This window comes from Sulfitobacter faviae (genome assembly GCF_029870955.1).
In the GTDB taxonomy this organism is placed as follows: domain Bacteria; phylum Pseudomonadota; class Alphaproteobacteria; order Rhodobacterales; family Rhodobacteraceae; genus Sulfitobacter; species Sulfitobacter faviae.
In genome coordinates, this window is record NZ_PGFQ01000001.1 from 1,300,916 (window position 1) to 1,357,764 (window position 56,849).

Below are 56,849 nucleotides of genomic sequence, written 5' to 3' on the forward strand. Positions count from 1 at the left end.
GCCAACGTCATGGAAAGCGGCATCCTGTGGCGCGAAGTCACCCAACGAGTGCGCGACGCCGAATACCCGGATGTCGAACTCAGCCACATGTATGCCGACAATGGCGCCATGCAGCTCGTGCGCGCGCCCAAACAGTTCGACGTGATCGTCACCGACAACCTCTTTGGCGACATCCTCAGCGACTGCGCCGCCATGCTGACCGGCAGCCTCGGCATGCTGCCCTCCGCCAGCCTCGGCGCACCCAATGCCGATGGCCGCCCCAAGGCCCTCTACGAGCCCGTTCACGGCTCCGCCCCCGACATCGCAGGCCAAGGCAAGGCCAACCCGATCGCCTGTATCCTCAGCTTCGCCATGGCGCTGCGCTATTCCTTCGACCAAGGCGAAGAAGCCGCCCGTCTGGAAAAAGCCGTCGAACGCGCGCTGGCCGATGGCGCCCGCACCCCCGACTTGATGGGCCCCGAAGGCGGCACCCCCATCACGACCGAGGAAATGGGCGACGCCATCCTCAAAGCCCTCGACGCCAGCCTATAAGAAACTAAGGCGGGGTCTCACGCCCCGCCCCTTCCCCTTCATCCTTTCTCAAATACCCTCGGGGAGCAGCCGCAGGCTGCGGGGGCAGCGCCCCCAATTACCCCCGCTTTCCGCAAACGCCACGCAAAATCCCTGCAACTGACCAATTGCCAAAGCTGCCAAGCTGCGCTATTGCGCTGCACATCGGTCGGGCTGTAGCGCAGCCTGGTAGCGCACCTGCTTCGGGAGCAGGGGTCGGAGGTTCGAATCCTCTCAGCCCGACCAGATACCCCCCACAGCTCCCTAGGCCCAAAACTCGGATCGCTCCGCTCAGCCGTAGACCTTGAGCAGCATCCAGACCCCCATGCCCAGCATCATGACGTTCTCAGTAAGCGAGACGAACCCAAGCGGCACATTGCTCGACCCGCCGACGCAGGCGCATTTCAGTTCGCGTTTGTCGACATAGACCGCCTTGATCACCGAAACCGCGCCAATCGCGCCGATCACGATCGCCACGGGGGCCGAGAGCCAGGTCAGCGCCCCGGCGGTCATCAGAATACCCGCCAGCGCCTCCCCGAATGGATAGACCTTGCCATAGGGCACCCATCGCTGCGCCAGCAGGTCATAGTTCAGAAACATCGTCGAGAAGCTTTCGATATCCTGCAACTTCTGAACGGCGAGGAAACACATGGAGATCGAGATGAACCACTCGAAGGCCCGAAGTGTGAAGATGTTGCCGAATGCGTACCAAGAGAGCCCCAGTGCCATCAGGAAGGCCACGCCGAAAATGGCAATGACGGGCTGATAGCTGGTGTCCGATTGCTCTTCCTTGGGCTTGCCCAAACCGAAATGCACGCGCAGATCGTCGTAGCCGCCAATCCGCTCCCCCTCGATGAAAGTCTGCGGCGTGGTCTCCACACCCTCTTTCGCCATGAAGGCATCGGTCTCTTCGCGGGTCGTGAGGTGGTGATCTTCGACGTGATAGCCTTGCCGCTCCAGCAGGTCTTTCGATTTCAACCCGAAGGGACAGAGGTGTTGTTCCATCACCATCCGGTAGAGTTTCGCGGTCTTGCCCTGTCCTTCGGCCATCCTAACCTCCTTTTGCCTTTTCGAACGACGTCTCAAAGGAGGAACAAGTTTCCAGCGCAGGAGAGTTCCGCAAAGGGGCGATTTAGGTCAACCGGCAACCCTGCGCAGCGCGGCAGCGCGATGCCGCTCAGGCCAGTTTTCCCAGATGCGCGGCAGGAATCGTGACTGTCCAAGTCAGGGCGTTTTCGCTGGTCACCGTTTCCGCCGCGCCATTGACCATCGCGGGGGCCAATACAGACAGAACCTTGCTCCCGAAACCGGTGGCCTTGTTGGCTGAGGGGTCAAAGGTAATGCCGGTCTCGATCCACTGGAAACGCAGCCCCCCCTTTTCGGTATGAGACCAGTGGCATTGGATATCGCCGCAGCCGTCGCTCATCACCCCGTATTTCGTGGAATTCGTCGCCAGTTCATGCAGCGCCATGCCGATCAGTTGCAACGCCTGCGGTCCCAAAGCGACAGAGGGGCCATCCACATCCACCGCCTTGGCCTGCAAATGCAAAAACGGGTCCAACTGCGCGCGCACCAACTCAGCCAGATCCACCGAAGACCAGCCGCCATCGACCAGCAAATCGGTGGAGCGGGCCAGCGCCTGAATACGGGCCCCGAAGGATTTGTTGAACTCCGCGAGAGAGGCCGCCGAACTCGCCGTTTGACGCTGCATCGCCGTGACCAGAGAGAGCATGTTCTTGGCGCGGTGGATGACCTCACGCGAGACGAGATCGCGCACCTCTTCGGCCTTGCGCGTGGCGGTCACATCATGGTGGATGTTCGAGATCGAGACGATATCCCCCGAAAGTGTCCGAATGGGCGTGCAGGCGATGGTGACATGGCGCTCGGTGCCGTCCTTGGCCACGCGCACCGCATTGAATTGGCGCAGCTTGCCGGCCATGATCTGATCGCGATACTCAAGCACCCGCGTCGGCCACTCCGGCGGATACAAAAGCTCGACCGACTGGCCCAAAGCCTCCTCTTCCGTATAGCCGTAGAGCCGCTCGGCTGCCGGATTCCAGCTGATGATGCGGCCTTCCATGTCATAGGTCAGGATCGCTTCGCCCGTGGTGGCCACGAGGGCGGCAAAGGTTTCCGCCTGCACATGGGCACGTTCGATATCATCATGCGCCATGCGGCGCGTCGTGACATTGCGGTGCTGCAACAGCAGGCAAGGCGCGCCTTGGATCGTCAAGCGGTTGGCGTTGAGTTGAAACCAGCGCCGCACCCCCGGCCCATCGCAGGGGTATTCCCCTCAAAGGAAGTCCCGGTTTTCAGCGCTTGGCGCAGCCCTTCCAGAACCGTTTCCGCCTGCACCACGGCACCCATGGCCGCCGCTTCGCAGATGTCAAAGTAATTGGCCCCGACGTAATGCGTTCCGGCATCGCCGCCATTCTCTTCGCAAAACAGTTTCCACGCCATATTGACCGCGACAATCTTGCCGGTGGCGTCAAGAATGACCACCTCATCGGTCATCGCCTCGATCAATTCGTAATGGCTGGCGTCGAGCGTGACGCTTTGGGTGCTTTTCAACATAGCCCCACCATAGCGCGAATTCGACATTGTCTAAAGTTAACTTAGGTTTAATCGTTAAGGCCAGAATCCTTATTTTATCGGGTTTTGGCGGAAACCCTCCTGCCTCTGCGGCGGCTGCTCGCCCGCGCGTGAGGCTTGCAATCCGCGCAAATTCTGAAATAAGCCCCGCCATCCGGTCGCAGCCTACCCGGACATCAAAACAAGGGCCCCAAAATGAAAACACTTGTCATCTGCTCAGGCGGACTCGATTCCGTGTCGCTTGCGCATATCACCGCCGAGGTGCGTCACCTCACCCGGCTCGTCTCCTTCGACTATGGCCAGCGCCACCGCAAAGAGGTCGATTTCGCCCGGGCGGCGGCCGAACGGCTGGGCGTGCCGTTTCACCTGATCGACATGCGCGGGATCGGTGCGGCGCTATCGGGCTCCGCCCTGACCGATGATATCGACGTGCCCGATGGGCATTACGCCGAAGACACGATGAAGATCACCGTCGTGCCGAACCGCAATGCGATCATGCTGTCGATCGGCTTTGGCATTGCCGCCGCGCAGGGGGATGAGGCGGTGGCCACTGCCGTGCATGGCGGCGATCATTTCATCTATCCCGACTGCCGCCCCGGTTTCACCCGCGCCTTCGATGCGATGCAGCAGGCCGCGCTCGACGGCTATGCCGACGTGCGGCTGCACACGCCCTTCGTAGAGCACAGCAAGGCCGAGATCGTCCGCCAAGGCGCGCAGCACGGCACGCCCTTCGCTGAGACGTGGTCCTGCTACAAGGGCGGCGCGGTCCATTGCGGGCGCTGCGGCACCTGTGTCGAACGGCGCGAAGCCTTTCATCTGGCCAAGATTACCGATCCCACGGTCTACGCCGACCCCGACTATTGGACCACGGCCCTCGCCGCGCAGGGGGAAGGCTGATGTTCCGCATTCGCAAGGAATTCCACTTCTCCGCCAGCCACCAGTTGACCCACCTGCCCGACGATCATCAATGCGCGCGGCTGCATGGGCACAACTACATCGTCGTGGTCGAACTGGCCGCCGAGACGCTCACTGCCGATGGTTTCGTGCGCGATTACCACGACTTGAAACCGCTCAAGACCTATATCGACGATCACTTTGACCACCGGCATCTGAACGATGTGCTGGACGGCCCCTCCACCGCCGAGAACATGGCGAAACATTTCCACGACTGGTGCGCCGCCCGCTGGCCCGAGACCTCTGCCGTGCTGGTCAGCGAGACCCCGAAAACATGGGCGGAATACCGGCCATGACCCTGCGCATCGCCGAGATCTTCGGCCCCACCATTCAGGGCGAAGGCGCGCTGATCGGGGAGCCGACGGTATTCGTCCGCGCGGGCGGCTGTGACTATCGGTGCAGCTGGTGCGACAGCCTGCATGCCGTCGACAGCCAGTACCGCCATAGCTGGACCCCCATGTCGACCGAGGACATCTGGCGCCAGATCCGCAAGCTTTCCAAGGACCAACCGCTGACCGTCTCCCTCTCGGGTGGCAATCCGGCGATACAGGATTTCGGCCCGCTGATCCGCATGGGCAAGGCCGCGGGCTATCGTTTCGCCTGCGAGACCCAAGGCTCTATCGCGCGGCCATGGTTTGCCGAGCTTGATACGCTCGTGCTCTCCCCCAAACCGCCATCAAGCGGTGAGCGCGTCGATTGGAACGCATTCGACGCCTGCCGGACCCTCGGCGCGCAGGCGCGGCAGCAGGTGATGAAAATCGTGATCTTTGACGAGATCGACTACCATTGGGCGCGCGAAGTGCATGCCCATCACCTCGATATCCCGCTCTACCTTCAACCCGGCAACCCCGAGGTCGACCCCGCCACGCCGGTGGACCCGCAGGCGCTGGCCGACCGTTTGGGCTGGCTGACCGAGCTTGCCATGACCGATCACTGGTTCGCCCCCCTTATCCTGCCGCAGCTTCATGTCCTGATCTGGGGCAACAAGCGCGGCGTCTGACCGATGGAGACCCCCATGTCCGACGACATCTACAGCAATCTGAAACAGCTCGGCGGGGAAACCCGCATCCCCGCCAGCCCCGAAGAGGCCGAGCTTGAGCGTGTGCCGAACCCGCAGGCCGATGTGGCCTATAACGTGCGCTTCACCGCGCCGGAGTTCACCTCGCTCTGCCCGATGACCGGCCAGCCCGACTTTGCCCATCTGGTGATCGACTATGTGCCCGGCCCGTGGCTCGTGGAATCGAAATCGCTCAAGCTGTTTTTGACCTCCTTCCGCAATCACGGCGCCTTTCATGAGGATTGCACCATCTCCATCGCCCGCCGCTTGGCCGAGTTCCTCGACCCGCAATGGCTGCGGATCGGGGGCTATTGGTATCCGCGCGGCGGCATTCCCATCGATGTGTTCTGGCAAACCGGCCCCCTGCCCGAGGGCGTCTGGATCCCCGATCAAGGGGTGCCGCCCTACCGCGGGCGCGGCTGACCGGGCCCTCCCTACCTCCTACCCCCGCAGCATTCGGGGCGCGCGCCCACCCGCCCGCGCCCCGTTTTTTTCGGTGAAAACCGTGTGTTTTAGATCACAATATCTTCAGCAACTGCCTTCTTCCTTGAACCTCCAGCGGAGAAAGGCCGTTAGTCTCTCATACACGCATACGACCCTGCCCCGCGCAGAGAGGTCAACCACGGAGCGACCACATGCTGACAAGACGTCATTTCATTCAGACCACCACGGCGCTATTTTCCGGCGCAATTGCCACCCCCTGATGGCCCGCACGCGCCCAAGCGCGGCAGAGAAGGCCGCATGGGATGCGCAGGTCACCCCAGCGGGCTTTGACCCGGCGACGAGCAACCCTTGGGGCGTCCACCCGCGCTTCTTGCCGCAGCGGGTCGTGGCGAATGACAACCTGCGCGTCGGTGACATCCACGTCGATGCGGTGGCGCGCTATATCTATCATATCGAAGAGGGCGGCACCGCCATGCGCTACGGCGTGGCGATTGCCCGTGGCAATCTTTATGAGCCGGGCACTTATACGATCAAGCGCAAGGTGCAATGGCCCCATTGGACGCCCACCCAAAACATGATCAAGCGCGATCCCGAGCTTTACGCGGGCCTCGAAGACGGCGTGCCGCCCGGCCCGGAAAACCCCTCGGCTCGCGGGCGCTTTACCTCTTTGAAGGAAACCGCGACACCTATCTGCGCATCCACGGCACCCCGCAGCCGCAGAGCATCGGGGGCCGGGCAAGCTCAGGCTGTGTGCGGATGATCATGGCGCATATCAACCAGCTCTACCCGAATGTGCAGACCGGCTCGACAGCCTATCTCTATTCGGCGGAAGAAAGCGTTGTTGCCAGCAGCTAAGCTGGAACGAAAAACGGGGGCCGCTTGGCAGCCCCCGTTTCTATGTCAGGCTTGGCGTTTGGTGCAGATCGGATTGCCGCCTACCGCCCGCAGCGGCACCAGCGTCGTCTCGACCGGGCCGTTGTGCTGATACCAATAGCAGCCATCCTCCGGCAGCAACCGCGCCGTCGACAGATCTTGGTTCGGCGCGGCAAGGCTCACCACCGCCTCTGGCAGATTGCCCACACGGGCCGAGCCGCCCTGCGGCCCACTCGCCGGCACCGTACACCCGGCAACGGCCAGCAAGGCCGCCCCGATCACAAAAGTTCCTGTTTTCATCAAAGCCTCTGCCATTCCTGATTATATCTGGGGCAATCTGACAGACCGGATGGGGATTTCAAGGCACAAGGGGGTGAGGATGGTCGACAGCGCCCTACGCGCCGAATGGCGACCCCGGCAGGATTCGAACCTGCAACCTGCCCCTTAGGAGGGGCTGCTCTATCCAGTTGAGCCACGGGGCCGACAGGCTTGGGTTTAGCGCAAGCGTCTGGCGATGTCATCGGCAGATTGGCAACCGAATGACTGCGCCTTGCAGCAGGGCTGCGGCAATGCTTGATCGCGCCTCCCGCTTCGCGCTACCTATGGGTGAGGCAAACAGGAAAACCAAATTGACCACACCCCCCAAACGCCCGTTGACCCTGCGTGATGTGTCCGATGCTTGCGGCGTTTCCGAGATGACGGTCAGCCGCGTCCTGCGCAAGCGTGGCGACGTGTCGGAGGCCACCCGCAACCGTGTTCTCGCCGCCGCCAAGGCGCTTGGCTATGTGCCCAACCAGATCGCCGGATCGCTGGCCAGCCAGCGCGTGAACCTTGTGGCGGTCGTGATCCCTTCACTGGGCAATATGGTGTTCCCCGAAGTCCTGAACGGCATCAACCAAGTGCTCGAAGACACGCCCCTGCAGCCGGTCGTGGGGGTGACGGACTACCTGCCCGAGAAGGAAGAGCGGGTGCTTTATGAGATGCTCTCATGGCGGCCCTCTGGCGTCATCATCGCGGGGTTGGAGCATTCCGACGCCACCCGCGCCATGCTGCGCAATGCGGGCATTCCGGTGGTCGAGATCATGGACACCGATGGCAAACCCGTCGATGCGATGGTGGGGATCTCCCACCGCCGCGCCGGGCGCGAGATGGCACAGGCGATCCTGCGCGAGGGCTATGAGCGGATTGGCTTCATGGGCACGAAAATGCCCCTCGACCACCGCGCGCGCAAACGGTTTGAAGGTTTTACCGAAGGGCTCGCCAAGGCGGGGGTCGAGATCGAAGACCGGGCCTTTTACTCCGGCGGCTCCGCGCTGGCCAAGGGGCGCGAGATGACGCAAGAGATGCTCGAACGCTCGCCTGACCTTGATTTTCTATATTATTCCAACGACATGATCGGTGCGGGTGGGCTGCTGCATCTGATCGACCAAGGCATCGACATTCCCGGTCAGATCGGCCTTGCCGGGTTCAACAACGTGGAACTGCTGCAAGGTCTGCCGCGTCAATTGGCGACGATGGACGCTTGCCGGAACGAGATCGGTCAGGCGGCGGCGCGGATCATCCTCAACCAGGCCCAGCCCGAGCCGGACCCGGAAATGCAAACCCAGATCACCCTGACGCCAACGCTGTCGCTGGGCGATACCCTGCGCCGCCGCCGTCAGGGGTGAGCCGCCCAAGGCTCGGCAATGGCGCCGCGCGGCGGTTGTTTCTGGCGCGTCACCTGCTGTCGGACCCGCCGCAGGGCCCAGCCAAGGGCGCGGCACTGCTCAAGCTGATCCATGATCTGGGCTTTGTGCAGCTCGACAGCATCAACACGGTGGCGCGGGCGCATGATCTGATCCTGTTCGCCCGCCGTCCGCGCTATCGCCCCGCTGCGCTCAAGCGGCTTTATGAAAAAGACCGGGCGCTCTTTGAGCATTGGACCCATGACGCCGCCGTCATCCCGATGGAATTCTACCCGCAATGGCATCTGCGCCGAACCCGCGATGCGGCCAAGTTGCTGGGCCGCTGGAAGGATTGGCAGCGGCACGACTTCGAAACACAGATGCAAAACGTGCTCGCGCAGGTCCGGGCCGAGGGCAGCGTCACCTCATCCGACGTGGGCCGCGACGAGCCGCGCAGCAGCGGCGGCTGGTGGCAGTGGCATCCCTCGAAAACCGCGCTGGAATATCTGTGGCGCAGCGGCGCGCTGGCCGTGACCGGGCGCGAGGGGTTTCGCAAGCGCTATGACCTGACCGAGCGGGTGGTGCCCGACGCGCTGCGTGACCCGGCGCATGCCCCCGACATAGAGCAGACGATCGACTGGTGCTGCGATCAGGCGCTGGCGCGCTTGGGTTTTGCCACGGCAGGGGAATTGGCCGCCTTCTGGGCCCATATCTCCCCCGCCGAGGCGCGCGGCTGGTGCGCGGCAGAACAAGCCGCGGGGCGGCTGGAGGAGATCGACGTTGAGGCCGCCGACGGCAGCCTGCGGCCCGCCTTTGCCCGCCCCGGCTGGGCCGATGACCCCGCCCTTACCCACGAACCGCCCAAACGGCTCCGGGTGCTCAGCCCCTTCGACCCCGCCCTGCGCGACCGCAAACGCGCCGCCCGGCTTTTCGGTTTCGACTACCGGATCGAGGTCTTCGTGCCCGAGGCGCAGCGCGAATACGGCTACTATGTCTTTCCGCTGTTACAGGGCGACAGGCTGGTGGGGCGGGTCGATATGAAGGCGCATCGCGATCTGGACGTCTTGCACGTCACCGCGCTCTGGCCCGAACGCGGGGTTCGCTGGGGCAAGGGGCGGCAAGCGGCCTTCGAGGCAGAGCTGCAACGCCTCCTCCCGCTGGCTGGGGTGCGCCGGGTCAGCTTCACCGACGGTTGGCTGCGCGTGCCACATTAGCCGAAACGGGGCGGCAGCAACCCTGCGTGAAACCAGTTGAGATAGCTGTGGATCGAATGCACGGGCCGCCCGGTCGCCGCCGCGATGTCGGAGGCATATGGCACCATGTTGGTGCATTCCAAAAGGATCGCCCCGACATCCGCGTGGGCCTCCACCAGCCGCTGCGCCGCCTGCACCATCTCGGCCCGTGCCTGCCCCACGTCGAGGTCGGGCAGATTGCCGAGGATCGTTCGGGCGAAACTACTGCCCTCCATCCCCACCACCGGGCTGCCCTCGGGCACAGCCGCCGCGCGCAAATGGGCGGGCGAAAGCGTGGCGGCGGAGATCGTCAAGATGCCCACCCTTTGCCCCGGCGGCAGGCAGGCCGCGATCTGCGCCGCCTGCTCCAACGCAGAGGCGGCGACAGGCACGCCCAGCGCTTCGGCGAGGCGAGGCCGGATCAGCGCCAAGAACCCGCAGGTGGTGGCGATGCCCGTGCAGCCTTCGGCGATCAAGTCGCGCCCCACAGCGATAAAAGCCTGCACGAAGGGCTCGATATCGTCGCACACGATCGCTTCAGGCGTGGCCCCCGGCACCACCGCATAGCGCACCGGGAAATCCCAACTGCCCGCATGGCCGACATCCCCCAGAATGCGGGGAAACCGCGTGTCCAGCATGAGGATTCCCAGCCGCGCGCCCGTCTCGTTTGTCATATGCCCTCCGTTTGGGCGCAGGGTGCCTTTGCGGGCAGGGCGAGACAAGCGAAACCCTAACGATGACATTTTATCAGCATTTTGTTGACGTGATGATTTTTTGTGTAAAAGATGCCCCAAAGGAAACAAGCCATGACCCAACGCGAAATCGAAAGCCGCCACCCATGAGCCAGCATGTCGTCGTTATCGGCGCCGGGATCGTCGGCGTCTCTGCTGCGATCTGGCTGCGCCGCGCCGGGGCGGAGGTGACACTGGTCGACCGGGCCGAGCCTGGGCGCGGCACCTCGCATGGCAATGGTGGCGTGCTGGCGGCGGCGGGCGTCGCGCCGGTGACCGGCCCGGGCCTGCTGCGCAAATCACCGGGGATGCTGCGCGACCCTGAGTTTCCGCTGTTCCTGCGCTGGCCCTATCTGGCCCGCCTGCTGCCATGGCTGCGCCGCTACATGGCCCACGCCAATGACCGCGATACCCGCCGCATCTCTGCCGGGTTGGTGCCCATCGTGAGCGACAGCGTGGCGCAGCACAAAGCCCTCTGCGCCGATCTGGGGCTGGAGGATTGGGTCCGCGACAGCGACTATTGCTTTGCCTATACCAACCGCGCGGCCTTCGAGGCTGAAGCCTACACATGGGCGCTGCGCCGCGAGACGGGTTTCGAGCCGGAAATCATCGAAGGCGGCGCGGTCAGGGAATTCGACCCGGCCTATGGGCCGCAGATCACCTGCATCGCACGGCTGGCCGACCACGGCTTCATCGCCGACCCCGGCAGCTATGTCCGGGCGCTGGCCAAAGCCTTCGAGAAGATGGGCGGCACCATCCGGCAGGCCGAGGTGCAGGACGTAGCGATCACCGACGAAGAAGTCACTTCGGTCCTCACCGATCAAGGCCCCCTGCCCTGCGATGACGTGCTGCTGGCGACTGGTGTCTGGTCGAAACCGCTCATGCGCAAACTGGGGATCAACGTGCCGCTGGAATCCGAACGCGGCTACCACATCGTCTTCAAGGATGCTGAGGGCGGTCCGTCGCGCCCCACCATGATGGCGGCGGGCAAATTTGTCGCCACGCCCATGGCCGAAGGGCTGCGCTGTGCCGGGATCGTCGAGTTCGGCGGGCTGGAAGCGGGCGCGTCCAAAGCCCCCCTGGCGCTGCTGCGCCGTCAGGCCAAGGCCGCCTTTCCCCATCTCACCGCCACGGAAGAGATCGAATGGCTGGGGCACCGACCCGCCCCCAGCGACTCGCTGCCCCTCATCGGGCAGATCGGGACGAGCCGGGTCTACACTGCCTTCGGGCACCATCACATCGGGTTGACGGGCGGGCCGAAAACGGGCCGACTGATCGCCGGATTGATCACGGGGCAGACGCCAAACACGGACCTGACCCCGTATCACCCCCAACGCTTCGACGGTTGACGCCAAGCGTGGGACTGCAACAACAAGGGAGAAACCACATGACACTGACAGCAAGACTGATGGCCGGCGCGGCAATGACCGCGCTGACGCTGGGCACCGCCATGCCCGCCTTCGCGGCCGAGAAATGGGACATGCCGATGGCCTATTCGGCCTCGAACTTCCACTCCGAGAACGGTGTGCAATTCGCCGAATGCGTGGGCGAGAAGACCGGCGGCGAGATCGAGATCACCGTGCACCCGGGCGGCGCGCTCTTTGCTGGCGCGGACATCAAGCGCGCGATCCAGACCGGGCAGGTCCAGCTGGGCGAGCGTCTGCTCTCCGGCCACCAGAACGAGAACGCGGTCTTCGGCTTTGACTCCATCCCCTTCCTCGCGCCCTCTTTCGAGGCGAGCGCGCAGCTTTGGGAAGCCGCCAAGCCCAAGGTTGAATCCGTGCTGGAAGAGCAGAACCTCGTCCTGCTTTATAACGTGCCATGGCCGCCCCAAGGGCTCTACTTCAAAAAGGAAGTCGACTCGGTCGAGGACATGAAGGGCGTGAAGTTCCGCTCTTACAACAACACCACCGCGCGCCTGGCCGAACTGACCGGCATGTCGCCCGTCACCATTGAGGCCGCCGAAGTCAGCCAAGCCTTCGCCACCGGTGTCGCGGAATCGATGATTTCTTCGGGTGCCACCGGCTATGACCAGAAGGTCTGGGAAAGCCTCACGCATTTCTACGAAGTCGACGCATGGTTGCCGCGCAACTATGTGATGATCAACGCCGATGTTTGGGCCGAAGTCTCGGACGCGAACAAAGAGGCGATCACCACCTGCGCGACCGAGGCCGAAGAGCGGGGGCTGCAAGCGTCCAAGGACTACACTCAGTTCACCTATGACGGGCTGCGCGAAGGCGGCATGAACGTGGAACCGGCCAACGAAGAGCTGATGTCGGGCCTGCGTGAGGTGGGTGAGACCATGACGCAAGAATGGCTCGAAGCCGCGGGCGAAGACGGTCAGGCGATCGTCGACGACTACAAGGCGATGCAATAATCACGAAACCTGCGGCGGCCCGTCACCCGGGCCGCCGTTCTCATGCCCGGGCATGACTTGACGGAGGGAGAGCCGCATGAAGGCGCTGCGCAGACTATTGGACGGGCTTTATACTGGGGCGGGGGCGCTTGCCGCGCTCTGTCTGGTGGCCATCCTTACCTTGATCGTGGCCCAGATGGTCGCCCGTTGGACCGGCAATGTCTTTCCCGGCGCTGCCAGCTATGCGGGCTATGCCATGGCCGGGGCCAGTTTCCTCGCCTTCGCCAATGCGCTCAACCGCGGCTCGCATATCCGCGTGTCGATCCTGCTTAACGCGCTGAGCGCGGGCGGGAAGCGGCTGCTGGATATCTGGTGTTTCGCCGTGGCGGCGGCGGTCGCGTGGTATTTCACCTATTACGCCTATTGGTTCGTCTACTGGTCGTGGAAGTTCCACGAAGTCAGTCAAGACCAAGACGCCACCGCGCTGTGGATACCCCAATCGGTCATGGTGATCGGCGGCGGCATCCTTGCCATCGCGCTGACGGACAATCTTTTGCACCTCATCTTCAAGGGCGACCACCGCGTCACCCGTGACCTAGTCGATCAAAGCTTCGGGGAATGACGCCATGACCGAGATCTATGCCATCACCCTGTTTCAGATCGTCCTTTTCTTCCTCCTTGGCACCGGCGTCTGGGTCGGCCTTGCCCTGATGGGCGTGGCTTGGGTCGGGATGGAGCTTTTCACCACCCGCCCCGTGGGCGACGCCATGATCACCACGATCTGGGCCAGTTCCTCAAGCTGGACGCTGACCGCGCTGCCGCTCTTTGTCTGGATGGGCGAGATCCTCTACCGCACGCGGCTGTCGCAGGACATGTTCCGCGGGCTGTCGCCTTGGCTGGCGAAACTGCCGGGCGGGCTGGTGCATACCAATATCGTCGGCTGCACGGTCTTTGCCGCCGTCTCGGGCTCTTCCGCCGCTACGCTGACCACCGTAGGCAAGATGTCGATCCCCGAACTGCGCGCGCGCAACTATCCTGAAAAGATGATCATCGGCACGCTGGCGGGTGCGGCCACGCTGGGGCTGATGATCCCGCCGTCGCTGGCGCTGATCGTCTATGGCGTGACAGTGAACGAAAGCATCACCAAACTCTTCTTCGCGGGCGTCCTGCCCGGCCTGCTGCTGGCGCTGATGTTCATGGGCTATGTCGCCGTCACCAGCATGCTGTCGAAGGACTGGAACCCCGATGCCGAAACCGGCATGAGCTTTGGCGAAAAGCTGCGCAACTCGCGTTTCCTGCTGCCGGTCTTTGCGCTGATCACGGTCGTGATCGGATCCATGTACCTCGGCTTTGCCACGGCGACCGAGGCGGCGGCCATCGGCGTCATCGGTTCCCTCACACTGGCGCTGTTCCAAGGCTCGCTGAACTGGCACAGCTTCCGCGAGAGCCTGATGGGGGCGATGCGGACCTCTGCGATGATCGCGCTGATCCTTGCGGGCGCGGCCTTCCTGAAACTGTCGATGGGCTTCACCGGTCTGCCCGCGCGCTGGCCGACGGGATCGCGGCGATGGAGCTCTCGCGCTTCGAGCTTCTGATGGCGCTCTTGGTCTTTTATATCGTGCTGGGCATGTTCCTCGACGGCATCTCCTCGGTCGTGCTGACGATGGCGGTGGTCGAGCCAATGGTGCGCAGCGCGGGCATCGATCTGATCTGGTTCGGCATCTTCGTGGTCGTGGTCGTTGAAATGGCGCAGATCACCCCGCCGATTGGCTTTAACCTCTTCGTGCTGCAGGGCATGACCAACCACGAGATGGGCTATATCACCAAGGCCGCGCTGCCGATGTTCGCGATTATGGTCTTCATGGTCTTCGTGCTGATCTGGTTCCCCGAAGTGGCCACATGGCTGCCCGAAAACCTGCGCAGCGCACCGGTTTAGCGGTGAAGGGCCATGCGCTATATGCTGAGACTGGCCTCGCGCCATGCGCGGGCCTGCCTGATCGTCGGGCTGCTGGCGGGGCTGGCCCTGCCCGGCCTGGCGGCGGCGCTGGCCGGGTGGTTGCCGCAGATGGTGGCGGCATTGCTGACGATCACCGCGCTCAGGATCGGGCACCGCGCGGCCCTTGGTGCAGTGCGCGATCTCATCTGGGGGCTGGCCTCGGTGCTGGCCTTGCAGACGCTGCTGCCCCTGCTGCTGGGGGGCTTCGTGCTGGTCGGGCTGGGGCAGACCCCTGCGGCACTGGCCGTGACCCTCGCCGCGGCGGCTCCGGCGCTGACGGGCAGCGTGAACCTCGCCCTGTTGATGCGGCTCGACGCGGGGCGGATGATGCAGCTCATGGTGCTGGGCACCGCCGCCTTTCCGCTGACCGTCCTGCCGGTGCTGGCGGCCCTGCCGCAACTCGGCCCGGCCTCGGAAATCGCCCTCGCCGCCCTGCGGCTCTTGGCGGTGATCCTTGGCGCGACGGGGCTGGGTTTTGCCCTGCGCCATGTCTTCCTGCCCCAGCCCACCCCGCGCCAGACCGAGGCGCTGGACGGCGCATCGGTGCTCGCCTTCTCGGTCATCGTGGTGGGGTTGATGGCGGCGCTGAACCCGGCGCTGCGCAGCGATCCATGGGCCGTGGCGTGCTGGACGCTGCTGGCCTTCGCCCTAAGCTATCTGTTGCAGGCGGGCACATTGCTGCTGACCCGGCGCGGCCCGCTGCGCGCCGTGGCCGGACCACTGGCAATCGGCGCGGGCAACCGCAATATCGCGCTGTTTCTCGTGGCGCTGCCTGCGGAGGTCATCGCGCCGCTGATGATCTTTATCGGCTGCTGGCAACTGCCGATGTATCTGACCCCGGTGCTGCTGCCGCGCCTTTACGAAAGGATGCTTCGCAATGACTGACTGGCCCCGCATCCGCAGTGTCGGCCTCTCTGGCCTATTGGTCACCTTTGCCGAGAAGATGTCCGAACCCGCCAACCGCGCCGCCCTCGCCTTTCGCGCGGCGGTAGAGGAACAGGACTGGCCCGAGATGAGTGAGACGAGCACCTCGCTGGTGTCGACCTTCGTGCAATTCGAGGTCTCCCAAGAGGCCATCACCACGATGACCGACCGCCTGCGCGGACTGCTCGAAACCCGCGACTGGTTCGCCGAAGCCCTCCCCGCCGGGCGCAGCCTGTGGCATGTGCCCACGGTCTATGGCACCGATCTGGCCCCGCAGTTGGAGGAGGCCGCCGAGGCCGCGGGCCTCGACCCCGACGTGGCCATTGCGGAACTGTCGCAGGCGCGGGTCCGGGTGCTGACCATCGGCTTCGCCCCCGGCCAGCCCTACATGGGCGAACTGCCCCCGCATTGGGACATTCCGCGCCAGCAGGGGCTGACGAAATCGGTGCCGCCGGGGTCGCTCGTCGTGGCCATTCGGCAGCTCATCATCTTCACCAATGCCTCCCCCACCGGCTGGCGGCACATCGGCCAGACGGCTTTTCGCACCTTCCGCCCGGGCAGCGACATGCCCTTTCCGCTGTCGCCGGGCGATGAGCTGATCTTCCCATCCATCCCCCGGCAAGAGTTCGACCGCATCGCCGACGACCCCACCGGCGGTGCCGAGCGGGAGGCGCTGACATGAGCGGCACGCTGACCATCCTTCAAGCCGGTCCGGCCATGACCATCCAAGACCTTGGTCGCCCCGGCTATCGCGCCGTTGGCCTAACCCACGGCGGCGCGGCGGACCCGACTGCCCTGCACGAAGGCGCCGCCCTGCTGGGGCAAGATCCGAACAGCGCCACGCTTGAGATGGCGGGCAGCGGCGGCAGTTTCGAGGTCGATCAGGACACCCGCATCGCCCTGACCGGGGCGCAGATGCAGGTGAGCATCGACGGCGAAGCGATTGCATGGAACGCGAGCCACCTGCTGCCTGCCGGGGCCAAATTGACCATCGGCGGCGCACGGGACGGGGCCTATGGCTACCTCCATGTCGGCGGAGGGTTTGACGTGGCGCCGGTGATGAATGCGCGCGCCAGCCATCTGGCCGCTGGCATTGGCGCGCTGCTGCAAAGTGGTGAGACCCTGCCACTGGGGTCGATAAGGGAGGCGAGACGAACCTCACTCTCCCGCGCGACAGCCGGTTCGGGGCCGGGCGGGTGCGCATCGTCGCCTCCATGCAGACCGATGCCTTCGACGAGGCAACCCGCCAGCGGTTCACCGAAACCACCTTTCGCCGTGATCCGCGCGCCAACCGGATGGGCGCACGGATGGATCATGACGGCGAAGGTTTCGCCACCGGCGGGCAGCTCACCATCGTGTCGGAGGTCATCACCCCCGGCGACATCCAGATCACCGGCGACGGCGCGCCCTTCGTGCTGATGTGCGAATGCCAAACCACCGGCGGCTACCCCCGCATCGGCACGGTGATCCCCTGCGACCTGCCGATCGTCGCGCAGGCGCAGCCGGGTGCTGCGCTGCGGTTCGAGTTCATTGACCTCGACGAAGCGCTGGCCGCCGAGACGCGCCACCGCGCCGACCTTGCTGCCCTGCCCAAACACCGCCAGCCGCTTTTGCGCGACCCGGCGCGGATTCGCGACCTTTTGGGCTATCAACTGATCTCCGGCGTGGTTTCAGCCACTGCCGACCCCTTCGAGAAGGAGCAGACATGACAACCGTCGATCTCAACGCCGACATGGGCGAAAGCTTTGGCCCTTGGAAAATGGGCGACGACGCGGCGCTTCTGCGCGTCGTAACCTCGGCCAATATCGCCTGTGGCGGGCATGCGGGCGACGCCGATGTCATGGCGGCGACGATGCGCATGGCGCATGAAAACGGCGTCGGCATCGGCGCGCATCCGGGGTTCATGGACCTCGCCGGTTTTGGCCGCAACCGCCTCTCAGTGCCGCGTGGCACCTTGCAGAACCAGATCCGCTATCAGGTCGCCGCGAGCGTCGGCATGGCGCGCAGCGTCGGCACGCAAGTGCGGCACCTGAAACTGCACGGCGCGCTGGCGAATATGGCGTCGGAGGATGAGGAACTGGCCCGCGACCTCTATGAGGCGGCGCTCAGCGTGGCGCCGGACCTCATCGTCATGGTGCTGGCCGCCACGGCGCAGGAACGGGCGGTGCGCTCACTGGGCTGCAAATGGGCCGGGGAGATTTTCGCCGACCGCGCCTATAACGACGACGCGACGCTGGTCGACCGCAGCAAGCCCGGCGCGGTGATCCATGACGCGCAAACGGCAGCGGCGCGGATGGTTGAAATGGTCAAGGCAGGCGCGATCATCACCGAGAGCGGCAAGCACATCTCCAGTCGGATCGACACGATCTGCCTGCATGGCGATACCGCAGAGGCCGTTCAAATTGCAACCGCCGTCCGCAAGGGTTTGCAGGACGGCGGCGTAACTTTGGCAAAGTTCAGCGGCAGCGTTTAGCTGCGCACCAGCTTTTCATAGTCCAAGGCGATCTCACGCGTCAGCGCGCCGACCTCGAAATGCCAGTCGCCGATCTGCCCCACCGGGGTCACTTCGGCGGCGGTGCCAGTGAGCCAGCACTGCTCGAAACCTTCCAACTCTTCGGGCATGATATGCCGCTCGTGGACCTTGATGTTCTTCTCGCGCAGCATGTCGATCACGGTCTGCCGGGTGATGCCGTTGAGGAAGCAATCGGGCGTCGGCGTGTGCACTTCGCCATCCTTGACGAAGAAGATATTCGCACCTGTCGCCTCGGCCACATAGCCGCGGTAGTCATACATCATCGCGTCAGAGCAGCCCTTTGCCTCGGCCGCATGTTTGGACATGGTGCAGATCATATAGAGGCCCGCCGCTTTGGCATGGCTCGGGATCGTCTCGGGCGAGGGGCGCTTCCATTTGGAGATGTCGAGCTTGGCGCCCTTCATCTTGGCGTCACCGTAATAGGCACCCCATTCCCAAGCCGCGATGGCCATGCGGACCGGGTTGCGGGCCGAGGCGACACCCATGTCTTCGCCCACACCACGCCAAGCGACCGCACGCACATAGGCGTCTTGCAGACCAGAGGCGGCGAGGACTTCGGCCTTGGCGGCTTCGATCTCGTCAATGGTGTAGGGGATCTCGAAGTCGATCATCTCAGCCGAGCGCTTGAGCCGTTCGGAATGCTCGCGGCTTTTGAAGATTTTGCCGTTGTAGGCGCGCTCGCCCTCAAACACCGAAGACGCATAGTGCATCGCATGGGTCAGGATGTGGACATTGGCCTCGCGCCAATCCACCATTTCGCCATCCATCCAGATGTGCCCATCCCGGTTGTCATATCCGCCTGCCATGGTGTTTCCCCTCCAAATGACGCGCTATCTTTTCAAAAATTGCGCAACAATCGGCAGATGCAGACATTTAATTGCGCAAAACACGGGATTCGATAGCCTTTCACTATTGGAATGTCAACAACGCTGACGTAAACTGATCCCCAACAGGCCCGAGAGAGAATGAGACACACTATGGCTGACGGGCGCATGATGGCCCCTAGCAGCGGCGACAGCCTGCTGTTTTTGACGGACGAACAACTGCGGCAGGGGATCGAGGCGATGTTCTTTGCCTATCGCGGTTTCACTGCCGATCCTGACCGGATTCTGGCCGATATGGCCTATGGCCGCGCGCATCACCGCGCCATCCACTTCATCAACCGCGCCCCCGGTACGACGGTGAACAACCTGCTCAATATCCTCGGGGTCACGAAACAATCGCTCAACCGTGTCTTGCGCACGCTGATCGCCGATGGTCTGGTGCAGAGCAAGGTTGGCCGCAATGACAAGCGCGAGCGGCATCTGTTCCTGACCGACGAGGGTCGCAAGCTGGAACAGGAGCTATCAGACGCTCAGCGCGCGCGCATGCGGCTGGCCTTTCGCACCGCCGGACCCGAAGCCGTGGCCGGTTTCAGAACGGTATTGGAGGCCATGATGGACCCCGAAATGCGCCAGAGCTTTGACCGGCTGCGCGAAAGCGCCCCATGAACGATCTCGACCCGCACCTGCTGGTCGTTGACGACGATGAGCGGATCCGCAGCCTGTTGAAGAAGTTCCTGATGCGGAACGGCTTTCTGGTCAGCACGGCCCGCGATGCGGCACATGCGCGGCGGGTGCTGGCGGGGTTGGAATTCGACCTCATCGTGCTCGACGTGATGATGCCCGGCGAAGACGGCATGGCCCTGACCCGCGCTTTGCGCGAAACCCTGCAAACGCCGATCCTGCTGCTGACCGCCAAGGGCGAGACCGACAACCGCATCGAAGGGTTGGAGGCCGGGGCGGATGACTACCTGCCCAAACCCTTTGAGCCGAAAGAACTGCTGCTGCGCATTAACGCCATCCTGCGCCGAATGCCCGATACCTCTGCCGCCGACACCGCGCCAAAAGTGCTGTCGCTCGGCGTGATCCGCTATGACATGGAGCGGGGCGAGATGTGGCAGGGCGACGATCTGGTGCGCCTCACCGCGACCGAGGTGCAGCTGATGAAGATCTTCGCCGCCCAGCCCGGTGTCGCGCTGAGCCGTGCCAAATTGGTCGAGGAACTGGGCCGCGACCGGGGCAAGCGCAGGAACGCGCGGTCGATGTTCAAATCACCCGCCTGCGCCGCAAGATCGAGAGCGATCCGAAACAGCCGCAATACCTGCAAACCGTGCGCGGCGCGGGCTATATGCTGGCCCCGGACTGACCTCGCCCCGCCTGCTGAACCGGGCCGGTAAAATTCATCACGCAAGCCCGCTGGCAATGCGGGGCGCGAAGTTCTATTGTCGCGCGAAATTCCGATAACGAGGCGCGCAATGTCCGACACACCCGTAGAAGAGATGAACTTTGAGACCGCTATGGCCGAGCTTGAGAAAGTCTTGGGCCAGCTTGAAAACGGCAATGTCGCATTGGACGAAAGCATCGCGCTTTACGAACGCGGGGCCAAGCTTAAGGCGCGCTGCGAGACCAAGCTGAAAGAGGCCGAAGAAAAGGTCGCCGCGATCACGCTTGACGGCGATGGCAACCCGAATGGGCTGAAACCCGTCGAAGGGCTTTGACCGCCCGCATGCAAGAGACCACCCCCCGCCCTTTGGCAGAGGCGCTCGCCCATGCCCGCGATCTGGCGCAAGCGCAGATCGACACAGCGCTTAGCGCGCATGACGGCCCCGTTGCCGAGGCGATGCGCTATGCCTGCGGCGGCGGCAAGGGGCTGCGCGGCTTTCTGGTGATCGAATCCGCCCGGCTGCATGGGATCGCCCCCGGCATGGCCGCCCCTGCGGCGGCGGCCATCGAGGCGCTGCACGCCTATTCGCTGGTGCATGACGACCTGCCCTGCATGGACGACGACGATCTGCGCCGGGGCCAGCCCACGGTGCACCGCAAATGGGATGAGGCGACCGCCGTTCTGGCCGGTGACGCGCTGCAAACGCTGTCCTTTGAACTGCTCGGCCAAGCGCCCTGCCCGGCGGAGGCGCGTCTGACCCTGATGACCAGCCTCGCCCAAGCGGCAGGCGTCGGCGGTATGGTCGGCGGTCAAGCGCTGGACATCGCCGCCGAAACCGCCCCCGCCCCGCTGTCACTGGCCGAGATCACGGCGCTTCAGGCGGGCAAGACCGGCGCCTTGATCGAATGGTCCGCCATGGCCGGGCCACGGATGGCCGGTGCCGATGCCACCGCCCTCGGCGCTTACGCCAAACACCTCGGCCTCGCCTTTCAGATCGCCGATGACATCCTCGATGTCGAAGGCGACGCCGAAACGGTGGGCAAGGCGGTCGGCAAGGACGACGCGGCGGGCAAGGCCACTTTCGTGTCCCACCTTGGACTGGTCGGAGCCAAGACCCGCGCCGCCGAATTGGTGGACATGGCCTGCGACGCCCTATCTGAATATGGACCAGAGGCGCAGAGCTTGCGAGCCGCTGCCGCCTTCGTTATTGCCCGCGACAGCTAGCCGGGCGGCACATGCGCCAATGCGGCACCAGAGAGGCCCCGATGAGTGACAAACCCGCCACACCCCTGCTCGATCAGGTCACCCGCCCTGCGGACCTGAAACACCTGTCCGATGCCGAACTGACCCAAGTCGCCCGCGAATTGCGGGCCGAGACGATCTCGGCCGTGTCGGAAACCGGCGGGCATCTTGGCGCCGGGCTTGGCGTGGTCGAACTGACCGTCGCTTTGCACGCGGTTTTCGACACGCCGCGCGACAAGATCATCTGGGACGTCAGTCACCAATGCTACCCGCATAAGATCCTGACCGAACGCCGCGACCGGATCCGCAGCCTGCGCATGAAAGACGGGCTATCGGGATTCACCAAGCGCAGCGAATCCCCCTACGACCCCTTTGGCGCGGCGCATAGCTCGACCTCAATCTCAGCAGCGCTCGGCTTTGCCGTGGGCCGCGATCTGGGTGGCGTGATCCCCGAAGGACTGGGCGACGCGATTGCCGTGATCGGCGATGGCGCGATGAGCGCGGGCATGGCCTATGAGGCGCTCAACAACGCGGGCGATCTGAAAAAACGCCTGATCGTCATCCTTAACGACAACGAGATGTCCATCGCCCCGCCCGTCGGCGCGATGTCGAGCTACCTGAGCCGTCTATACGCCGAAGCGCCGTTTCAGGATTTCAAAGCCGCCGCCAAGGGCGCGGTGAGCCTGCTGCCCGAGCCCTTCCGCGAAGGCGCCAAACGCGCCAAGGATATGCTCAAGGGCATGGCCGTGGGCGGCACGCTGTTCGAGAACCTCGGGTTCTCCTACCTCGGCCCGATCAACGGGCATGACATGGACCAGCTGCTGCCGGTGCTGCGCACCGTCCATCAACGCGCGACTGGGCCGATCCTGATCCACATCCAGACGCAAAAGGGCAAGGGCTATGGCCCCGCCGAAGCCGCGCGGGATCGCGGCCATGCCACGGCCAAGTTCAACGTGGTGACGGGCGAGCAAAAGAAAGCCCCCTCCAACGCGCCGAGCTACACCCGCGTTTTCGCCGACAGCCTGCTGGCCGAGGCCGCCGAGGACGACAAGATCTGCGCCGTGACCGCCGCCATGCCCGATGGCACCGGCCTCGACCTTTTTGCCGAACGCTACCCCAGCCGCTGCTTCGATGTGGGCATCGCCGAGCAGCATGGCGTGACCTTCTGCGCGGGGCTCGCCGCGGCGGGGATGAAGCCCTTCTGCGCGATGTATTCCACCTTCCTGCAACGCGGCTACGACCAAGTCGTGCATGATGTGGCGATCCAGCGCCTGCCGGTGCGTTTCGCGATCGATCGCGCCGGTCTCGTGGGCGCCGACGGGCCGACCCATGCGGGCGCCTTCGATGTGGCCTTCCTCGCCAACCTGCCCGGTTTCGTGGTCATGGCCGCCGCGGACGAGGCAGAATTGCGCCATATGGTCGCCACCGCCGCCGCCCATGACGACGGCCCCATCGCCTTCCGCTATCCGCGCGGCGAAGGGCGCGGGGTCGAGATGCCAGAGCGTGGCACCCCGCTGGAAATCGGCAAGGGCCGGATGATCCAAGAGGGCAGTAAGGTCGCGCTTTTGTCCTTCGGCACGCGTTTGGAAGAGGTCGAGAAGGCCGCCGAACAGCTTCAGGCCAAGGGCATCACCCCCACCATCGCCGATGCCCGTTTCGCCAAGCCGCTGGACCGTGAGATGATCCTCAAGCTCGCCCATGACCACGAGGCGCTGATCACCATCGAAGAGGGCGCAGTCGGCGGCTTCGGCAGCCATGTGGCGCAGCTGCTGGCGGATGAGGCGGTGTTCGACAAGGGGCTCAAGTTCCGCTCCATGGTGCTGCCCGATACCTTCATCGATCAGGCCAGCCCGGCGGATATGTATGCCGTGGCGGGGATGAACGCCGAACAGATCGCGGCCAAGGTGCTCGAAGTGCTGGGGATCGGTGACTTGGACGCGCAGCGCGCCTAACTGGCGGCGGTCAGCACCAGCAGGCCGCCCGCGACCAAGGTGATCACCACACAGACATAGCCCAAAAGCACGAAAAGCCCGTCGCGGGTGAACAGCCCAAACACCAAGAGGGCAACGGTGCCCGCCCCAGCGATGACATCATCGGCAGCACCTCCATAAAGGGCCAGCCGAGCGGAATGATCGTGACCACCACCAGTGTGATGAACCGCATTGGCCCGGTGGTGAGAAACTGAAGGCGCGGCTTGCAGCGCCCGTCGACGAAAGCGCAGGGGCGGCGCAGAAAGCGCACGCAGCCGCTCAACCGATGGCCCGCCACCTCGCGCCGCAACAGAAATTGCGGCATCCATAGCCTGCGCCGCCCGGTCACCGCCTGCACGGCCAGCAGGATGATTGTCACCGCCGCAAGGGTCGAGACGCCGGGAATGCCCGACAAGGGTGAGACCAGCAGCAAGGCGACGATCAGGATCAGAGGGGTGATCGAACGGTCGCCGATCTCATGCAGCACGTCGTTGATCGACACCGCCTCCTTCTCTGCCGCGCGCTCCATGCTATCCAGCAAATGGGCCAACGTGTGTTCGTCTTGACGCATTCAGTGCCTCTGGCGGTGCCTCGAATTCAGTCTTCCGCCTCCAGCAGCGCGGCCAGACCAGAGCGGTAATCGGGATAGATCGGTTGCCAGCCCAACGCCGCCTTGGCGTGATCGTTCCGGACCTTCTTGCTCTCCGCGTAAAAGCTGCGGGCCATGGGGGTCATCTCGGCCTTGTCGAAGTCCACCGCCGGGGAAGGGGCAGGCCCAAAAGCGCGGCGGCATGGCCGATCACATCCTGCGGCGGGGCCGGATCATCGTCACAAAGGTTATAGATCGCCCCCGGCTGCGGCTTGGCCAGCGACAGGTCCAAGGCTTGGGCGATATCCTCCACATGAATACGCGAGAAGACCTGCCCCGGCTTGATGATGCGCCGCGCCGTGCCTTTGCGTACCTTGGCGAATGGCCCGCGCCCGGGGCCGTAAATGCCCGCGAGCCGGAAGATATGCAGCGGCAGGCCGGGGATCGCGCCCCATGCCGCCTCGGCCTGCACCCGCGCCGCGCCGCGCCGGGTGGAGGGGGTGAGCGGTGTCGTCTCATCCACCCAATCGCCCCCATGGTCACCGTAAACACCGGTGGTCGACAGATAGCCAACCCACCGCAAATAGGGGGCCGCTGCGGTGATTTCATCCTGCAAATCCAGCAGTACCGGATCCCCTTCCGGCCCCGGCCCGGCAGAGACCAACAGGTTGGGCACCTCTTGCAAAAGCGAAGACAAATCGCTGCCGGGCCAGAGCATCGGCTCCACCCCCGTCGCGGCAATCTCATCCAGTTTCTCGCGGCTACGGGTCGTGCCGATGATGCGCCAGCCCTGCGGGATCAACCGGGCCGCCAAGGCCCGCGCGCTATAGCCATGGCCGAGGGAAAGAAGCGTTTTATCCATACCGCCAAAGTGGCCCGCATGGGCCGCAATCACAAGCGGCAAGCGGTGGATTTACTCTTTCAGGAGGTCGATTGCCATGTAGCCGAATGCTGGCCCGGCCCACTGCCGGGATCGGCGGATTTTACCGGTTCCGGTCTCGGCCCAATAGTCATTGGTAAAGGTCGTGGCGCCATAGACGCAATGTTCACGAAGATGGCGTACTGAAAGGCGGCGGTCGACAATCTGGATCGTTTCGGGCCCCAAATGGGTCACATCACAGGCGAAGGGCACCGTCTGTGCCGTGCCATCAAGCCGCGCGAGCGTGATCAACCTTTCACCGCCGCCGCCTTGCCCGTCCAGTGCTGCAATCACCGTCTGCGCCTGCGCCGAGCGCATGTCTCCACCAAGCCCTTTCGTGCCGACCAGAACCCCCTCGCGCAGAACGATCTGAACCTGGTCTGTCGACTGCCAGACCTCAACCATACCCGGCGTCCCATCCGAGCGCCGAGCCACACGCCGCAGAAAGTCCTGCAACCCGGTGTTTTCCGGCACGACCTGCATGACGGCGCCGGGGGTCTGATCCAGCAATGCCCGGGTCACGGTAACCCGCCCCTTTGGGGGGCTTCTGGCCCTGTCCGGTCTTTGAGGATGGTGAACAACGTGCTGCCCGCGCTGAACAGCGGGCTGCGCTCCTCTTCGCGTCCGCCGCCGGCACAGGCGGTCAAGGTCAGGCTGGCGATCAGCAGAAGCCCGGTTGCAAAACGCTTCATTCCCAAACCCTCGACCATTGATCTTCCAATGCATTGCGGTGGCCGCTGCGCACCTGTTCATAAAGACGGCCCGGGACCTCAAGCCGCGCGCCGCCGTCGCGCTGGATGGGGCGGATCGTGGTAGAAACGCTGCGCTTGTCCGGTTTGCCCAAGAACCAATTTATGGGGATCGTCAGATTGATGCCTTTGTCGAAGGAACCTTCGCCAAACTCTTCGGCCGAGACATCGGTGATGGTGAAGAAGCCGCCGATCTTCCAACCATTGGTGAACTCGCGCGTCAAAGTCACGGTTGCGCCAAGATCACCTGCCAAGTACCGGCCCACGTCCAATTGACCGTGATAGCCGCCGCCAAAGGCATAATAGGCCGAGACATGGCCCGTCGCCACGCTGTAGTCCAGAAAGCCAAGAGCACCGTCATAGTCGCGCTGTTTGACATAATTCGCCTCGACCCCGAGCGCGAGGTTGCTATTGACCGGCTTCCACAGCAGTTCTGCCGAAACGCCACCGAACATCCGCTCAAGATAGCCCGTGGTTACCCGGGCATAGAGGTCGTTGCCGGGCTTCCATTGCTTGCTCACATAGGCATTGTCGATGATCGTCCTGCCTTCGCGAGCATAACGCGGGCCCTCGGTGCGGACGGTCGGAAGCCGTGAGTTGCTCGGTCTTGTCTTATCGCCGACATTGCCGAAAAGACGGTGCTTCAACCCGCCAGCGACGGTCCAACCCGGCGCGGGGCGATAGCTGGCCGTCACCTCGACGCCGCCGTCCAGCCGAACCGGCTCTTCCGGGTCGAAATAGCTGGGCGACAGATAGGGACCGATGGCCCAAGCGAAATCGGGGTAGAGATCATTATTCTTCATGGCGCGCGGCAACCGAGGCGCGGCCTCGCCAATACCTGCTACGGCCAACAGCGCATCCGCGGCTTGTGGATCAAACTCCAAAGCTTCAAGGTCAGAGCGCCGCAAAGTCACGGCGGATTGCGCCAGACCTTCTTCGACCAAGACGATACGGAAAGTCTCGACCGAGGCGGGCAAAACCCACGCCAGTGCGCGCGCGCCTCGACCGACGGCAACAGCCGGGGCCTGATATTTATCATTCCGCAGACGCAGTTCTGCGCTTGCGGCATCCAGCTTCAGCGCAACGAGGGAAAGACCGCTTGCATCCAACACCTCTTTCACCTGCGCATGTAGGTTGCGCTGCTGGCTCGTGCTAGCGGCCCATTGCGTATCCCACGTCGCCGGAGAGATGGGGCGGGCGGGGCGTACCTTTAATGGCGCGACCGGGGTAACCTTGATCGGCGTGAGCGGTCTTCGTGGGTTCAGTTGATATTGCAGGTTCACCCCGATCTCAGCGCCGTAGAGATAATAGGCGCCCAATCGCAGCCCGTCGGAATATTGGTATTCGGTGCCGAAGTTAAACTGCGATTTGCGCGTAAAGATTTCGCGCGATCCGTCTTCGGTCTCATAGGCGTCGGAACTGTATTCCGCCTTGAGGGTCCAACGGTCATTCACCGCCCACTCGACCCCGGCAAAGGGTGCGGCAGACCCGCGGAACCACTGATCAAACGAAGGTTTGCCCCCTGTACTGCCCCCGGTGAACGAGCCTCGATTGCCCCCGAAGGGCGCACCGATACTGCCGTGACTTCCCAGACGCCCCCAGCCCAGACCGCCAGTCACCTTGACGCGACCGGGCAGCAGCGTGTTGTCAAAAGTCTTGGTCGCGACGACATATTCGCCCGCGTAAATCCCTGTGCCTGCAAAATCCTGCAAGCCTACTGTGATTGCAGGCCAGAAGGCGTCTTCCTTTTTCAGTAGATAGCGCAGGTCAAAGCTTCGGTCGCGATAGGTATCGAAACTACCGGGAACGACAGCGGTCCAATCCTGAAGTCCGACATAGCGAAAGCTGGCCGATAGGCGCGGCGTAGCCTGAAAGGTCAAAGTGCTGCGCGTCATGCCGGCAAAGTTCGAGACCCCGATCGCAAGCTGCCCGTCCGGCATCGGATGGGCGGTTGGCATATCGACCAACCCCGGCGAACCGTAAAAGTTAAGCGAGGGTCGTTCGGGCGTCTCGAAAATGTCATAGGTCGGGTCAGCCAAAGCGGCAAAAGGCAGTGCCCCGCCCACCAAGAGCATTGACGCCAAAGAACCATGGCGCAGTCTACGCGTTCCAAATTTCGTCCGCTGATGCACGAAGCGCCCCTTACCTGCGATATTGTTGATTAGATTTGACACGGACGGCCCCTGCAGATCAATCTTTGTCCCCCTACCGCGTGGCCCTGTCACCCGACCGCGGCAATATCGCGACATATCGAACCGCTTTCAGGAGGACTTACGCAACGCCTCAGGCGGGGCGAACCCTTCGACCCAGCGGTAGACCACCTGACGCGCCAGCGCTTCGTCATTCGCCACCAGCGCTTCACGCAGGTCTCGCAGGGCCGAGGCGATTTCGAGTTCGTGCAGCCCGTTTTCCCGCGCGGAATAGATTTTGGGATGGGCCGTATTGATCAGCAGACCGCTCAACGTGAGCTCTTCGGTCATCTTTTCGCCGGGGCGCAGACCGGTGATCTCAATCTCGATATCGCCATCGGGGTTGTCTTCGTCCCGCACGGTGTAGCCGGCGGCCTCGATCACCTGCCGGGCCAGTTTGAGGATCGGCACGGGTTTGCCCATGTCCAGAACAAAGACCTCACCCCCTTGAGCCAGCGATCCGGCCTGTAGGACCAAGCGCACGGCCTCTTCGACCGTCATGAAGTAGCGCGCCACCCCGCGGTCCGTTACCGTCAACGGGCCACCGCGGCTGACCTGCTCTTGGAACAGTGGCACGACCGACCCGGAGGACCCCAGAACATTGCCGAAGCGAACCATGGAGAAGATGACACCGCCCGGGCCGCCATATTTGCGCGCCATATCCTGAATGACGAGTTCGGCAAGCCGCTTGGACCCGCCCATGATATTGGTCGGGCGCACGGCCTTGTCGGTGGATACGAGGATGAAACGCTCCACCCCTGCCCGGGCGGCCTGTTCGGCCAAAGCATGGGTTCCAAGGACATTGTTCACCAGCCCCGACAGCGGGTTCGCCTCGACCAAGGGCACGTGTTTATAGGCCGCGGCATGGAGGACCACATTGACCCCGTGTTGCGACAGCACTTTGCGCAGTTGCCGGGTATCCGTCACCGTCCCCAAGACCGAGACGATCTCGATATCGCTGCCCTCGGCCAACTGGCGGATCTCCATGTCGGCGTTATAGAGGGCCAGTTCGCTCAACTCGAAAAGCACCAGTTTGGTGGGCCGGCATAGCAGCACTTGGCGGCACAGTTCCAACCCGATGGAGCCGCCTGCCCCCGAGACGAAAACCACTTTGCCCGCATAGCTTTCGCCGCCTTCGTTAATCAAAGGCGCGACCTCATCCCGGTTCAAAAAGCGGCTCGGAGAGACGGGGAGAGCTTGTCGACCAAAGCCTCTTCCCCGATCAGCTGCGCGAAGGAGGGGAGGGTCTGCACCTCGAGACCCAGCTTCTCCAACCGCCGGGCGATCTGGGCCTGTTTGGGGGTGCTGAGCGACGGCACGGCCAGCAACACGCGGTCAATCTGCTTTTCGACGGCAAGTTCCGCGATGCCCCGTGGCGAATAGACCGGCAGCTTCGAGACGTTGAGCCCCTGAAGCGCGATATTGTCATCAACAAAGGCAATCGGTTCAATCGTTTCATGGCCGCGCAGGGCCGAAACCAGTTGCGTCCCCGTGGTGCCCGCACCGTAGATCAAAACACGGCACCGCGCGTCGCCCGTCCGGTAGATTTGCAAAACGATATGCAACAAGATGACCCGCGACAGCACCACCAGAGAGAAAAAGATCGCCCCGAACATCACATGCACGCCGATAGGGAAATCCAGCCCCAGAAGGGTCGCGCTCAGCAGGGATACGGCTGCAAGGGTGGTCCCCAGTATCGCGGTGCTTCCGACCGCTGCGGTTTCATAGGCATTAAGTTGCGTGGTGCAGACCCCCAAGCGGATCGAAACGATCACACCGACGATCAGGGTAAGGGGTATAATTGGAGCGTAAGTAACGAGGGTTTCGAGCAAATCTTCGGGCAGGCCGCGCACAGCCAAGGCGGCAATCGTGGAGACAACGATTAAAAGGGAGTCGAGCGTTAGCATGATCACGCGCTTTTGCCGTTTGGTCAGCGACTTGATAATGCTCAACATGCGCCGTCTCCTGTCTACGAGTATATTGGCGACCGCAGCGGCCGAAACCTATTAGTAGCTCTCTTTTGTCCATGGTGTTCTTCGGGAGCGCCAACAAGCACAAAAACAGTAAATAGCGCTTAATGTATCACCATTCGAATCTGGATTCGCTTAAATTTTCAGCAAACAATGCCATGATTTTGTCAGAAACACCAATTCTTAACCAATTTGCCCATCAACGCCCCCGCTGACAACCGCAAACTCTAACTGCGGCGAAAGAGGTTGCTAATGGTCTGAAACACGAGATCAAAGTCGTAGCAGACGCTTTGATGGCGCTGATAGATCAGATCAAGCTGCGCCTTGCGCGGGACACAGACGCGACAATAGACATGATCGGTTTCTGCCGCGGTCTCGCAGCGTGACAGCAGCCGTTCTTCATGTTTGTGAAACCGGATTGTGGCCAGACCGGTAACGCCGGGCCGGGATTTCAAAACCTTGCCGTAAACTTCGGGGAAACGCTCAACGTATTCACGCAGCGGCGGACGGGGGCCGACAAAGCTCAGATCACCGCGCAGGATGTTCCAAAGCTGGGGAAACTCATCCAAGCGCCGCGCCCTGAGCCATGCGCCCGTGGGGGTGATCCGCGCGGCCTTGTTGCCGCCCGACACGCCCTGATCCTCTTCGGCCACGGTCATCGTGCGCAGCTTCCAAAGCTTGAAACTCTCTTCCGGCGTTTTCATCCGCTCGGCCACATGGAAAAGTGGCCGTCCCTCTTTGACCAGCAGCCAGACCAGCAACCCCAGAAGGATCGGCCCCAGGATGACGACAAGCAGGCTGGCGAAGAACAGATCGAAAATGCGCTTGCGCCAAGTCATTGATGGGTCTTCATCGTTTGTTCATATCCTGCTGCCATTCTCGCACCAAACCGGCGGGCGTTTGAGTTTCTGGCGTGAAATCGACGTGGCGTTCAAGTGCCTTCGTATCCAGCCGCACCTCGGGAATGGCGGAAGCAGGGGCCGGCTTGGGCTCCCACGCCAGCCCCGCCGCATCCAACAACGCGCCCATTTCCACCGCGCCGGGTGCCGCGATGTTCAGAATGGGCGGCAGGTGTTCTACATGGCAGAGCGCGTGGAGCACCCGCGCCAAGGTCACCGGCCCGATGTAACTGCGGCTTGGCGTGCGGCCATCGGGGAAGCGATCAATCTGCATGCCCGGCCGCCAACCGCCGAGGATCGCATCCGCCCCCGCTACGTTGCCGATCCGTAGCGCGGTGACTGCGGTCTCGCCGCTCGCCTCTTGCACTGCCTTTTCCATCGCAAGCTTCTGTCGGCCGTAATCCGACAGCGGAGCGCAGGACAGATCCTCTTGCAGCGGGCCGCCCTCTGCACCGTAGACCGCCGCCGATGAGGCGACGAGAAGCCGCGGGACCCCCGCCGTCTCTGCCAGTTTCAACGCAGCTAAGGCGAGGGTCGCATTGTCTTCCAAAGCGGCATCACAAGCACCCGCGTGGGCCGGGGTCACACCTGCCAAAGAGATGATCGCCCTTGCCCCACGCGCGGCTGCGAGGGCCGCGTCGCTTGGGCTCTCTTCCGCATTCGGTAGCTTGAAATCATAAAAGCCAGGCCGCGGCTCTCTAGACTGGCTGCGCAGCGCCTGCGGCTCTGGCCAATGACGGCGCAGCATACCGCCCAATCGGCCCGTCGCACCTAGCAAAAGCACGCCGTTAAAGATCACAGAGCTGCCCGGACACGCGCTGTCTTTTGAAATCATTGACGCCATATGTTCAGCCTCTATCCTGAATGACTAGAATTTCGGATGGGGACCGGCTTTACAACATCCTTTGCAAGCCACCAATTTACACTGCATACAGGCACAAGTACCCCGGTTTACCGGTGAAACACCAGAAAGCGACTGCGCATCTTATGAAGCACCTGAGCAAACTGTTCCTCTTGGCCCTGATGGCCCTTTCTCTGGCGGCTTGCGGCAACCTCCCCCGCGGTGCGGCGATCGAGAGAGAGGTAACGAAGGAAGCAGCCGCTCCTGATGCCGATATCGCCGTCTATCCGGTTACCCGAGCCTTTCTGCCCAGTGTGGCTCAGTGGCCCAACACTGGCGAGCGGCGCCATGGCTGGATCGGTGCCAGCCGAGGATCGAACGCCCAGGTCATCCGCCCCGGTGATCGGCTGGACATTCTGGTTTGGGACAGCGGCGACAACTCGTTGCTGACATCTCCGGCTCAGCAAGTTGCCACCCTCCCCGGCATTCGCGTCTCGGAAAGCGGCACCATCTTCATGCCCTATATCGGCAAGGTCAGAGTCTCGGGCCGCACCCCGGATTCAGCGCGGCAGTTGCTCCAACGCCGGCTTGAGACAATCGTGCCTGCGGCACAGGTGCAACTGGCGATGACCGAGGGTCGCAGCAACTCTGTCGATCTGGTGAGCGGCGTGAGCAGCCCCGGCAACATCCTAATGCCGGACAACAACTTCACCGTTCTCGCCGCAATCTCGGCTGGCGGCGGCGTGCTCTCCAGTATCGAAAACCCGCAGGTCAAACTGCTGCGCGGCGCCAATATCTATACCACCTCGATCGACCGGCTTTATGAGAACCCAAGCCTCGACACCCGGCTGATCGGGGGCGACAAGCTGATCATCGAAGATGACCGCCGCTACTTCCTGTCGCTGGGTGCCGCCGGGCGGGAGGCACAGTTTCCCTTCAACCGCGACGAAGTCTCGGCGCTGGACGCATTGGCAATCATCGGCGGGGTGAACGAATCCCGCGCCGATCCCGAAGGCATCCTGATCCTGCGCGAATACCCCGCCAGCGCGGTGAGTGCGGGCGTGCGCGGCCCGCGCCGCACGCGGGTGGTGTTCACGCTGGATCTGACCACATCCGACGGGCTGTTCTCGGCGCGGAATTTCCACATTCAATCCGGCGATCTGGTGCTCGCGACGGAAAGCCCGCTGTCGGACACCCGCACCATTCTGGGCCTTGTCGGATCGGTCTTCGGGCTGGTGAATACCGCCGGAAACCTCGGCAACTGACCTAGCCGATCCGCTTGCCCTCAGGCACCAATGCGTTGATCTGCGCAAGGTGTTCGGGCAGGCAGCGGGTCAGGAAATCGTAATTCTCGACCACATGGGCCCGCGCCGCCGGGCCGAGATGGGCGTGATCCTGCGGATGGGCGAGCACCTCTACCACCTGCGCTGCCAGCGCATCGGGGTCGAAGAAATCCACCAGCAGGCCGGTTTCACCATGGGTCACGGCCTCGCGCACCGGGGCCACGTCGGAGGCGACGATCGTGGCCTGCATCGACATGGCCTCGAGCAAGGACCAAGACAGCACGAAGGGCATCGTCAGATAGATGTGACAGCGGCTGATCTGCACCAGCTTCTTGAAGTCGGGATAGGGCACTTTGCCCACGAAATGCACGCGGTCCCAATCGACCCGATCCTGCAACTCCGCCGCCATCTCTCCGCGCAGACCGCCGGGATGATCGCTCTGCTTGCCGTAGGAGACCTCATTGCCGCCGACGATCACCACCCGCGCATGGGGCCGCTCTGCCAAGATACGCGGCAGGGCGCGCATCATCGTGTGAAAGCCGCGGGTCTTTTCCAGATTGCGCGCGACATAGGTGATGATCTCATCCTCGCGCGTCACGGGCCGCGCCAAACGCCCCAGACGCAGACTGACATCCGGATCGGGCAAGAGCTGATCGGTGCGGATGCCGTCGTGACAGACATAGAGCTTGCGGTGAAAGCTCTCGGGAAAACGGTCGCGCTGCCAATAGGTCGGGCAATGGCCCAGATCGACGGTTTCGATATTGGCCAGCGGTACGATGTTGCGGGCATGGTTGAGGTAGGGCGCATGGGCCGAGATTTTCTCGGCAGGGTCAAAGCCCACCATGCCGCCGGTCATGTTATAGTAATACTCGAAATAACCGATGATCGGCACATCCGGCCAAAGCTGTTTGAAGAAACTTAACTCCCCCCAACCGACGTGGCCGATGATGATGTCGGGGCGAAACTCCTCTCGCGTTTCGATCTGCTGGGCGGCGTTGACGGCGCCGAACCCATTGCCTGAGGCTTCCTCCCAAATGCGCGAGAGACCATAGGCCTTCTCGTCGGGGCGGTGATGGGGGCGGTAGACACGGGTTTCGACCCCCGGCAACTGCGGCGCATTCTGACGTTGGGTCAGAAAATAAATGCGATGCCCGCCCGCCTGCGCCAGCCATTGTATCAATTCCCGGTATTGGCCGGGCATGTTCTGGTGCACAAAGAGAAAATTCATATAATCGTTCCGTAAATGCCTTGCGCGCCAGTTAGCCGCAAGCGGCGCGCTCTGGCAACATCGCGCGCCCTTTCCGATGGCGTGATCGCTTGAACCTCCCCCGGCCCTATGTCACCTTTGGACATGACAGATAAAACGTTCCCCTCTTGGCCCGATGTGGCCGCGCAATTGGTCGAGGTCGCCGCCGGACGGCGCGCGGCCGATACGATCATCACCGGCGGCACATGGGTCAATGTGCACACCCGCGAATGCCTGCCCGACCATGACATCGCCATCGCCGCCGGGCGCATCGCCTTTGTCGGCCCCGACGCGAGCCATTGCCGCGGCGATGATACCCTTATCATCGCCGCCAAGGGCCGCTATATGGCGCCCGGCCTTTGCGACGGGCATATGCATATCGAGAGCACCATGCTCACCCCCGCCGAGTTCGCCCGCGCCGTGATCCCGCATGGCACCACCTCGGCCTTCACCGACCCGCATGAGATCGCCAATGTGCTGGGCCTCGACGGCGTGCGCATGATGCACGACGAAGCGCTAATGCAGCCCATTAACATCTTCACGCAGATGCCCTCCTGCGCGCCCTCGGCGCCGGGGCTGGAGACGACCGGCTTCGAGATTACTGCCGAGGACGTGGCCGAGGCGATGACATGGCCCGGTATCGTCGGTCTGGGCGAGATGATGAACTTCCCGGGCGTCAGCAACGCAGATCCGCAGATGCTGGCCGAGATCGCGGCCACGCAACGCGCGAACAAGACGGTGGGCGGGCATTACGCCTCGCCCGACCTTGGCCCCGCCTTCGCCGCCTATGTGGCCGGTGGCCCGGCGGACGATCACGAGGGCACCTGCGAGGCTGACGCCGTGGCGCGGATGCGGCAGGGCATGCGCTCAATGATCCGGCTCGGCTCCGCGTGGTACGACGTGAAGACCCAGATTACCGCGATTACCGAGAAAGGGCTCGATCCGCGCAACATGATCCTGTGCACCGATGACAGCCACTCGGGCACCATCACCAACGAGGGCCACATGAACCGCGTGCTGCGCCATGCCATCGACTGCGGCTGCGACCCGCTGGTGGCGCTGCAGATGGCGACGCTCAACACCGCCACGCATTTCGGGCTGGAGCGCGAGATCGGCTCGCTCACCCCGGGCCGCCGGGCCGACGTGATCCTGACCTCGGACCTTGTCTCCTTCCCGGTGGAGATGGTGATCGCCCGCGGCGAGGTCGTGGCCGAAAGCGGCAAATGCCTTGTCGACTGCCCGCATTACGACTGGCCCAGCAGCGCGCGCAACACCGTGAACATGGCGCGCGACCTTGCGGCGGCGGACTTCGACATCCCCGCCCCGAGGGCGCCAATGCCGTCACCGCCAATGTCATCGGCGTGGTCGAGAACCAAGCCCCGACCCGGGCGCTGAAGTTCGAACTGCCGGTGACCGAAGGCCGCGTGCAGGGCACCGGCGAGGTCTGCCAGATCGCGCTGGTCGAGCGCCACCGCGCCACCGGCACGGTGACCAATGCCTTCGTCTCGGGCTTTGGCTACGAGGGGCGCATGGCCATGGCCTCGACCGTGGCGCATGACAGCCACCACATGATCGTCGTGGGCACCGATGCCGAGGAGATGGCCCGCGCCGCCAACCGCCTGCGCGAAGTGGGTGGTGGCATCACCATCTTCCGCGAGGGCGAGGAACTGGCGCTGGTGGCCCTGCCGATCGCCGGGCTGATGTCCGACCGCCCCGCCGCTGAGGTCGCCGCCGATGCCGAAGCCCTCGTTCAGGCGATGATCGACTGTGGCTGCAAGCTGAACAACGCCTATATGCAGCATTCGCTCTTGGCCCTTGTGGTGATCCCCGAACTGCGGATCTCGGACCTTGGGCTGGTCGATGTGCAGAAATTTGAAATCATACCTTTGTTAGAGCCGCAAACATGACAACGATCCTGACCCCGGACACCCCGAACCCGGAAAGCTTCCGCGATGCGACCGCTGCCGTGGACCGTCTGACCGAACTCTATCAGCAGGCCACCACCTTCCTGCGGGAGTCTTTTGCCAAGGCGATGGAGAGCTCGGCCCCCGATGCCCGCGTCCGCGCCTTTTACCCTGAGCTGCGGTTTCGCACCTCCTCCTATGCGCATGTGGATACGCGGCTGTCTTTCGGGCATGTCTCCTCTCCCGGCACCTTTGCGGCGACGATCACCCGGCCCGATCTGTTTCGGAACTACCTGATCCAGCAAATTGGCCTGTTGATCGAAAACCACGACCAGCCGGTGATCGTCGGCCCTTCGACCACGCCGATCCCGGTGCATTTCGCCATGTCCGGCGACAACGCGCTGAACGTGCCGCAAGAGGGGCGGCGGACTTCACCCTGCGCGATGTCTTTGACGTGCCAGATTTGTCGACCACCAATGACGATATCGTCAACGGCACCTATGTGCCCGAGGATGACGTGCGACCGCTTGCCCCCTTCACTGCGCAGCGGGTCGATTACTCCCTCGCGCGGCTGGCGCATTACACGGCCACGGATCCTGAGCATTTCCAGACCCATGTGCTGTTCACCAACTACCAGTTCTATGTGACGGAGTTCGAGCAATACGCCCGCGAGATGCTGCGCGACCCGGAAAGCGGCTATACCGCCTTCGTCTCGACCGGCAATGCCGAGATCACCGACCCCGATGCGCCCTTGGCCGAAACGCTGAAGACGCCGCAGATGCCGACCTATCACCTCAAGCGGGCGGATGGGTCGGGCATCACGCTGGTCAACATCGGCGTCGGACCGTCCAACGCCAAGACGGCGACGGACCACATCGCCGTGCTGCGCCCCCATGCATGGCTGATGGTCGGCCACTGCGCCGGTCTGCGCAACACGCAGGCTTTGGGTGATTTCGTGCTGGCGCATGGTTACCTGCGCGAGGATCACGTTCTGGACGACGACCTGCCGGTCTGGGTGCCGATCCCGGCGCTGGCCGAGATCCAGATCGCGCTGGAGCAATCGGTGGCGCAGGTCACCCAGCTTGAGGGCTATGAGCTGAAACGCATCATGCGCACCGGCACCGTCGCCACCATCGACAACCGCAATTGGGAGCTGCGCGACCAATCCGGCCCGGTGCAACGGCTGAGCCAGTCCCGCGCCGTGGCGCTGGATATGGAAAGCGCCACCATCGCCGCCAATGGCTATCGCTTCCGGGTGCCCTATGGCACGCTGCTATGCGTGTCGGACAAACCGCTGCATGGGGAGTTGAAACTGCCCGGCATGGCCTCGGACTTCTACAAAACTCAAGTCGCCCGCCATCTGATGATTGGCATCCGCGCCATGGAGTTGCTGCGCCGCATGCCGCTGGAGCGGATCCACAGCCGGAAACTTCGGTCCTTCGACGAAACGGCGTTCCTATAGGGCTGGAAACAGCGGAAAATCGCATGTTTTCGCGTTTATAGCGCCACAATTCGTTGTGTTATCCCACAACATACCGTTACATTCCGGCCATGAGGCCCTAAAAAGCGGGCAGTCTAAGGAGAATAAAATGGCAAAACCGATGACCAAGACCCAGCTCGTTGCTGCTCTGGCAGAAGAGATGGACACCGACAAGAAATCCGCAGGCGCAGCGCTCGACGCCGTTTGCAACCTGATCACCCGTGAAGTGTCCGCCGGCGGTGCCGTGACCCTGCCGGGCGTTGGCAAAATCTATTGCCGTGAGCGCCCCGAGCGGATGGTCCGCAACCCCGCCACTGGTGAACAGTTCAAGAAAGACGCCGACAAAGTGGTCAAGATGACCATCGCGAAGGCGCTGAAGGACAGCGTGAACGAGTAAGCCTTGGGCTGAGCGTTTACGAAAGGGTCGTCTTCGGGCGGCCCTTTTTTGTGAGAATACTGAGCGCCGTCGCCCGCCCGCATCTTTGCGATCTCGCACCTCTTCCGTATAAAGATACCACAAGACAGGGTCATCGCCTGCCCGCGGGTCGGCGATCCAACGCTAGCTTCGTGCCACTTTATGGCTCAGCCATGATGTGCGGTCGCGAGGTTCTACCCAGCCTCGCCATATCGCCTACCCGGGGGCGGGCAGGCGATGGCCCGGCGCCTACGGCTTGTCTCCGGGCCGGGTGGTATACATTAAAGCCGGACATTCCTACCCCTCCTCCACAACATCCCACCAAACCCACCTTGCCCTCCCCTACAAACCCGCCATTCCTTAGCAAGTTCAGCACAGGGGCATTTCATGGACATCCGCGCAATTCTCATGGGGCTGGCCTTTGCCGTGATGTGGTCCTCGGCCTTCACCTCTGCCCGCATCATCGTGATGGACGCCTCTCCCCTGCTGGCCCTCTCCCTGCGCTACCTGATCTCGGGCCTGATCGGCGTCGGCATTGCGCTGGCCTTGGGGCAAAGCTGGCGGCTCACCCCCGCGCAATGGCGGGCGACGATCATCTTCGGCGTGCTGCAAAACGCGGTCTACCTCGGCCTGAACTTCATCGCCATGCAGACCATCGAGGCATCCCTCGCCGCGATCATCGCCTCGACCATGCCGCTGCTCGTCGGCTTCGCCGCTTGGGCCTTCTTGGGTGAAAAACTGCGCCCTCTGGGCATCGCCGGGCTGTTTGCCGGTGTCATCGGCGTCGCCATCATCATGGGCGCGCGCCTTGGCGGGCAAGTGGACCTCTATGGCCTCATCCTCTGCGCCGTCGGCGTGGTTGCCCTCACTGCTGCCACCCTGCTGGTGCGCGGCGCGACCTCGGGCGGAAACTTCTTGATGGTTGTGGGCCTGCAAATGCTTGTCGGCTGCGTCGCCCTCTCCATCGCCACCGCGCTGTTCGAAACGCCCCGGATCGACCCCAGCCTGCGCCTGACGCTCGCCTTCGCCTATACCTGCCTCGTGCCCGGCCTTGCCGCCACCGTGGTCTGGTTCTGGCTGGTCAACCGCATCGGCGCCACAAGGGCGGCGACCTTTCACTTCCTCAACCCCTTCTTTGGCGTGGCCATCGCAGCGCTGCTGCTGGGCGAAACGCTGGGGCCGCGCGACATCCTTGGCGTCGCGATCATCGCGGGCGGCATCCTCGCCGTCCAAGTCTCGCGCCAGCGCAGGGCGTAACGCCAGTGTGAGGCGCACCCCCTTTGAATTTCACCGCCACACCCCATCTAATAGGCCAAGCCCATGAACGGAGGACGCCATGCCCCAATACGAGAAAACCAATGCCGCGATTGACGCGCTGAGCCCCGAAGAATTCCACGTCACCCAACGCAGCGGCACCGAACGCCCCGGCACCGGCAAGTACCTCGACAACAAGGAACCGGGCATCTACGTCGACATCGTTTCGGGCGAGCCGCTCTTTGCCTCCTCGGACAAATACGAAAGCGGCTGCGGCTGGCCGAGCTTCACCAAACCGATCGAGCCTGCCTACGTTGAAGAGTTGGAAGACGCCTCGCTCGGCATGGTCCGCACGGAAGTGCGCAGCAAACACGGCGACAGCCACCTTGGCCATGTCTTCCCCGATGGCCCGCCCGACCGGGGCGGGCTGCGCTATTGCATCAATTCCGCCTCCCTGCGCTTCATCCACCGTGACGACATGGAAGCCGAAGGCTATGGCGAATATCTCAACCAAGTGGAGAATGTGACATGACAACCGAACGCGCAGTATTGGCCGGGGCTGTTTCTGGGGCATGCAGGACCTGATCCGCCGCCGCCCCGGCGTGGTCTCGACCCGCGTCGGCTATACCGGCGGCGACGTGTCCAATGCGACCTACCGCAACCACGGCACCCATGCCGAAGGGATCGAGATCATGTTCGACCCCGCGAAGACCTCTTACCGCGAGCTGCTGGAATTCTTCTTTCAGATCCACGACCCGACCACGGTGAACCGTCAGGGTAACGACATCGGGATGAGCTACCGTTCGGCGATCTACTATGTGAACGACGAACAGAAAGCCGTCGCCGAAGACACCATCGCCGATGTCGAGGCCTCCGGCCTCTGGCCCGGCAAAGTGGTGACCGAGGTCGAGCCCGTGGGTGATTTTTGGGAGGCCGAGCCCGAGCATCAGGATTATCTTGAGCGGCTGCCCAACGGCTATACCTGCCACTTCCCGCGCGCCGATTGGGTGCTGCCCAAACGCGACGCCGCAGAATGAACCGCAGCCCCCGGCCCCGCGCCGGGGGTTAGCCCACCGCCACCCGAGGGCGGCCCGAAGCTTCGACGGTCAGCGCGGCCTCCACGAAAACCTCCCGCCCCTCGACATCCGCCAGCCGGATATCCCGCGTGACATGGCATTCGATTTCCGCCGCCCCGGCTGCCCGCGCGCGGGCGCGGGCGGCTTCGGTCAAAGCCCGCTCCGCTTGGGTCAAAGCGCGTTCAGCGGTCGGGAAATCCTGCGGGCCATTGGCGAGGTGGAGGCGAAACACCCCCTCTTGCGGTACGGTGATGGTCGCGCTTTCGCGCATGATGACCCGGCCCACCACCGCGCCGATGGCATTGGCGACATGGGCGTATTTGGGCAAGATCATCTCACTGCCCAGCCTTTTGCCCACTGGCGGGTAGTAGGTCGCCGCCGAGGCGCCCAGTCCCACAACTGGCAAATTCAGCCCCGCATCAATCCGCAGCACGCCACGATGGCCCGACAGGCCACGCTGCATCAATACATGACGCGCCAGAACCTCTGGCGGCAGGTCGAAACCGGGGGTTTCCTCGGCGAATGCAGTTTCTAACAAAGCCAAAGTCGTCTGTTCGGTCAAACGGTCGAGGATAATCTGGGCGAGGTCATCAGGATCGGGGCAGAACCGCAGCCCCGAACCGCCGCGCTTGCGCCCGAACAGGGTCAGCGCCTTGCGCGCGGCATCGGCATCCCATGCCCAAAGATGCCCTGCCACATGGCTCGCATCGGTGGGCGTCACCCCCGCCAGTTGCACCAGCCCGCGTGCCACCAACCGCGCCAAAGCGCTTTGGTCGACCCGATTGCGCAGCACATCCCCCAAGGGCCAGACATCGCCACCGATCCGCTCCAACAGCGCCATGTCGCGCGGGGCCAGACCTTCGGCCCCCTGCCCCTCTACGGCACGGACAAAGCGGCCATCATGCTCTGCCACCACGCTGCGGCGCAGCTGCGCATCCAAGGCGCTATGCACCACCTCCGGCGCGTCGACCGCGATGAGAGAGATCGGCAGCAGGCGCTTCGGCCCAAGAGTCACGCCTGCGGTTAGACCCTGAGACGTGAAATGCACCTCGCTGTCGCCGCCCAGCCCATGGGTGCGCATCGCGACCGCCTCGACCATGGTTCGATAGGGACCGACCTGCGCGCCTGCCGGGTCAATCGCCGGGCGACCGTCGCGCAATAGGGCCACATCGGTCGTCGTGCCACCGATATCCGACACCAGCGCCGTCTCTGCCCCAGTCAACCAGCACGCGCCCACCAGTGATGCGGCAGGGCCGCTGAGGATGGTCTCGATGGGCCGTTCGCGGGCCTGTGCGCTCGACATCAGGGCGCCATCGCCGCGCACCACCATCAAAGGCGCGTGGATGCCTAGACGGCGCAGCTCATCCTCTGCTCGTCCAATCAGCCGGTCGATCATGCCGATCAGTCGCGCGTTCAACAGCGCCGTAAGCGCCCGTTTCGGCCCGTTCAGCTTGGCTGAGAGACTGTGAGAGGCCGAGACCGGACGCTCCGTGACCTCTGCCACCAGTTCTGCGACCCGCTGCTCATGCGCGGGGTTGCGCGTGGCAAATTGGCTGGCCACGGCAAAGCCGCTGACCTCTGCCCGATGTGTCTCTAAAAAGGCGATCAGGGCCGGTTCGTCCAGCGGCGCCGCCTCTGCCCCCGCGTGATCATGCCCGCCGGAGAGCAGCAGACAAGGGTCGCCCCGCAACGCCTCCGACAGCCCATGCGCTTCAAGATCCGCCGCCCGAAACCCGACATAGATCAAGGCGACGCGCCCACCCTGCTCTTCGACCAGCGCATTGGTCGCCAGCGTGGTCGAGAGGGCGGCCATGGCGATATCTTCCGCCGCCACGCCGGATTGGGCCAAAACCGCGCTGACCGCCTTGCCAACGCCGACGGCCAGATCGGCGCGGGTGGTCAGCGCCTTGGCGGTGGCGATCACCTCGGTCTCATCGCGGATCAGCACCGCATCCGTATAGGTGCCGCCCGTGTCGACGCCCAGTAACACCGCCATGGGCGTGCCTCCTATGCCAAACGCGCCGCCGCCCAACGCGCGGCATCGGCCACGGTGGGGTCAGCGTCTTCGGTCAGTGATTGCGCCACGGGGCGCAGCCGCGCCAGCCCGGAGTTGCCGATGGCATAGAGCACGTTGCGCACGAAACGATCCCGCCCGATCCGTTTGATCGGAGAGCCGGAATAGCGCGCGCGGAAAGCGGTATCGTCAAGGCCCGCAAGCTCGGCCAGATCGGCGGGCTGCACCGCCGGACCGTGATAGCGCATATCGCTGGCCGCCACGGCGAATTTGTTCCACGGGCAAGCGGCAAGGCAATCGTCGCAGCCATAGATCCGGTTGCCCATCTTCTCACGCAGGTCCAGATCGACCGGCCCTTTATGTTCGATCGTCAGATAGGAAATGCAGCGCCGTGCGTCGAGTTGATAGGGCGCGGGGAAAGCATCCGTGGGACAAGCCTCAAGACAGGCCCGGCAAGAGCCGCAGTGGTCCACCTCCCGGGCGTCGGGCGGCAGGTCGAGCGTGGTGAAAACAGAGCCTAAAAAGGCCCAGTTTCCGAACTTCCGGCTAAGCAGGTTGGTGTGTTTGCCCTGCCAACCGAGCCCCGCGGCCTGCGCGAGCGCCTTTTCCGGCACCGGAGCGGTATCGACGAAAACTTTCACCTCCGGGTCCAACGCGCGGGCCTCTTCCATCAGCCACCGCGCCAGCCGCTTCAGCCGTTTCTTGACGATATCGTGGTAATCGCGCCCCTGTGCGTAGACCGAAATCCCGCCCTTGCCGGGATGCTCCAACACCGCGCGGGGTCATGTTCGGGGGTGTAGCTTTCGGCCAGCATGATGACGGACCGCGCCTCGGGCCAGAGGGCGGCAGGGTTGCCGCGCCACTGCATCCGCTCTTCCATCCAGCCCATCTGCCCGTGAAACCCGGCCTCGACAAAGCGGGCGAGCCGTTCGGGCACTTCGGGCACGTCTTGCGGGCGGCAAATGCGGCAGGCGACAAAGCCTTCCTCAAGCGCCCGGGCCACCACCCGCGCCTTCAGAGCCTCCGGCCCGATCTCGGCGCAGGGGGCGGCAGGCATCAGAAGTCGAGGTTGTTGTAATGAAGCGGAGGCGGGAAGCCCGGCAGTTGATCGGCGAGGATCGAGCGGAAAGCCGGGCGCGACTTGATCTTGGCGTACCAATCCTTGACCACGTCAGAGCGGTTCCAATCCACGTCCGAGATATAGTCGAGCGACGACAGATGCGCCGCGGCGGCGAAATCGGCCAGCGTCATCACATCGCCCGCCAGCCAGCGGCGGTGATCCAGCAGCCACGCCATGTAATCGAGGTGATATTTGATCGCCTTGGCCCCGGCCTTGACGTTCTTGCTGTCCGGGTAGCCCTGTTTGGTGACCTTCTTGTTGACCCGCTCGTAAAGCAGTTTCGAGGTCACCTCGTCGTGGAACTTGTCGTCGAACCAACTGACCAAACGCCGCACTTCCAAGCGCTGCACCGGGTCACTGGGCAGCAAGGACGCCTCGGGGCGGGTCTCTTCGATATATTCACAGATCGCGGCGCTTTCCGCCATCATGATCCCGTCGAGCCGCAGCACCGGCACCTTCCCCGCCGGGTTGCGGCGCAGAAAATCGGGGTCTTGTTCCCAATAGCGCTCCTCGACCAGTTCCACCTCGATCTTCTTCTCCCCAAGGCTGAGCCGCACCTTGCGACAGAAGGGGGACAAGGGAACGTGAAACAAGCGAGCCGTCATATAAAGTCCGTGTGGTTAAAGGGATTGCACTCTTCCATGCCTGCTGGCGCAGGGATTTTCAACTCTCGAAACAGGCGGCGCGACCGTCCGCGCGGATGGTCGCCGCCCCGTCCATGATCTGCGCCGTGCGCTTGCGGGTAAAGTCACCGGGGCGCGAGGCGGAACGCTCTTTCGGGTCGGGTAGGATCGCGGCAAGGCGGGCGGCTTGCGTTGCACTCAGGTCTGCCGCCGCGACGCCAAAGTAATGCGGCGCCGCCGCCCCAACGCCAAAGACACCTTCGTCGAACTCGGCCACATTCAGATAGACCTCGATAATCCGCCGCTTGGGCCAGAGGGTTTCGACCAGCGGGGTCATCCCGGCTTCAAGCGCTTTGCGCAGCCACGACCGGCCATGCCAGAGGTAGACGTTCTTGACCGTCTGCTGGCTGATCGTCGACGCCCCGCGGGCCGAGCCGTTTTCAATCGCGGTCCGGATCGCCTGCATGTCAAAGCCCCAATGATTGCAGAAATTCGCATCCTCTGCCGCCACGGCGGCGCGGGCCATCACGGGGGCGATCTGTTCCAGCGGCACCCAGTCCCGCTGCACCCCGCCCAAACGGCGCGATTCCGAGAACATGTAGAAACCCGTGGGCGGATTGACGAAGCGGAACAGCAGCACCAACAGCACCGCCAAGAGAAAGGCCAGCGCCAAGGCGCGCAAGGCCCAACGGCGCGCGCGCTTCTTGAGCGGGAGGCTGCTCTTGCTCGATTTCTTACCCTTGGGGGCGGTCTTTTTCCGTGTCGCCATGGATCAGCTATAGGCCGTCTGCGGGATTTTGTGAACGGCTCTCACGCGCGGTGATCTCTTGCGCGAGGTATGCCCCGATCCGGGCAGAGCCTCGGGCCGAGGGGTGCACATTGTCGGCAGCGAAGAGCCCGCGATCCCCCCGGTCGATCACATCTTCGGAATCGACGAAATGGATCCCGGAGCGGCGCGCGGCGAAGCGGGCGATGCGGGATTCGATTTCGACCAGATCATCGCGGCAGCCCGCGAAGGCACCCGAACCAGAACCTGCGTAATAGCCCATCCACATGATTTGCGCGCCGGTCTGGGCGCGGAGGCGTTGCAGGAAGGCAGGGATGCTGCCGCTTTGACCATCCGGCGCGATCAGCGCATCGACAGCGGCGCCGCAGGCGCCACAGCCGCAATCGGCGTTTAGGTCATTCGCGCCGCCATTGACCACCACCCAGTTCCAAAGCCCGCCGGGAAACTGTTGCTGGATGTCAAAGCCGACGGCAGAGGCCACGGTCGAGGCATTGTCGAACTGAGCGCCCGGAACGGCGCGGCTGGTGACGTTGCGGCCGGTTTGGTTTGCAATGACATCGGGGATGGCCCGGCCCCCGTTCCACGCCATGATGGAATCGCCCAAGACGAGGATGTCACCCCCGCCGCGCGGGGCGGTGTCGGTGCAAGCGGCAAGGCCGGTGACTAGGGCGAGGGCGACTAGGATTTTATGCATGGAGTCCTCCGATGCGGAGGAAGTAGCGCATCCCGTCCCGTCTACCACCCCGGCCCGGAAGCAAGCCGCATGCGCCGGGCCATCGCCTGCCCGCCAGGACGGGTAGGCGATGGCCCTCCCCGCGCGACCGAAGCCGCGCGGGGCAAAGGTTACTCCGCCGGAACCGCGGTTTCTTCCACGCTGAGCGGCGCAGGCAGATGCACCAACATCTCCTTCGGGCAAACCTGCAAGAAGTTGTGCTTCTCGGTCTCCCAATGCTGAAGGATATCGGCGGCCTTGCGGCTCTTGGTCTCGGCGACATGGCGCTCCAGCAAACCGTGCAACTGATCGAGCCAGTGCTCCACGGTGACCGGGCATGTCACGATGGTCTCGGCGTTCATCAACTTATGGGCCAAGCCTTCGGGATCATAGAGATAGGCCATCCCCCGGTCATCCCGGCAGCGAAGTTCGCGCCGATTTCACCAAGGATCACCGCCACACCGCCGGTCATATATTCGCACCCGTTGCTGCCGCAGCCTTCGATCACCACATGCGCGCCCGAGTTGCGAACGGCGAAACGTTCGCCCGCCCGGCCCGCAGCAAAGAGGTATCCCGCCGTCGCACCATAGAGCACCGTGTTGCCGATGATCGTGTTCTCCGACGCCACCACGGGGCTCGCCATCGAAGGCCGCACCACGATCGTGCCGCCCGACAGCCCCTTGCCGACATAGTCGTTGGCATCGCCCGAGACTTCGAGCTTGAGCCCCGGCGCCGCGAAGGCCCCCAGCGACTGCCCAGCCGAGCCGGTCAGCTTCACCGTCAGGTGATCCGGTTGCAGCGAATTGCGCATCCCGAAGCGTTTGACGATATGGCTCGACACCCGCGTGCCGACGGTCCGGTGCGTGTTTTGGACGGCATAGGACAGTTGCATCTTCTCACCGTCCTCAAGGAAGCGCGCGGCATCGCGGACGATCTGCGCGTCCAGCGTGTCGAGCACGACCTGACGCGGCTTGTCGCGGTCATAGACGTTCTCATTCGCGCCATCGACGGTGATCAACAGCGGGTTAAGGTCCAGATCATCAAGGTGCGCCGAGCCTCGGCTGACCTGCGTCAGCAGGTCCGCACGGCCGATGACCTCATCAAGGCTGCGCGCCCCGATGGAGGCGAGGATCTCCCGCACCTCCTGCGCGTAGAAGGTGATGAGGTTCACGACCTTATCCGCATTGCCGGTGAACTTGCCGCGCAGGGCTTCGTCCTGCGTGCAGACGCCCACGGGGCAGGTGTTGGACTGGCACTGGCGCACCATGATGCAGCCCATGGCGATGAGTGCGGCGGTGCCGATGCCATATTCCTCGGCCCCCATCATCGCCGCCATGACGATGTCGCGCCCGGTGCGCAGCCCGCCATCAGTGCGCAGGGTCACCCGGTCGCGCAGGTTGTTCATCGACAGCACCTGATGCGCCTCGGTGAGGCCCATCTCCCACGGCAGACCCGCGTATTTGATCGAGGTCGCAGGCGATGCCCCGGTGCCCCCGTTGTGGCCCGAGATCAGGATGATGTCGGCCTTGGCCTTGGCCACGCCGGCAGCAATTGTACCAACACCACTCGAAGCGACGAGCTTAACGGTTACCTTGCAGCGCGGGTTGATCTGTTTGAGGTCGTAGATCAGCTGCGCGAGGTCTTCGATCGAGTAGATGTCATGGTGGGGCGGGGGCGAGATCAGGGTCACGCCCTTGGTCGAATGGCGCAGCCGCGCGATCAGGTCGGTGACCTTCATGCCCGGCAATTGGCCACCCTCACCGGGTTTGGCGCCCTGCGCGACCTTGATCTCCAACTCTTCGCACTGGTTCAGATACTCCGCCGTCACACCGAAACGGCCCGAGGCGACCTGTTTGATCTTGGCCGAGGGGTTGTCGCCATTGGCCTCAGGCACGAAATGCGCCGGATCTTCGCCGCCCTCGCCGCTGTCAGACTTGGCGCCGATGCGGTTCATCGCCACGTTCAGGGTCTTATGCGCCTCAGGCGAGAGCGCCCCCAGCGACATGCCCGGCGTTACGAAACGCTTGCGGATTGAGGTGATGCTCTCCACCTCCTCCAACGGCACCGGGTTGCCGCGCGGCTTGATGTCCAAAAGGTCGCGCAGATGGATCGGCGGATTGCTCTGCATCTTTTTCGAATACTGCTGCCACATCTGGTAGGACGCTTTGTTGCAGGCCATTTGCAGCATATGCATGCTGCTCGCCTCCCAAGCGTGTTTCTCACCCGAGCGGCGCAGCTTGTAGAAGCCACCGATGGGCATCACGACACCGTCGCCCTGCCAGCCTTTGGCGTGAACCTCTTCGGCCTTGCGCTGGATGCCGACGACACCGATGCCGGAGATGCGGCTGGTCATGCCGGGGAAATATTCGGCACACATGGCGCGGGACAGGCCCACCGCCTCGAAGTTCAGACCGCCGCGATAGGAGGAGATCACGGAAATCCCCATCTTCGCCATGATCTTGAGCAGACCTTGGTCAATCGCCTCACGGTATTTCTGCACCGCCTGCGTCAGGGTCATGTCCAGCAGCCCGCGCTCAATCCGGTCGGCGAGGGAATCCTCGGCCAGATAGGCGTTCACCACGGTCGCACCGCAGCCGACCAGCACGGCGAAGTAATGCGGATCGACACATTCTGCCGAGCGCACGTTAAGCGAGGTGAAGGTCCGCAGCCCCTTGCGCACGAGGTGGCTGTGCACCGCGCTGGTGGCAAGGATCATCGGCATCGCCACGCGGTCAGCACCGCTGTGCTGATCGGTCAGCACCAGATGCCCCGCGCCCGAGCGTACGGCGTCTTCCGCCTCGGCCCGGATGCGGGCAAGACCGGCGCTCAGATTGCCGTTGCCGGGCTCGAAGGTGCAGTCGATGGTGACGGTATGCACCTTGAACTGGGCCATCAGCTCATCGAACTGCGCGTTGCCCACAAAGGGGCTGTCGAGCACGATGATCTCGGTCTGGGAGCTGTCTTCGTCGAGCACGTTCTTGAGGTTGCCGAACCGTGTCTTGAGGCTCATCACCCGGAATTCACGCAAGGAGTCGATTGGCGGGTTGGTGACTTGGCTAAAGTTCTGGCGGAAGAAATGGCTCAGCGGGCGGTACTGGCCGCTAAGCACCGCCGAAGGCGTGTCGTCGCCCATCGAGGCCAGCGTTTCCTTGCCGTCCTCGGCCATCGGCGCGAGGATCTGTTCCAATTCTTCGATGGTATAGCCCGCGGCCACCTGACGGCGGCGCAACTCGGCCCCTTCGAACAGCGGCTTTTCGGTGACACCGGCAAGGACACCATCCATCTCGGTGATCTTGCCGACCCATTCGCCGAAGGGCTGATTGGCGGCCAGTTTGTCTTTGATTTCAGTATCATGGAAGAGTTTGCCCTCTGCCATATCCACCGCGATGATCTGCCCGGGGCCAAGCGCGCCCTTGGCCACGACGCGCGCCTCGTCCAGCGGCACCATCCCGGCCTCGGAACCGGCGATCAACATGCCGTCCGAGGTTTCGACATAGCGCATCGGGCGCAGCCCGTTGCGGTCAAGCCCGGCGCAGACCCAGCGGCCATCGGTCATCGCCAAGGCGGCGGGACCGTCCCAAGGCTCCATGACGGAGTTGCAATAGGAATACATGTCGCGCCACGCCTGCGGCAGTTCCACGGCCTGTTTCGACCAGGATTCCGGCACCAACATTGTCTTGGCCATCGGTGCGGAGCGGCCCGCGCGCACGAGCACTTCGAACACGGAATCAAGCGCCGCCGAGTCGCTGGAGCCGGAGGCCACGATCGGCTTGATGTCCTCGGCCATCTCGCCAAAGGTCGCGCTCGCCATGCGGATCTCATGGCTCTTCATCCAGTTCATATTGCCCTTGAGGGTGTTGATCTCACCGTTATGGGCCAACATGCGGAAGGGCTGCGCCAGCCACCACTGCGGGAAAGTGTTGGTGGAATAGCGCTGGTGATAGATCGCGAAAGCGCTGATGAATTTGTCGTCTTTCAGGTCGGGATAGAATTCGGCCACCTGTTCGGCCAGCATCATGCCCTTGTAGATGATCGAACGGCAGGACATCGAAGCGATATACATCTGCGGCACCTGCGCCGCGATGGCGGCTTTCTCGATGCGGCGGCGGATCACGTAAAGCTCGCGCTCAAATGTCTCTTCATCCACGCCCTTGGCGTTGGAGATCAGGATCTGCTCAATCTCGGGCCGGGTCGCATTGGCCTTTTCACCCAGCACCGAGATGTCGACCGGAACATGGCGCCAGCCATAGATGTAGTAGCCCATGCGGAGCACTTCGGTCTCCACGATGGTCCGGCATGTCTCTTGCGCCGCGAAATTGGTGCGCGGCAGGAAGACTTGGCCCACGGCGATCAACTCGTCCTCACGCGGGGTGTGGCCGGTGCGGCGGACTTGCTCATAGAAGAAGGGCACGGGGATTTGCACATGAATGCCCGCGCCGTCGCCGGTCATCCCGTCGGCGTCGACCGCGCCGCGGTGCCAGATCGCCTTGAGCGCGTTGATCCCGTTGACCACGACCTCGCGGGTCTTTTCGCCGTTGATGTTGACCACAAGGCCCACGCCGCAGGAGGAATGCTCTTCCTCGAAACTATACATGCCCTTTTCGGCCATCATCGCGCGTTTGGCTTCTTCGCGGGCCACCCAGGCGTCATCATATTTGGTCATGGCTTGGTTCCTTCCACAAACGCCGCAAATCCTGCTTTGACTTGGGCCTTGGTTTTGTTCTCGTGCGCGCCGGCAAAGGCAGGGCTGCGGAGCGTCACGTCTATTTCACTTTTGGTCTCGGGCAGCGCCGCAGGGCGCGAGGCGGCAGGGCCGCCCCGATACCATCACTCCGCCGCGATGCGCTGCGCGCCGTTGAAATCGTCAAGGATTGCCTGCGCGCAGTCGCGCCCATCCTTGATCGCCCAAACCACAAGGCTCGCCCCGCGCACGATGTCGCCCACGGCATAGACCCCGTCGAGCGCGGTCGCCCCGGTGACGTAATCGGCCTTGATCGTGCCCCAGCGGTTGACCGGCAGCTCCGGCTCGTTCCAAAGCGTCGGCAGGTCTTCGGGCTCAAAGCCGAGGGCCATAATCACCATGTCGGCTTCTTCGACATAGTCGGCGCCTTCGATCACCTCGGGCGACTGGCGGCCCGTCACGTCAGGCGCGCCGAGGCGCATCTTTTGGACCATCACACCAGTCACCGGATCGCCGACGAAGCCTTTGGGCGCGCTCAGCCATTCAAAGATCACGCCTTCTTCTTCGGCGTTTTGCACCTCGCGCTGGCTGCCCGGCATATTGGCCCGGTCGCGGCGGTAGAGGCATTTGACGCTTTCCGCACCCTGACGGATCGAGGTGCGCACGCAGTCCATCGCCGTGTCGCCACCGCCGATCACGACAACCTTCTTGCCCGCGGCGTTCAGACGGCCGCTTTCGAATTCTTCGACCGTGTCGCCAAAGCTCTTGCGGTTGGAAGCGGTGAGGAAGTCGATCGCCCGCTCCACGCCGAAACCGCCCACACCGGGGGCTTCGATCTCACGGGTTTTGTAGACGCCGGTCGCGATGATCACGGCATCATGCTTGCCCCGGATCGCGCCAAAGCTGATGTCGACACCGACATCGCAGTTCAACTCAAAGGTCACACCACCTTCGGCAAGCTGCGCATTGCGGCGCTGAACCACGTCTTTCTCAAGCTTGAAGCCGGGGATGCCATAGGTCAGCAAGCCGCCCGCCCGGTCGTAGCGGTCATAGATGGTGACCTGCACGCCCGCGCGGCGCAGCATATCCGCTGCCGCCAGACCGCCCGGGCCTGCGCCGATGATGCCGACACTTTCGGGCCGTTCTTCGGGCGGAGCGGCGGGTTTCACCCAGCCCTGCTCCCAAGCGGTGTCGGTGATGTATTTCTCGATCGAGCCGATGGTGACGGTGCCATGGCCCGACTGTTCGATCACGCAGTTGCCTTCGCAGAGGCGGTCCTGCGGGCAGATACGGCCACAGATCTCGGGGAAGGTGTTGGTGGCCTGACTGATCTCATAGGCTTCTTGCAAACGCCCCTCGGCGGTCAGGCGCAGCCAGTCAGGGATGTTGTTGTGCAGCGGGCAGTGGGTCTGGCAATAGGGCACGCCGCATTGGCTGCACCGGCTCGACTGCTCTGCCGCTTTGGCATCCGCATATTCGGCGTAAATTTCATCGAAATCCGTCCGGCGCAAATCGGGCGGGCGCTTTTCGGGCATATCCCGCGCAACGTCTGTAAATTTTAGCATGACCTGCTTCGCCATATACCCGTTCCTTCGACAAATTCCGTCAGAAGGCTCGTATACGAGAGCGTCAAAGTAAATAAAAGACAGCAATACTGACCCATTTACCTCTTTCCGAGCAAATGGGAGGCTCGGCCATCATTTTTATGCATCATTTAAGGTCCGATGCGGACCTACCTCCTAAAACCCAGCCCAAAGTGCGAGGATAACCACCCCACCGACAAGGATTCGCCACCATCCGAAAAGCGCATAGCCATAGCGGCTGATGTAATCGAGCACCCAACGCACCACGAAAACGGCAGAGATAAAGGCCATGGCGAAGCCCACGGCAATCTCCCCCATGGCCGAGGCATCCAGCACATCGCGGTTCTTGTAGATGTCATAGGCGAAAGCGCCCGCCATCGTCGGCATCGACAGAAAGAAGGAGAATTCCGCCGCCGCCCGTTTACTGGCGCCCAGCAACAGGGCGCCAACAATCGTTGCCCCCGAACGTGAGGTGCCCGGCACCATGGCGAGACATTGGATCACGCCGATCTTGAAGGCCATCGAGAGCGGGAATTTGGTCGCATCGGAATGGGACGGCGCAGGAGCAATGCGGTCGACGACCAGCAGGACCACCCCGCCCAGTACCAACATGACGGCAATCAGCAGGGGCGTCTCGAAAAGGACCGTTTTGATGAAGTCATGCGCCAAAACGCCGATCACGACCGCTGGCAGAAAGGCCAGAAGCACCGACCAGATGAACCGCCGCGCCTGCGGATCATGCGGCGCGGCCGAAAAGACCGCCCAAAGCCGTGCAGAATAAACCGTCAGGATCGCCAGCACCGCGCCCAATTGGATCACGACCTCAAAGGTCCGTCCGGCGCTTTCGAAACCCAGAAAATGACCGGCCAACAAAAGATGCCCGGTCGAAGATACGGGGATGAACTCTGTCAGCCCCTCCAGCAAACCCAGAAAGGCGGCGATCAGAGTGGTCGATTGTTCCATTATCCCTGCCGCAGGTTACGTGCCGATGCTTTGATGGCGTCATACTGCCCCGAGGGCCGGAACCGCCAGAGATAGTCAGGCAGCACCGCATCCATCGCGGTGGGGTGATGCCAAGCTCGGCAAAGCCGCGCGCACCGTCCGCCACGACATTGTCCTTGCGCAGGTTCTTGACCTGATCGCGGGTCAGCATCTTGTTGGTGAACAGCCCGAAGGTGGCCGTCTGCACCATATCGAACCCGAAGGCGACGATTTTGGCGAGGAACCACGGCATGTTGAGCACCAAACGACGGCGGTGAATCACCTTAAGCATGCGCTGCATCAACCCGCGGAAGGTATCCACATCGGGACCGCCGAGTTCATAGACGCCCGAAGAGACCTGCCCCTCCAGTGCTTTTTCCGCCGCCTTGGCCACGTCATCGACGAACACCGGCTGGAACCGGGTCGAGGCCCCGGCGACCGGCAGGATCGGGCCGGTGCGGGTCATGCCTGCAAAACGGTTAAAGAATTCGTCCTCTGGCCCGAACATGATCGAGGGGCGCAGGATCACGGCATGGGGCATATGTTTGAGAATGGCCGCCTCGCCCTCGCCTTTGGTGCGGGCATAGTCGCTTTCGGCCTCCATATCCGCGCCGATGGCAGAGACATGGACGAAATGACCGATCCCTTCGGCGGCGGCCATGCGGGCGATACGCTCGGCCCCTTCAGATTGCACGGCGTCAAAGCTGTTCTTGCCGGTCTCGACCAGAATGCCAACGCAGTTCACCACCGCATCCGCGCCGCGCAGCGCGTCGGCCACAGAGCCATCGTTGCGGATGTTGCACAAAACAGGTTCGACCTGGCCGACCACACCATAGGTCCGCACAAAGAGCGCCTCGTTGGGATGGCGCACCGCCACCCGCACCCGCCAACCAGCTCTGGCCATGCGATACGCGATATAGCGTCCGACAAACCCCGAACCGCCATAAATCGTGACCAGCTTAGACATTCTGCCGCTCCTGTAGATAAATTCTCTGACAGGATGTACCCGCGCACCGCCCCTGTCACAAGGCCAAACCCCCGGTTGCAGCGCCTCGCGAGCAGGATTTTCCGATTTTCGCATAAATTGCGATTGACAGTCACCCGGCTGAGCCTTAGAGCACCCCACACGATACGTGCCCAGGTGGCGGAATGGTAGACGCGCTAGCTTCAGGTGCTAGTACTGGCAACGGTGTGGAGGTTCGAGTCCTCTCCTGGGCACCATAATTCCGCGATAAGCAATTGAAATAATGGCGCTTTTCTGAAGCGGCAGTTTTTCAATCCACCCCTCAGTCCACCCCGCTTACGTTTGCCCTTCATAGCCCCTTGCAAAGCGCTGACCCGATACGGAACGGTGACCAAAGCCACTAACCCATTGGAAAGAATCAATTCTAAGAAATTGTTTTTCCTCTATGAAATGCTACCATTGATTTTTGAAGGCTAAGTCGCCCGCACTCGGAACTAAACCCTCGACGAAAGGAAATCGCGATGATCGACAATCTTGGGCTGGCCATGGCGACCGTACGGGAGGCCACCAAACCGAAACGGTCTGGACACTACAAGAACAGCCATGAAATCCGGTCGCTTAGCGAACCAGTACCTGACTACGAGAAGATGAAGAAGCTGATCGAGGGAAGCGACACGGCAGAAAAGATTTCGGAACAAGCGGCTGCATGAAGAATCCGGAATTGTTCCCGCGCGGGATCAGCCTACCCACCCAGTCCCCTATGTTTTGGGTACAGCAGAAGGACCGCTACCTTCGTCAGCTGCTCATAGGTGATATTGAAGAGATCACCGAGCGTCGCCTTATTGTCTACTTCGCCAATCGATATGTTGAGAACGCAGACATCAATATTGGCGATATCTCCTACATGCAGGAAATTCTCTCTGACATTGGAGAGATTTCGGTGGATCTACTCCTGAACACGAGTGGCGGCCAGACCGACGCTACAGAAGCCCTAGTTTCGTTGCTTCAATCCACGACACAAGACCTTAGGGTTGTTGTGCCTCATTCAGCGAAAAGCAATGGCACGATGATATGCTTGGCTGCAAAAGAAATTGTAATGGGACCCCCTTCTGAGCTTGGACCAATCGATCCATCGCTGAACGGCACCCCGACTTCCATACTTGCTGATCCACAGGTTGCCGCCCAGAATTTTGCGCTTCACAAGCTAGCTATCTACGCTATCGACCAGTCCAAGAAGCTTGCCACCTACTTGCTTTCAACTGGGATGATGAAAGACGCAGAACCAGGCAAAATAGAAGATACAGTCCGAAAGCTCGCTTCCCGAGATGAGTTCTTCTCTCATGGCTCCGTGATCGACCACACTGAAGCCAAAAAACTCGGGCTAACGGTCAACTTTCTGCCGCACGAAAGTGAACTTTGGCAGAGGTTTTGGCTTCTGTATACGATGTATGCGCACGACATACAGCAGTCAGGAGCGGTAAAAATGTTTGAAGGGAATTCCCGCAGCCTCGCGGTCCTACCCTCTTAGCAACTCTATTAAGCCGCCCCCCTTCACTGCGTTAAAACAATCAATACCCCCAGCGACCACAACGCCGCCGCCCCTCTTGAGACAGCTTGGTGAGCCTAACCTAAGCGAGACCGCTACTCTATAATCACCAGCGGATCATCAGCCTCGACCGGACTAATTAGCATTTGCAGAAGCACTTCACGCCCTAGCTTAGGGATCTTTTGGCTTGCCACCTAACAGGGTCACCATGCCAGAAACAAAGTGCCCTATCCAGCTAGTTTCCGACCACTCACCGGTCAACAAAACCCGCAGGAGCAACGCAATCGCCATGATGCCGAAAATAAGAAGCAATGTGGCAATGACGCCAAGCTCTATCAATACAAATGACAGGCTAACTAAAGCCACGGTCGCAAGTATCAGTGCGGAGATTACGCCAAAGCGATAACTTCCATGCTCACGCTTATCGAAACGGTCTTTTTGTTCAACTACGATTCTAGCTAACTCTGGATCGGTTTGTGCGAGTCTGTTCAGTGAATCGATTTCATTGGAGTGGAGATGTAAGGAATCAATATTGAGGATGCGGGTATCGCGACCCGCATCATGATTGTTTTCCGAATTGCTTTGCTCAACCGGCTCGCTTGACATGCCAGCTTGAGCCACCCTTGCGCTCGACTACAATCTTCTGATTTTTTGACTTCGGAGCATCAGCAACGGGTTTAGTTCGGCTCACAGCGCCAGTTGCCACATCGCGCAGAGGTTTAAGGGTTAGGACTTCTGTCACCCCACGCGAAAACGCGGATCGACTCAAAGAGACCATCTCAGACATTTCGTTTCCTCTCCTTCAGATGCATTCTGGGCATCTACATTCTTGAACCTAATATAGTAAATAACGTGTAAACTTGCCAATCGTTCACAGAAATTTCATCACTAACCGTTGTAGCGAGGTCGGTAGGTACCTTGTTTCTCTCCTCATATGATCATGGTCGCTCGTCCATGTCCATCCTTTCAAGACTAAGCGCAGATGAGGAGGCAACGACCAGCGGAGGATCAGCCGGAAACGACCGCAGATCAAACCACTTGAAGCGCGTCCCGTCTACGTTGCGCTGGTCACCCATGACAATCTGCGGTGCATTCACCCGGTTGCGGATGAGCGCGGCGCGGAATGCCCGAAGGTCGATAAGCCACCATGCCTCTAAGCCTGTCTGGTCTGCATTAGAATGCCCATAGAACATCCAATCCCCATTGCCGTTCACAATTTTGGAAAGCTCAGTCTGAGCACCTGATGCCACCGCTGAGCGTATGGTGAACTGATAGGGGTAACGTTGTGCATAGCCGGGACGCCTTACCCTTGCCGCAACGCGCATGTCGCGAGCATCCAGCATCATGAGGTCGGTGGCTTGGATTTGGTCAAATGGATCAGCAGCGGTTTCCAAAAGGTAGCCGCCGATAAGTTGCTTAATCTCAGGCAAGAACCTGTCGGACCAGTTTCGGTTGTTGGTGTAGCAGTTCATTTGCTGACAGTCTCCAATGCGGCCCCACCGCGTTGCCCACGCCCCGGCAGAGGAGCGCAGGCGGGTTCGTTAGGCCTTGGCCCGCAGGTATTCGATCACAGCCTTCTGAGCGCGGGGATACTGCTCACACAGCAATTCACCGGCGCAGTCCTCGACACACCATTCGAGCATGGCGGCGGCATCCGCGTCTGACTTTGGCTCAAAGCAAGAAATTCGTTCAGCATACCATT

At 62.7% G+C, this 56,849-nt stretch carries 45 protein-coding genes, 3 tRNA genes and 12 pseudogenes (2 of these 60 running past the window's edge); 32 read left to right on the forward strand and 28 right to left on the reverse strand.

Annotated elements, in window-relative coordinates:
* Positions 1-531, forward strand: partial view of a 3-isopropylmalate dehydrogenase gene (leuB, locus tag CUR85_RS06745; protein WP_067268505.1) — the 3' portion only. It extends 576 nt beyond the left edge of the window; 531 of the gene's 1,107 nt are visible here — the last part of the coding sequence; the start codon falls outside the window, past its left edge; its stop codon occupies positions 529-531.
* Positions 532-719: 188 nt separating this feature from the next.
* Positions 720-795, forward strand: a tRNA-Pro gene (locus tag CUR85_RS06750).
* A 45-nt stretch (positions 796-840) separates the two neighbouring features.
* Here the strand turns inward: CUR85_RS06750 and CUR85_RS06755 are convergent.
* From CUR85_RS06755 to CUR85_RS06765, 3 genes are all read right to left on the reverse strand, one after another.
* Positions 841-1,599 (reverse strand): MauE/DoxX family redox-associated membrane protein, encoded by a 759-nt coding sequence (locus CUR85_RS06755; RefSeq protein ID WP_067268503.1) that lies wholly within the window; start codon positions 1,597-1,599, stop codon positions 841-843.
* Between the two features lie 127 nt (positions 1,600-1,726).
* Entirely contained in the window at positions 1,727-2,815 is a 1,089-nt protein-coding gene (locus tag CUR85_RS06760) for a sensor histidine kinase (RefSeq protein ID WP_280322322.1), read from the reverse strand.
* A complete protein-coding gene (locus CUR85_RS06765; RefSeq protein ID WP_280322324.1) occupies positions 2,779-3,123 on the reverse strand; it encodes a hypothetical protein in 345 nt (114 codons plus the stop codon). The genes CUR85_RS06760 and CUR85_RS06765 overlap by 37 nt, the downstream gene beginning before the upstream one ends.
* A gap of 213 nt (positions 3,124-3,336) precedes the next feature.
* Here CUR85_RS06765 and queC point away from each other — a divergent pair, with 213 nt between their 5' ends.
* The 5 genes and pseudogenes from queC (at position 3,337) to CUR85_RS06790 (ending at position 6,451) form a co-directional block, all read left to right on the forward strand.
* On the forward strand, positions 3,337-4,038 hold the full coding sequence (gene queC, locus CUR85_RS06770; protein WP_067268499.1) for a 7-cyano-7-deazaguanine synthase QueC: 702 nt from the start codon (positions 3,337-3,339) through the stop codon (positions 4,036-4,038).
* Entirely contained in the window at positions 4,038-4,391 is a 354-nt protein-coding gene (gene queD, locus CUR85_RS06775) for a 6-carboxytetrahydropterin synthase QueD (protein WP_067268498.1), read from the forward strand. The genes queC and queD overlap by 1 nt, the downstream gene beginning before the upstream one ends.
* Complete coding sequence (gene queE, locus CUR85_RS06780) at positions 4,388-5,095, forward strand: 7-carboxy-7-deazaguanine synthase QueE (RefSeq protein WP_067268497.1); 708 nt, start codon at positions 4,388-4,390, stop codon at positions 5,093-5,095. The genes queD and queE overlap by 4 nt, the downstream gene beginning before the upstream one ends.
* Positions 5,096-5,110: 15 nt before the next feature.
* On the forward strand, positions 5,111-5,575 hold the full coding sequence (gene queF, locus CUR85_RS06785) for a preQ(1) synthase (RefSeq protein ID WP_067268534.1): 465 nt from the start codon (positions 5,111-5,113) through the stop codon (positions 5,573-5,575).
* 212 nt (positions 5,576-5,787) lie between these two features.
* Positions 5,788-6,451, forward strand: a pseudogene (locus CUR85_RS06790) (L,D-transpeptidase).
* Between the two features lie 45 nt (positions 6,452-6,496).
* Here CUR85_RS06790 and CUR85_RS06795 read toward each other — a convergent pair.
* Both CUR85_RS06795 and CUR85_RS06800 read right to left on the reverse strand, forming a co-directional pair.
* Positions 6,497-6,769 carry a hypothetical protein gene (locus CUR85_RS06795; RefSeq protein ID WP_067268532.1) on the reverse strand — a complete coding sequence of 91 codons (273 nt, stop codon included), beginning with the start codon at positions 6,767-6,769 and terminating at the stop codon, positions 6,497-6,499.
* 106 nt (positions 6,770-6,875) lie between these two features.
* Positions 6,876-6,951, reverse strand: a tRNA-OTHER gene (locus CUR85_RS06800).
* 147 nt (positions 6,952-7,098) lie between these two features.
* Here CUR85_RS06800 and CUR85_RS06805 point away from each other — a divergent pair.
* Both CUR85_RS06805 and CUR85_RS06810 read left to right on the forward strand, forming a co-directional pair.
* Positions 7,099-8,136: a LacI family DNA-binding transcriptional regulator gene (locus CUR85_RS06805; RefSeq protein WP_067268531.1), complete on the forward strand. Its 1,038-nt coding sequence runs from the start codon at positions 7,099-7,101 to the stop codon at positions 8,134-8,136.
* The gene (locus CUR85_RS06810) at positions 8,133-9,347 is read left to right on the forward strand and encodes a winged helix-turn-helix domain-containing protein (RefSeq protein ID WP_136720250.1); all 1,215 of its coding nucleotides are present in this window, start codon (positions 8,133-8,135) and stop codon (positions 9,345-9,347) included. The genes CUR85_RS06805 and CUR85_RS06810 overlap by 4 nt, the downstream gene beginning before the upstream one ends.
* Here CUR85_RS06810 and CUR85_RS06815 read toward each other — a convergent pair.
* Positions 9,344-10,039 carry an aspartate/glutamate racemase family protein gene (locus tag CUR85_RS06815; RefSeq protein WP_067264957.1) on the reverse strand — a complete coding sequence of 232 codons (696 nt, stop codon included), beginning with the start codon at positions 10,037-10,039 and terminating at the stop codon, positions 9,344-9,346. The genes CUR85_RS06810 and CUR85_RS06815 overlap by 4 nt on opposite strands.
* A 164-nt stretch (positions 10,040-10,203) precedes the next feature.
* Between CUR85_RS06815 and CUR85_RS06820 the strand changes: the two genes are divergently transcribed.
* From CUR85_RS06820 to CUR85_RS06855, 8 genes and pseudogenes are all read left to right on the forward strand, one after another.
* The gene (locus CUR85_RS06820) at positions 10,204-11,445 is read left to right on the forward strand and encodes an NAD(P)/FAD-dependent oxidoreductase (protein ID WP_067264959.1); all 1,242 of its coding nucleotides are present in this window, start codon (positions 10,204-10,206) and stop codon (positions 11,443-11,445) included.
* 38 nt (positions 11,446-11,483) lie between these two features.
* Positions 11,484-12,473 (forward strand): TRAP transporter substrate-binding protein, encoded by a 990-nt coding sequence (locus CUR85_RS06825; RefSeq protein ID WP_067264962.1) that lies wholly within the window; start codon positions 11,484-11,486, stop codon positions 12,471-12,473.
* Between the two features lie 76 nt (positions 12,474-12,549).
* Complete coding sequence (locus tag CUR85_RS06830; protein WP_067264971.1) at positions 12,550-13,074, forward strand: TRAP transporter small permease; 525 nt, start codon at positions 12,550-12,552, stop codon at positions 13,072-13,074.
* A 4-nt stretch (positions 13,075-13,078) separates the two neighbouring features.
* Positions 13,079-14,388: pseudogene (locus tag CUR85_RS06835) on the forward strand (TRAP transporter large permease).
* 12 nt (positions 14,389-14,400) lie between these two features.
* Positions 14,401-15,333: a hypothetical protein gene (locus CUR85_RS06840; protein WP_067264975.1), complete on the forward strand. Its 933-nt coding sequence runs from the start codon at positions 14,401-14,403 to the stop codon at positions 15,331-15,333.
* On the forward strand, positions 15,326-16,054 hold the full coding sequence (locus CUR85_RS06845; protein WP_067264976.1) for a 5-oxoprolinase subunit B family protein: 729 nt from the start codon (positions 15,326-15,328) through the stop codon (positions 16,052-16,054). Before CUR85_RS06840 ends, CUR85_RS06845 begins: the two co-directional genes overlap by 8 nt.
* A pseudogene (locus CUR85_RS06850) lies at positions 16,051-17,081 on the forward strand (5-oxoprolinase subunit C family protein). Before CUR85_RS06845 ends, CUR85_RS06850 begins: the two are co-directional and overlap by 4 nt.
* Positions 17,078-17,845, forward strand: a complete 768-nt coding sequence (locus CUR85_RS06855; RefSeq protein WP_067264979.1) for a LamB/YcsF family protein — start codon at positions 17,078-17,080, stop codon at positions 17,843-17,845. The pseudogene CUR85_RS06850 and the gene CUR85_RS06855 overlap by 4 nt, the downstream one beginning before the upstream one ends.
* Here the strand turns inward: CUR85_RS06855 and CUR85_RS06860 are convergent.
* On the reverse strand, positions 17,842-18,711 hold the full coding sequence (locus CUR85_RS06860; RefSeq protein WP_067264982.1) for a branched-chain amino acid aminotransferase: 870 nt from the start codon (positions 18,709-18,711) through the stop codon (positions 17,842-17,844). The two genes, CUR85_RS06855 and CUR85_RS06860, sit on opposite strands and share 4 nt — an antisense overlap.
* Before the next feature lie 171 nt (positions 18,712-18,882).
* Here CUR85_RS06860 and CUR85_RS06865 point away from each other — a divergent pair, with 171 nt between their 5' ends.
* The 5 genes and pseudogenes from CUR85_RS06865 to dxs all read left to right on the forward strand — a co-directional run bounded on the left by CUR85_RS06865 (position 18,883) and on the right by dxs (position 23,304).
* A complete protein-coding gene (locus CUR85_RS06865) occupies positions 18,883-19,395 on the forward strand; it encodes a MarR family winged helix-turn-helix transcriptional regulator (RefSeq protein ID WP_067264985.1) in 513 nt (170 codons plus the stop codon).
* Positions 19,392-20,092 (forward strand): annotated as a pseudogene (locus CUR85_RS06870) (response regulator). Before CUR85_RS06865 ends, CUR85_RS06870 begins: the two are co-directional and overlap by 4 nt.
* A 109-nt stretch (positions 20,093-20,201) precedes the next feature.
* Entirely contained in the window at positions 20,202-20,444 is a 243-nt protein-coding gene (locus tag CUR85_RS06875; RefSeq protein ID WP_067264990.1) for an exodeoxyribonuclease VII small subunit, read from the forward strand.
* 8 nt (positions 20,445-20,452) lie between these two features.
* Positions 20,453-21,334, forward strand: a complete 882-nt coding sequence (locus tag CUR85_RS06880) for a polyprenyl synthetase family protein (protein WP_067264991.1) — start codon at positions 20,453-20,455, stop codon at positions 21,332-21,334.
* Positions 21,335-21,375: 41 nt separating this feature from the next.
* Positions 21,376-23,304 (forward strand): 1-deoxy-D-xylulose-5-phosphate synthase, encoded by a 1,929-nt coding sequence (gene dxs / locus CUR85_RS06885; protein WP_067264994.1) that lies wholly within the window; start codon positions 21,376-21,378, stop codon positions 23,302-23,304.
* A 43-nt stretch (positions 23,305-23,347) separates the two neighbouring features.
* Here the strand turns inward: dxs and CUR85_RS06890 are convergent, their stop codons facing one another.
* From CUR85_RS06890 to CUR85_RS06925, 8 genes and pseudogenes are all read right to left on the reverse strand, one after another.
* The gene (locus tag CUR85_RS06890) at positions 23,348-23,893 is read right to left on the reverse strand and encodes an exopolysaccharide biosynthesis protein (protein ID WP_280322398.1); all 546 of its coding nucleotides are present in this window, start codon (positions 23,891-23,893) and stop codon (positions 23,348-23,350) included.
* A gap of 26 nt (positions 23,894-23,919) precedes the next feature.
* Positions 23,920-24,773, reverse strand: a pseudogene (locus CUR85_RS06895) (SDR family oxidoreductase).
* A gap of 51 nt (positions 24,774-24,824) precedes the next feature.
* The gene (locus CUR85_RS06900) at positions 24,825-25,352 is read right to left on the reverse strand and encodes a YjbF family lipoprotein (RefSeq protein ID WP_280322401.1); all 528 of its coding nucleotides are present in this window, start codon (positions 25,350-25,352) and stop codon (positions 24,825-24,827) included.
* Positions 25,349-25,540, reverse strand: coding sequence for a hypothetical protein (locus tag CUR85_RS06905; RefSeq protein WP_280322403.1), 192 nt, complete (start codon positions 25,538-25,540; stop codon positions 25,349-25,351). Before CUR85_RS06905 ends, CUR85_RS06900 begins: the two co-directional genes overlap by 4 nt.
* Positions 25,519-27,654 carry a YjbH domain-containing protein gene (locus CUR85_RS06910; protein WP_280634092.1) on the reverse strand — a complete coding sequence of 712 codons (2,136 nt, stop codon included), beginning with the start codon at positions 27,652-27,654 and terminating at the stop codon, positions 25,519-25,521. Before CUR85_RS06910 ends, CUR85_RS06905 begins: the two co-directional genes overlap by 22 nt.
* A gap of 186 nt (positions 27,655-27,840) precedes the next feature.
* A pseudogene (locus tag CUR85_RS20530) lies at positions 27,841-29,723 on the reverse strand (polysaccharide biosynthesis protein).
* A gap of 242 nt (positions 29,724-29,965) precedes the next feature.
* Positions 29,966-30,577, reverse strand: a complete 612-nt coding sequence (locus CUR85_RS06920; protein WP_067265005.1) for a sugar transferase — start codon at positions 30,575-30,577, stop codon at positions 29,966-29,968.
* Between the two features lie 10 nt (positions 30,578-30,587).
* Positions 30,588-31,436, reverse strand: a complete 849-nt coding sequence (locus tag CUR85_RS06925) for an NAD-dependent epimerase/dehydratase family protein (RefSeq protein WP_169306056.1) — start codon at positions 31,434-31,436, stop codon at positions 30,588-30,590.
* 224 nt (positions 31,437-31,660) lie between these two features.
* Between CUR85_RS06925 and CUR85_RS06930 the strand changes: the two genes are divergently transcribed.
* Positions 31,661-32,743 carry a polysaccharide biosynthesis/export family protein gene (locus CUR85_RS06930; RefSeq protein ID WP_280322409.1) on the forward strand — a complete coding sequence of 361 codons (1,083 nt, stop codon included), beginning with the start codon at positions 31,661-31,663 and terminating at the stop codon, positions 32,741-32,743.
* Position 32,744: 1 nt separating this feature from the next.
* Here the strand turns inward: CUR85_RS06930 and CUR85_RS06935 are convergent, their stop codons facing one another.
* Complete coding sequence (locus CUR85_RS06935; RefSeq protein WP_067262139.1) at positions 32,745-33,989, reverse strand: glycosyltransferase family 4 protein; 1,245 nt, start codon at positions 33,987-33,989, stop codon at positions 32,745-32,747.
* 123 nt (positions 33,990-34,112) lie between these two features.
* Here CUR85_RS06935 and ade point away from each other — a divergent pair.
* The 6 genes and pseudogenes from ade to msrA all read left to right on the forward strand — a co-directional run bounded on the left by ade (position 34,113) and on the right by msrA (position 40,097).
* Positions 34,113-35,914 (forward strand): annotated as a pseudogene (gene ade / locus CUR85_RS06940) (adenine deaminase).
* A pseudogene (locus tag CUR85_RS06945) lies at positions 35,911-37,373 on the forward strand (AMP nucleosidase). The pseudogenes ade and CUR85_RS06945 overlap by 4 nt, the downstream one beginning before the upstream one ends.
* 127 nt (positions 37,374-37,500) lie before the next feature.
* Positions 37,501-37,788: an HU family DNA-binding protein gene (locus CUR85_RS06950; protein WP_007118569.1), complete on the forward strand. Its 288-nt coding sequence runs from the start codon at positions 37,501-37,503 to the stop codon at positions 37,786-37,788.
* Positions 37,789-38,193: 405 nt separating this feature from the next.
* Positions 38,194-39,063: a DMT family transporter gene (locus tag CUR85_RS06955; protein ID WP_067263847.1), complete on the forward strand. Its 870-nt coding sequence runs from the start codon at positions 38,194-38,196 to the stop codon at positions 39,061-39,063.
* A gap of 79 nt (positions 39,064-39,142) precedes the next feature.
* Positions 39,143-39,592 carry a peptide-methionine (R)-S-oxide reductase MsrB gene (gene msrB / locus CUR85_RS06960; protein ID WP_067263849.1) on the forward strand — a complete coding sequence of 150 codons (450 nt, stop codon included), beginning with the start codon at positions 39,143-39,145 and terminating at the stop codon, positions 39,590-39,592.
* Positions 39,589-40,097: pseudogene (msrA, locus tag CUR85_RS06965) on the forward strand (peptide-methionine (S)-S-oxide reductase MsrA). Before msrB ends, msrA begins: the two are co-directional and overlap by 4 nt.
* Positions 40,098-40,125: 28 nt before the next feature.
* Here the strand turns inward: msrA and CUR85_RS06970 are convergent.
* The 9 genes and pseudogenes from CUR85_RS06970 to CUR85_RS07010 form a co-directional block, all read right to left on the reverse strand.
* Positions 40,126-42,132, reverse strand: a complete 2,007-nt coding sequence (locus tag CUR85_RS06970) for a hydantoinase/oxoprolinase N-terminal domain-containing protein (protein ID WP_067263853.1) — start codon at positions 42,130-42,132, stop codon at positions 40,126-40,128.
* An 11-nt stretch (positions 42,133-42,143) separates the two neighbouring features.
* Positions 42,144-43,207: pseudogene (gene queG, locus CUR85_RS06975) on the reverse strand (tRNA epoxyqueuosine(34) reductase QueG).
* Complete coding sequence (gene fzlA, locus CUR85_RS06980) at positions 43,207-43,875, reverse strand: FtsZ-binding protein FzlA (protein WP_067263858.1); 669 nt, start codon at positions 43,873-43,875, stop codon at positions 43,207-43,209. The pseudogene queG and the gene fzlA overlap by 1 nt, the downstream one beginning before the upstream one ends.
* 58 nt (positions 43,876-43,933) lie before the next feature.
* Positions 43,934-44,662: a monofunctional biosynthetic peptidoglycan transglycosylase gene (mtgA, locus tag CUR85_RS06985; protein ID WP_067263861.1), complete on the reverse strand. Its 729-nt coding sequence runs from the start codon at positions 44,660-44,662 to the stop codon at positions 43,934-43,936.
* A 7-nt stretch (positions 44,663-44,669) separates the two neighbouring features.
* Positions 44,670-45,374 carry an SGNH/GDSL hydrolase family protein gene (locus CUR85_RS06990; protein WP_067263864.1) on the reverse strand — a complete coding sequence of 235 codons (705 nt, stop codon included), beginning with the start codon at positions 45,372-45,374 and terminating at the stop codon, positions 44,670-44,672.
* A gap of 149 nt (positions 45,375-45,523) precedes the next feature.
* Positions 45,524-50,055: pseudogene (gltB, locus tag CUR85_RS06995) on the reverse strand (glutamate synthase large subunit).
* 164 nt (positions 50,056-50,219) lie between these two features.
* Positions 50,220-51,653 (reverse strand): NAD(P)-dependent oxidoreductase, encoded by a 1,434-nt coding sequence (locus CUR85_RS07000; RefSeq protein WP_067263870.1) that lies wholly within the window; start codon positions 51,651-51,653, stop codon positions 50,220-50,222.
* 159 nt (positions 51,654-51,812) lie between these two features.
* Entirely contained in the window at positions 51,813-52,619 is an 807-nt protein-coding gene (locus CUR85_RS07005) for an undecaprenyl-diphosphate phosphatase (protein WP_136720729.1), read from the reverse strand.
* Positions 52,619-53,604, reverse strand: a pseudogene (locus CUR85_RS07010) (complex I NDUFA9 subunit family protein). Before CUR85_RS07010 ends, CUR85_RS07005 begins: the two are co-directional and overlap by 1 nt.
* 168 nt (positions 53,605-53,772) lie before the next feature.
* On the opposite strand from CUR85_RS07010, the gene CUR85_RS07015 reads away from it, so the two are divergent.
* From CUR85_RS07015 to CUR85_RS07025, 3 genes are all read left to right on the forward strand, one after another.
* Positions 53,773-53,858 (forward strand) — tRNA-Leu (locus CUR85_RS07015).
* Positions 53,859-54,122: 264 nt separating this feature from the next.
* Positions 54,123-54,311: a hypothetical protein gene (locus CUR85_RS07020; RefSeq protein ID WP_067263877.1), complete on the forward strand. Its 189-nt coding sequence runs from the start codon at positions 54,123-54,125 to the stop codon at positions 54,309-54,311.
* Positions 54,308-55,129: an SDH family Clp fold serine proteinase gene (locus CUR85_RS07025; RefSeq protein ID WP_067263879.1), complete on the forward strand. Its 822-nt coding sequence runs from the start codon at positions 54,308-54,310 to the stop codon at positions 55,127-55,129. Before CUR85_RS07020 ends, CUR85_RS07025 begins: the two co-directional genes overlap by 4 nt.
* A 189-nt stretch (positions 55,130-55,318) precedes the next feature.
* On the opposite strand, the gene CUR85_RS07030 is transcribed toward CUR85_RS07025, so the two are convergent.
* The 3 genes from CUR85_RS07030 to CUR85_RS07040 all read right to left on the reverse strand — a co-directional run.
* Positions 55,319-55,753, reverse strand: coding sequence for a hypothetical protein (locus tag CUR85_RS07030; RefSeq protein ID WP_067263882.1), 435 nt, complete (start codon positions 55,751-55,753; stop codon positions 55,319-55,321).
* Positions 55,754-56,085: 332 nt separating this feature from the next.
* Positions 56,086-56,619 carry a hypothetical protein gene (locus tag CUR85_RS07035; protein WP_067263884.1) on the reverse strand — a complete coding sequence of 178 codons (534 nt, stop codon included), beginning with the start codon at positions 56,617-56,619 and terminating at the stop codon, positions 56,086-56,088.
* Positions 56,620-56,688: 69 nt separating this feature from the next.
* Positions 56,689-56,849, reverse strand: partial view of a hypothetical protein gene (locus CUR85_RS07040; protein WP_067263886.1) — the 3' portion only. The gene runs 352 nt beyond the window's last position; the window shows 161 of its 513 coding nt (coding positions 353-513); its start codon lies beyond the right edge, outside the window — the gene reads right to left on this strand; the stop codon is at positions 56,689-56,691.

Bases quoted from the DNA above. Each gene is read 5' to 3' on its own strand.
- CUR85_RS06765 (WP_280322324.1), bottom strand. From the start codon at position 3,123: ATGTTGAAAAGCACCCAAAGCGTCACGCTCGACGCCAGCCATTACGAA.
- CUR85_RS06855 (WP_067264979.1), top strand. From the start codon at position 17,078: ATGACAACCGTCGATCTCAACGCCGACATGGGCGAAAGCTTTGGCCCT.
- queD (WP_067268498.1), top strand. From the start codon at position 4,038: ATGTTCCGCATTCGCAAGGAATTCCACTTCTCCGCCAGCCACCAGTTG.
- CUR85_RS06930 (WP_280322409.1), top strand. From the start codon at position 31,661: ATGGCCCTTTCTCTGGCGGCTTGCGGCAACCTCCCCCGCGGTGCGGCG.
- CUR85_RS06990 (WP_067263864.1), bottom strand. From the start codon at position 45,374: ATGCATAAAATCCTAGTCGCCCTCGCCCTAGTCACCGGCCTTGCCGCT.
- CUR85_RS07020 (WP_067263877.1), top strand. From the start codon at position 54,123: ATGATCGACAATCTTGGGCTGGCCATGGCGACCGTACGGGAGGCCACC.
- CUR85_RS06755 (WP_067268503.1), bottom strand. From the start codon at position 1,599: ATGGCCGAAGGACAGGGCAAGACCGCGAAACTCTACCGGATGGTGATG.
- queC (WP_067268499.1), top strand. From the start codon at position 3,337: ATGAAAACACTTGTCATCTGCTCAGGCGGACTCGATTCCGTGTCGCTT.
- CUR85_RS06815 (WP_067264957.1), bottom strand. From the start codon at position 10,039: ATGACAAACGAGACGGGCGCGCGGCTGGGAATCCTCATGCTGGACACG.
- queE (WP_067268497.1), top strand. From the start codon at position 4,388: ATGACCCTGCGCATCGCCGAGATCTTCGGCCCCACCATTCAGGGCGAA.
- CUR85_RS06865 (WP_067264985.1), top strand. From the start codon at position 18,883: ATGGCTGACGGGCGCATGATGGCCCCTAGCAGCGGCGACAGCCTGCTG.
- CUR85_RS06875 (WP_067264990.1), top strand. From the start codon at position 20,202: ATGTCCGACACACCCGTAGAAGAGATGAACTTTGAGACCGCTATGGCC.
- CUR85_RS06880 (WP_067264991.1), top strand. From the start codon at position 20,453: ATGCAAGAGACCACCCCCCGCCCTTTGGCAGAGGCGCTCGCCCATGCC.
- CUR85_RS07005 (WP_136720729.1), bottom strand. From the start codon at position 52,619: ATGGAACAATCGACCACTCTGATCGCCGCCTTTCTGGGTTTGCTGGAG.
- CUR85_RS06920 (WP_067265005.1), bottom strand. From the start codon at position 30,577: ATGACTTGGCGCAAGCGCATTTTCGATCTGTTCTTCGCCAGCCTGCTT.
- dxs (WP_067264994.1), top strand. From the start codon at position 21,376: ATGAGTGACAAACCCGCCACACCCCTGCTCGATCAGGTCACCCGCCCT.
- CUR85_RS07035 (WP_067263884.1), bottom strand. From the start codon at position 56,619: ATGAACTGCTACACCAACAACCGAAACTGGTCCGACAGGTTCTTGCCT.
- fzlA (WP_067263858.1), bottom strand. From the start codon at position 43,875: ATGACGGCTCGCTTGTTTCACGTTCCCTTGTCCCCCTTCTGTCGCAAG.
- msrB (WP_067263849.1), top strand. From the start codon at position 39,143: ATGCCCCAATACGAGAAAACCAATGCCGCGATTGACGCGCTGAGCCCC.
- queF (WP_067268534.1), top strand. From the start codon at position 5,111: ATGTCCGACGACATCTACAGCAATCTGAAACAGCTCGGCGGGGAAACC.
- CUR85_RS06860 (WP_067264982.1), bottom strand. From the start codon at position 18,711: ATGGCAGGCGGATATGACAACCGGGATGGGCACATCTGGATGGATGGC.
- CUR85_RS06955 (WP_067263847.1), top strand. From the start codon at position 38,194: ATGGACATCCGCGCAATTCTCATGGGGCTGGCCTTTGCCGTGATGTGG.
- CUR85_RS06840 (WP_067264975.1), top strand. From the start codon at position 14,401: ATGCGCTATATGCTGAGACTGGCCTCGCGCCATGCGCGGGCCTGCCTG.
- CUR85_RS06950 (WP_007118569.1), top strand. From the start codon at position 37,501: ATGGCAAAACCGATGACCAAGACCCAGCTCGTTGCTGCTCTGGCAGAA.
- CUR85_RS06910 (WP_280634092.1), bottom strand. From the start codon at position 27,654: ATGCTCTTGGTGGGCGGGGCACTGCCTTTTGCCGCTTTGGCTGACCCG.
- CUR85_RS06825 (WP_067264962.1), top strand. From the start codon at position 11,484: ATGACACTGACAGCAAGACTGATGGCCGGCGCGGCAATGACCGCGCTG.
- CUR85_RS06795 (WP_067268532.1), bottom strand. From the start codon at position 6,769: ATGAAAACAGGAACTTTTGTGATCGGGGCGGCCTTGCTGGCCGTTGCC.
- CUR85_RS06935 (WP_067262139.1), bottom strand. From the start codon at position 33,989: ATGAATTTTCTCTTTGTGCACCAGAACATGCCCGGCCAATACCGGGAA.
- CUR85_RS06890 (WP_280322398.1), bottom strand. From the start codon at position 23,893: ATGCGTCAAGACGAACACACGTTGGCCCATTTGCTGGATAGCATGGAG.
- CUR85_RS06905 (WP_280322403.1), bottom strand. From the start codon at position 25,540: ATGGTCGAGGGTTTGGGAATGAAGCGTTTTGCAACCGGGCTTCTGCTG.
- CUR85_RS06830 (WP_067264971.1), top strand. From the start codon at position 12,550: ATGAAGGCGCTGCGCAGACTATTGGACGGGCTTTATACTGGGGCGGGG.
- CUR85_RS06820 (WP_067264959.1), top strand. From the start codon at position 10,204: ATGAGCCAGCATGTCGTCGTTATCGGCGCCGGGATCGTCGGCGTCTCT.
- CUR85_RS07025 (WP_067263879.1), top strand. From the start codon at position 54,308: ATGAAGAATCCGGAATTGTTCCCGCGCGGGATCAGCCTACCCACCCAG.
- CUR85_RS06970 (WP_067263853.1), bottom strand. From the start codon at position 42,132: ATGGCGGTGTTACTGGGCGTCGACACGGGCGGCACCTATACGGATGCG.
- CUR85_RS06845 (WP_067264976.1), top strand. From the start codon at position 15,326: ATGACTGACTGGCCCCGCATCCGCAGTGTCGGCCTCTCTGGCCTATTG.
- CUR85_RS07000 (WP_067263870.1), bottom strand. From the start codon at position 51,653: ATGGCGAAGCAGGTCATGCTAAAATTTACAGACGTTGCGCGGGATATG.
- mtgA (WP_067263861.1), bottom strand. From the start codon at position 44,662: ATGGCGACACGGAAAAAGACCGCCCCCAAGGGTAAGAAATCGAGCAAG.
- CUR85_RS07030 (WP_067263882.1), bottom strand. From the start codon at position 55,753: ATGTCAAGCGAGCCGGTTGAGCAAAGCAATTCGGAAAACAATCATGAT.